The organism is Candidatus Abyssobacteria bacterium SURF_5, from assembly GCA_003598085.1.
GTDB lineage: Bacteria > Abyssobacteria > SURF-5 > SURF-5 > SURF-5 > SURF-5.
In genome coordinates this window covers 57,672-114,193 of the sequence record QZKU01000042.1, presented here as the reverse complement: position 1 = coordinate 114,193, position 56,522 = coordinate 57,672, and the positions used below count along the sequence as shown (strand labels likewise).

Sequence of the window (56,522 nt, the reverse complement as noted above, 5' to 3'; positions counted from 1 at the left end):
CCACATTCCCACAACGCCTACTACTGCTGATTCGCTTCGCACCTTTAAAGACAAAGACCAAAGAAAAGAGCATTTTACAGAAATTTCTTGACATTACTTAGATAGTCGGCCTGGCGCCTCAAGATTCACCGCGAGGCGTCAGGCCTTCTGCTTTTCTTTTTCTCCTATCGCTCTTGTTCATTCTTTTCTTTTGCCGTTGTGCCTTGATAGTCGGAGGGCGGATCCATATTTCTTTTCCGCTCCCGCGAATACATATTAAAATAATCGCAAAGGAACCCCTATGGCGAAGTCAGCGGGTGAAAATCGGTCGCACCGGCAATATCATTTCTCGGAACAGGTGCCCCTCTTGCTCTTATTTCTGGCTGTCCTCTACACCCTCTACTTTGCGAGAACTCTGCTGCTTCCGATCGCTTTCGCCCTGTTCCTTTCGATTTTGTTCCGTCCTCTGGTAAACCTGCTGAACCGCCTGAAGATTCCGGATTTCGTCGGCGCTGCCCTGGTGGCCCTTGTGCTTGTTTCCGCTGTCTTAATCGCTTTTTATCAACTTTCGGAGCCTGCAACCAAATGGCTGGAGCGCGGGCCGACTCTGCGCACCGCGATCGACCGCAAGTTGGGTTCGGTCAGGGAAACCATCAGGGGCGCCCGAGAAACAACCGAGCAAATCGAGGAAATAGCTGAACTGGAAGGCGACCGGCAAGAAGTGGTCGTGAAGGGGCCAAGCCTGGCGAAGCAGGTTCTCACGGTAACGCAATCCACCCTCGCAACTTCGGTCATTATCGTCGTCTTACTCTACTTCCTTCTGGCCTGCGGGCGACAAACGCTGGAGCGAGTAATTAAAGGACTCGGCGCCGAGAAACGAGGACGATGGGAAAAGATTTCAGGCCAAATCCAGCGCGAGATCGGTATTTACCTGCGGACGTACGCTCTTGTCAACCTCGGCCTTGGAATAATGACCGGCATCGCAATGGCGCTTCTGGGCATGCCCAACCCGGTCCTCTGGGGAATTTTAGCGGCTATCGTCAACTTCGTGCCTTATGTCGGACCGGCAGTCACTCTTGTCGTCCTCGGAGCCGTTGCTCTGCTGACATTCGATCACTGGCTCCGAATACTCCTTCCGCCGCTCGCCTTTTTCGTTTTGACCTCACTGGAAGGGCAGGTAATCACGCCATCCATCATGGGACGCCAGTTAACCATGAACCCGATCGCCGTATTCGTCGGAATCCTCTTTTGGGGATGGATTTGGGGCATCCCGGGAATTCTGCTTGCAGTTCCAATCCTGACGGTGCTGAGGATTATCTTCAAGAATGTCGATCAATTGAAACCGCTCAGCAGAGTATTCGACTGAGTCCGCCCGACTCCAGAGGCATGTATGGCTTCGCGTAAAGACTGAATCAACCACCAGGACACTACGGCACAAAGCAGCTTTTCTTGCTGTCTTACTGCCTTTGTGGTTTTCCCTTTCTTTTTCGTTCTTTAACCCGAATTGCATCGCCCGCCTGAGAAAATCTTGACAACAATATTTTCTTGTGATATAAGCAATCCACTCAGGAACCAATTTGGACGCGCTTAGACGCCCCGTCTTCAGTAAATGAGATCACGCTCTATGAGGTTCCGCGTTAAGGATATAGTCCCGCCGGATTTATATCAGCTTTGCAATCGAACGCAATGTATTTAAATCGTTAAAGGGGGGATGAGCATTTCTTAAGACCTCGCCGGCGACTTCCAGCAGAAAACAGTAACATCAGTGCGGCAACTCAAGGAGGACATCATGAAATCACTTCGCAGGATTTTCAAGTCTGGCGTGTTGATTGAAGCAGCAATGGTCGCTTTCTTGGCCTTTGTGCTGAGCTTCGCCGGAAACGCTTTGGCGGACCAGAACATCTTGATCTATTTCGACGGGCACATGCACACGACGCGCTCCGACGGATCGGGCACAGTTGACGATATTAAAGCAACGGCCGTAGCCCGCGGACTCAGTGCCGTCATCATCACCGATCATTGCAAGAGTTTAACGAAAGCTGAATGGGATTCCTTAGTTGCGGAAACTGCGGCGGTCTCCGACGGCGCTTTTCTTGCCCTGCCCGGTTTCGAGGTGACCGGAAGTGATGGCATGTTCAACCGCGACCACATGCTCGCTCTCGGTGTCAGTGATCCTTTTGTCGGCGACGACGCCGAGGAGCTTTGCCCGGAGGAGGTATGGACATCTCCCGAAAACCCGTATGGCACAGGTCCCATGTACCCGGAGAACCTCACGAAATGGGTGGATTACATCCATTCAAAAGGCGGAGTAGCTGTCTATAATCATCCCTCGGGCATGGTGCGGACCGAGTACGGCGTCAACTGCATGGAGGTCTATAACCAGAGCCATGTTGACGACGTCGCAGGATACGCCAAACTCATGGGGTATTCCGATGAAGACGCATGGGGATTCGGAATCACCCTGAACAACCTGACAATCTACGGCGAACGCGACATCAATATGCCCGTCATGTTCCCCGGCTATGAGGACCCCATCCCCATGAGAAACGCCCTCTACATGGCGACCTACATGTTCAGCGGCGTAGGCCAGTGGCTCGGGACTCCGCTGGTCCCGGATGGATCTCCCGCGGTTCCGCTTAATTCCTGGGATCAACTGCTCCTCGCCTACGTCAACGGCTCCATCGATACCCCGATTTTCGGTCTGGCAAATACTGATTCTCACAATACCGGCGATCCCGATTCCAAAGTGGGCGTGGTAAAGAACGGCGTGTACTTGCGCGAGCTCAGCGCCGCCGAACTGTACAAGGCCATCAAGGCGGGAAGAAGCTTTGCCACAACAGGGCCATCACTGGCGTTCGATGTCAATGGCGAGTTGATGGGAGATACCGCTTACATCTTCGATGGCTGCGCCACAATCAATCTCAGCGTGAATTCCGAAAACCCGGCGGCAATCCTGGCAAAAATCGACATCATCAAGAACGGCCAAATCTGGAAGACTATCGCCCCTATGGCGCCCGCCTATTCCGCAACTCTGTCGGATGGAGTTACCGAAAACGGCTATTATCGGGTCGAGGTCACCGCGCTTGATCTCGGCGCCGGCGGCTACTCTTTCGCATGGTCGAATCCCGTCTTCGTTGCGATTCCATGACTCCAAAAAGCAATTGGACCAAGGGCTCGCCAATTTTTGACGAGCCCTTGCTTCTTCTTCCTCTCTTGTCGTTTCTCAGCCTTAATGCGCTGCCAATTTTCTCGACGCCTGCCGATTTTATGGGCAACTCCGAACATCTCCTCGTTCAAGGTAAAAAAAACGCCTTCTCGAAAAGCACGCTATAATCCATCGCATCTCCGCCCCTGACGCCGGCTTGTGAATGAGCTTGTTAAGCTTGAACGGGAGCGGCATGCAAGTTGCATGCACTGATCCCTGCAGTTTGGGTCTCAATCAGGAACAGGAGGTGGAAACAGAATGGCAGGAACATTTCAATTGTTGCCAGGCGGGCGCGAACACGAGCGTCCGCACGAGAGCCTTTCTGCTGAGCGAATGCTTGTTCATATGAGAAACGTGAACAAGTCGGTCCTGCAGGATGCGCTCGATACGTGGGGCGATATGTGGGATGAACTGCAGGGAAATGTAACGCACGGTGTGCTCATCAGGGACGAGTCGGAAGAGCCAATCAAACCAAAATGTGGCTGGCCCCAATTCCTCGAAAAGATGTGGCTGCTCCGGCACTACGTGGATTATGCCAAACGACTCTCCGAAGGCAAAACGTAAATTCCCTGATAAACATCTCCGGCAGCAAACAGGTATGAATCGTGCTGTCCGTTTTTGCAGCCGAAGCTTGACTATCAAACCCGGGTTGCGTATTATTATTGCATGCACGGACTCAGGACACCCACAAAGTTGAGTTTGAAAAATCGAGCGATGGCGGCGTCAATGATCGCCTCTGTCCTTCTCATCTCCATCTCGTTGGCTTCGTGCGCGTCCGCGCCTGAATATCCGATTTATCCGCCGCCTATAACCGAAACCCTGCCCGTCAGTAACCGGGTCGCCTTCCAAATCGCACGCGAGATACTGCTTGAGGACCCGCGCGTAGAGATACATACGATAGACCCCGACGGCAGAATTGTTGTACGCGAGATAAGCAGCGGTTTCATTTTCTGGCAGGAGCGGACTATCTTGGACTTCTTCCTTCAGCCCGCCGATTCTGCCCGTTCCAGGATCACAATGTATTCAAGGGCCGAGGGATACGAATGGGGCGGCCTCACGAGACCAGCCGGCTGGTACCCTTCCGCAGAAGTCGATACCTTCCTTGCTGAAGACCTGCTCGGTCTAATCAAAACAAAAGCAGCAGAAGCGGCAGGAAGATAGACATCAGTCTTACCGATAGCACTTCAGGAGCCGGCCCTCGTTAAGATTCCCCTTTTCTTCCCGCGTCCACTTTGCCCACTGCGTCCACAGCGTCCGACTGTGCGTCCACACCGCTTTACATTAGTCCCGCGCCAGTTCCACCAGATGTTTCACCTGCACCAACCGTCGTGCCGCCGCACCTGATTGGCGCAGCCCGCTCTGCAACTGCATCATGCAGGCCGGGCAGGTCGTCGCCACAATTCGGGCGCCTGATTCCTCGATATTCCGCACTTTACGCTCGAGAATCTGAAGCGAGAGGTCGGGGTATTCGACCGAGAAGGCGCCCGCGCCGCCGCAACACCAATCCGCTTCCTTCATTTCGATGAACTCGATGCCGGGAAGAAGCCTGAGCGCTTCGCGCGCAGCCTGGCTCAGCTTCTGATGTCGGCTCAGATGACATGGATCATGAAACGTCACGCGCAATGCTTCGCCTGCTGGTTCCATGGTAGGAGCCAGCGACGATGCAGATAGGATTTCCGTCACGTCGCGCACCCGACCCGACATGGCCTGCGCCCTCTCGATAAGCGATCCCCCCGCTCCGCCCGCGGAAAGTATCTCGGGATATCTCTTCATGAATGACGCGCAACTCGAGCAATCGGTCACGATAGGGCCCTCGCTCTCCGACAGCAACCGTATATTCGCCTCCGCAAGTCGCTCGACAGTATCGGCTGCTCCATGAGCGTGGGCGGGTAACCCGCAACAGCTATTGGCGAGGATCGTGACTTCGTAGCCGATCTTCTGAAGGAAATTGATAGTGCTCTCCCCCACCTCGGGAAACATGAAATTGGTTCCGCACCCAATGAAGAAGAAGGCTTCTCGCAAAGTCGCCTTCGCCGTTGTCCCAATGGCGCTTCGTCTCCGCTTTTTCAGGCGCTCGCGAAGAAACCTGCGCGGCATCTGCCCCAGGAATTCGTCCGCTCGCCGAAATTTCCCTCCGTACCACCCGAAAATATCAAGCGCCTGCGCAAGCCTGACGGCGCCCGCCGTCCGCCCGAAAGAAGCCAGCCTGATTGCGCGACCGAGCCGCCCGTGGTCCGTCAGCAGATAATTCAGGACATACCGATGAAGAGAAGAAACTCCGCGGATGCGGTTGCTCGCCCGCCGCCCCGCCAACACAATCTCGTCCGTCTTTACCGCGGAAAAACATATCTCCACGCAGGCCCGGCAGAGAAGGCACTCCTTAAAAAAACCCTCGTTCTTTACCGAGATGGCGACATGGCCCTCTATTAACTCCTTTGCGAACATGTTCCGCCCGCGCGCGACTCCCTCTTCATGCGCTGTTACCTGATAAACCGGACAGACGCTCTGGCAGAAACCGCACCGGCCGCAGCGGGCGATCTCGCCGGATAGCTTGTCAAGTTCCGAATATTTCGGCTCGCCTACCATAATTCGAGACCCGGATTCAACAAGCTGTGGGGGTCGAAGCCTTCTTTCATCTGCCTTTGCCACATCGAATGAGAGCCACCCGTGATAAATGATCCGGCGGCTTTGCCCAAAAGCGTCACCATGCGAATGCCAGCAATAGCCTCCCGCAGAACCGTTCCCAGATCCTGCGCGGCTGGGCCTTCTATGCCGGCTGAAAAGTAAGTGAAAATCGTACCGGTGGAGACATCGGTGACCACTGAAGATACCACACCGGCATCTCTCTCCATCTTTTCAATTGCTTCGATCGTGCCGCACAAGTCCTCAGGTCGAACGGAGATGCATCCGCCAAAAAAAGAGTCTTCGTGCCGGTGCGGATAACACGCCTGCACAACTGAACCGAGAATTTCGGCATAATTGTTTCCCTCAAATGCGACTGATTCCGCAGATACACCCGCGCAGATATCCTGCATCTCCGCCATCTGCCGCTTAACGGCCGGGCCAAAACCTTCCGCCCCTCCTATCAGTGCATATTGTCCGGCCGGAAGCGCATGGCCGGCGGTTGTTGCGGCAACACTCAAGCCCCTCAGATTCAGCAGAGTCAGCAGCGAGTGGCTAAGCCCAGCCTCCAATATCCGCGCGCCCGCCCTGCCAGCATCCGCGAGACGCTCGAAGCCGGCGACAAAACAGGCTGAGCATTCCGGCAAGGGAAGCAATCGGAATGTGATTTCCGTAAGTATTCCCAGGGTCCCCCACGACCCGATGAGCAGTTTCCCGTAGTCATAGCCGGCGACATTTTTTACCGTCTTCCCACCCGCTTTCAATATTCGGCCAGTATAATCGGCAAATTTAATTCCGAGCACCGCGTCCCGAGCGGAACCGTACGCATACCGGCGCGGTCCCGGCAAACCCGCCGCGACTATGCCTCCCAGCGTCGATTGCGGCGGCGCATCCAGCGGAAGAAACTGGTTCTCCTTCCGCAGGACCTTTTGCAGCTCTCCGAGAGAAAGACCTGCCGCAGCGGTGGCGGTCAGGTTCGCGGCGTCATGCTCAACGATTGTCCGAAGTTTCTTCGTGCGAATGATCGCATCGGGCATGCAAAGATGAGGCAATCCCGGAAACAAAGCGACGCCCCCGACAGCCGCAAAAGTCCTTCCTTTCGAGCCGAGGCTTTTCATGAGAGCGCAAAGCTCTGAGACGTCTTTCGGCTCATACAATGGGACGCCGCCCATCGCGCTCGTTGATTTGATTCCCGGACCGGGTTCTTCTTCGACTTGTTCGCCTCGGCCCGAATCGGGCGGAGGCAGTATTTTTCCCGGATTGCACAGATCGGCCGGATCAATCTTCCGCTTGATGCTGCGCATCAGCTCGATCTCGCGCTCGCCGAAAACCAGCGGCATCGCCTCGATCTTCTCGGTGCCGATGCCGTGCTCGCCGCTGATCGTGCCGCCGGCCTCGGCGCACGCTATCAATATCTCCCTTCCCGCCTGATGCACGTGATCAAGCTGGCCCCGGTCGCGCGCGTCAAAAAAAATCAGGGGATGCAGGTTGCCATCGCCCGCATGAAACACATTCCCAATTGGAAGTTTATATGTTTTCCCTATCTGCGCCACCCGCCGCAGGACTTCCGGCAGTTTCGCGCGCGGGACCGTGCCGTCCGAAACAGAATAATTCGGAAACAGCCGGGCGACCGCTCCGAATGCGCCCCGTCGTCCCGCCCACAGGAAATCGCGTTCCCTCTCGCTCTGCGCGATCCGAATGTCCCGAACCCTGTTGCGGCGGCAGATGCTCTCGATCCGGTCGACCACCCATCCAAGCGCCTCCTCCACGCCGTCCACTTCAATGATGAGAACGGCGCCGGCATCGGTAGGATATCCTGCATGCAGAGACTCTTCCACCGCCCGGATCACCAAGTTATCCATCATTTCCAGCGTGGCGGGAAGAATTCCGGCGGCGATGATATCGGATACCGTTTGACCGGCGTCTTCGGTGGCATCATAGACAGCCAGCATCGTCCGGGTCGCACGCGGCAGCGGGAGAATCCGACAGATGATTTCCGTTGCGATCCCGAGAGTCCCCTCCGACCCGATGAACAGACCCGGCAGGTCGAGTCCCGGCGTATACAACCGATCCGAGCCAAACTCCAGGATTTCGCCGGCGGGAGTAACCACCCGCATCCCCAGAACATGGTTAGTGGTCACGCCGTACTTGAGACAATGCGGTCCCCCGGAATTCTCGGCAATATTGCCGCCGATAGTGGAAACGCGCTGACTGGCGGGATCGGGCGCAAAAAAGAACCCCTGTTTCTGAAGGGCTTGCTGAAGGGTCAGGTTGGTTACTCCGGGCTGAACGCGGGCGGTTTGATTGACCGGGTCAATCTGAAGGATCCTCCGCATCTTGGAAAGGCAGATGACTACTCCCCCGCGCGCAGGCACTGAGCCGCCGCTTAGATTGGTGCCGGCTCCCCGCGCCGAATATGGCACGCCTTCTCGATAGAGGAGTGCAACGATTTCTGCTATCTGCTCGGTCGTATCCGGAAGCAGCACGAGCTGCGGGATACCGGTCTGGAGGGACGAGTCATAAGAATACAACATGAGGCCGGCGGGATGATCAATAAGAGATTCGCTTCCGATTATGCACGAGAGCGTGCGTTTAAGCCCGACCGGAATGCTCTTTGACATATATCTCTGTGGCTGCGGCGACGGCGGCGCCAGGTGCAGTCTTTATTCCTTCCGCCATGAGCGCGTCTTCCAAAGCCGCAAGGAAAAGGAGGACGTTCTGTTTCGTCGAGGAGTGCCCCATCAACCCAATACGCCAGGTCTTGCCCTTCAAAACCCCCAATCCTCCGCCCAGCTCAATCCCGTACTTGTTCAATAGATATTTCCGGACGTTCACGTCATTGATGCCGTCCGGTATCTTCACCGCATTCAGCATGGGCAGCCGGTATTGCTCCTCAACGAGAAATTCAACCTCGAGCCCCTCCAGGCCGGCCGCGAGAGCCAAATGATTGAGCCGGTGCCGCCGGAATCGATTCTCGAGCCCCTCCTCCCTGATGATGCGGAGCGCTTCGCGCAGCGCGTAAATCATCGAGATGGGAGCCGTATGATGATAAAAGCGCTCCTCGCCCCAGTATTTCTCGATCATGCTCAAATCCATATACCAACTGCTCACCTTCCGCTTCCGGGAATGCAGCGCATCCATGGCCGCCTGATTGAAGCTGACTGGCGAAAGACCAGGCGGGCAACTGAGGCACTTCTGCGTGCCGCTATAGCAGGCGTCAATCTTCCAATCGTCGACCCGCACATCGCACCCTCCCAAAGAGGTGACCGTATCAACCAGAAAGAGTGCTCCATGTTCGTGTACTATGCGGCTGATCTCCTCGATCGGCTGGCGCACGCCCGTTGAGGTTTCGGCATGCACGATCGCGACAACCTTTGCCCGATTTTTCTTCAGAGTCCGCTCGATGGCCTCCGGCTCGATTATCTTCCCCCATTCCGCCTCAACGCGCACTAGTTTGGCGTCGAGACGGCCGACGATATCGCTGATGCGCTCGCCGAATAATCCGTTGACACAAACAACCGCGGTGTCACCCGGCTCGAGCACATTGCAGAAACATGTCTCCATGCCGGAACTGCCGGTGCCGGACATGGCAAGCGTCATCTCGTTGGCGGTCTTGAAAAGCTCGCGCAGGAGAGCCTGCACGTCGTTCATAATCGAGATGAAATCGGGATCGAGGTGACCGACCAGGGGAGTGCTCATCGCGCGCAACACGCGCGGGTGTACATTGCTCGGTCCGGGCCCCATAAGAATTCTCAGTGACGGATTCAACTCGCTGTAGCCGCTCTTCTCTATCACGTTCACGGTGCTGCTCTCCTCCTCGGAATCCGCGGTTACCGACAACAATTCAAGAATGACGTGGAAAACAAGTTCAAGGAAAAAGCTACTCTTTTGCGGCGGAAGCAGACTCTTCAGCGTTCTGCTCCGGAACTTCTTCCTTGTGCACTTCAACAACGCTGAGCACCTGAACGCCAGCCTGCTTCAGAATCTTCTGAATTTCGCCCGCACGGGCATCGATAACTTTTACCATCAGATTGTGTTTCGTTGGCATGTTCCTTTTCCTTTATTCAGTGTCCGGCCCCACGAGAGTAATAGCCTGAACGGGACATTGGTTGACACACAACGCGCATTCGATGCAAGAATCCGGATTTATCACGAAAGATTTGTCTTCTCTCCATCCTTCGTCAATGCGGATTTCGAACACGTTCGGTTCGGCAGGACAGCAGAGCTGGCAGTTGCCGCATCCGATGCAAAGTTCCTTGTCAACGAGGGGATATTGATGCGAGACGGGCATGCCCAACGCGCTTCCTTATTTCCACCTGTGACGCACGTCCACGCCGAATATCTGCTTCAGGCCGGGCGCATACGTGACTTCAAACTCTTTCATTTCGCCGACCATATTCGCGCCCGCAACGCGTCCTTGCTCAACGGCGTTCTTCCATCCGAAGAGCAATTTTCTTTTTTGAGTCTTCGGATCGTAAATTTCGGCAGTGTCGCCTGCCGCATAAATGCCTGGAAAGTTCGTTCGCAGACGCTCATCGGCTATGATGCCGGAGTCCATCATGATTCCGCTCGATCGCAGCCAATCGAGACGCGGCATTTTCCCAATGGCAACGGAGAAAAAGTCACCCGATACCGCTCTCGCATCCGTCCGAAGCAAAATTGCGTCACCATCGGATTCAACCTCGCGCACCGTCTCCCCCAGCACCAGATTCACACCCGCTTGTTTCATCCGCTCCGCCAACTCCTCCGCAGTGGCGGGATCGAGGATATGCGGAAGGAGTTCGTCACCCCACTCGACATACGTCACCTTTAAACCCATCTGACAGAAGGCCCGCGTGATCTCGATCCCGACAAGATCGCGCGCTAGCACCAGCATGCGTGAGCGCTTCTGCAATACTGACAGAATATGGCGCGCATCATTCAGGGTCTTCAACGTGAGAATGGGCACCCGCTCAATGCCGGCGATTTCCGGCAATTTCGGCTCGCCTCCACATGCAATCAGAAGCCTGTCGAAATAAATATCCTCGCCTTTTTCGGTGCAGACCTTTTGCTGCTCGGGGACAACCGAAACGACCCGCGTCTCAAGTTGTGTCTCAATGCGTACCTCTTTGTAATGGGAGTCGCTCCTGAGCCATAACTTGTCGAGCGCAACCCTCCCGGCAATAAAATCGGGAAGCAGCGTCCTCGAATAAGGAAGGTGCGGTTCCTCGCTGATCAGGACAATCCGATCATCATGCTTCAGACTCCGAATCGTCTCGGCCGCCGTCATGCCGGCAGGACCGTTCCCAATTATAACATGCTTTAAAGCGGACATTGGCTGGACCCTTGCGCATCTGTAAGGAAGCAAGTACGCATCCTTCTCCCGGTATGTCGCCCAAAACCCTTTTTGTTTGAGGCAAGACCCGCTTTCTTCGCTCTTCGACATTTCAGACGAAATGAGCGCAATAGGCGCATGCCCTGATTCGCCTTCTCATGTCGGCAAAGAACGGTGTTACAATAGAATCCCTTTTATACAATAGCACCCGATAACCAACTGTGCAATCAGAAAAGCTTCGGCAGCGGTAAGAGAGATTAAAATTCGGGGTTGTACAGGTACTCGATGACCGACCTGACGCGAGGCGTCTTCCGGGAAAGGCCGGCGGACTTCAACGTGCTCAAACACCATGGACATTCGGTAACGAGAACGTCGGCCCCGACTGCGCGGGCGTCTTCCAGTCGTTTGGCCGCGATCGCCTCGGCAGTGACGGGCGCCGTAACCGTCAGACCGCCCCACCCCCCGCAACAGAACGACGACTCCCGGTTGGTGCTCATCTCGACAAGGGTCGCTCCCGCCCATTCCAGCGCCTGCCTCGGTTCATTCACTATGCCGGCCACCCTTCCAAGCATGCAGGGATCGTGATACGCGATGATCTCGCTCCCCCTCTTGATCGGGTGCATGTGAGGGAGCAATTCGGCTATGTGTATCGCCTCGATCTTGCCCGCATATTCCTCTCCTTCACAAAACTGGATCAGGCAGTGCGGGCAAAGCGTGATCACTTTCGCCGTCTTTTTTTCACGAATACGCTCGATGTTCAGCTTCGCGAGCTGATCGCCCGGATCACAGCCTGCGGCAATCAGCGGCGCCCCACAGCACACCTCGTCGATCATGGTGAAATCAACAGACATCTGATTGAGCATCGCGACCGCGGCATCCACCCGCTCCTGTTGATCGAATCGGCTATGACACCCAAGGAACAGCACGTATTCGGCCGATTCCTTCTCGCGATGCCGGTCCATGGCGGCCACCTGCGGGAAAAATGTTCCGCTCCTTCGCGTCATTTCACATGCGTCCTTGAGGGTGGTCGGCACAAGGTCAGGAAAATGACGGTAGAGGTATTTGCGCACAAAACCGACGACGGCGGCAATCGGCGCGCTCTCGGGACACGTGATTTCGCACAGGCGGCACATTGTGCAGTTGTAGATGACGCTGTTCATGCCGCCGAACCTGTCGGGAGCGCGGGAAAGCGTGCTAGCCACCGCCATCGGCCCCGGAAACTCCAGATAATTCAGCACCCTGAACATGACGCAGTACGGCTGGCAGATACTGCATTGAATGCATTGAGCAAAGGAGGAATAATTGGCCCTGTCGCGGCTGTCTATCTGAAAGGTATTATCTTCGGCGTACTTCGAGAGAAATTCGGTCACGCCGGCGCCGTCGACTTGCTCGGAAGCAAACAAGCGGCGACCCGTATGTTGGAGGAAGTGCCGGGCCAGGTTCAGCCTTGCTGCTAATCGTTTCTTATCCACAACCTGTCTCTGCTGTCAATCAGGCCCCCGCTTGCTGAGAAGGCTGACCTGCAGCCTGCTGTTCCTGTGCATCTGTCAGGGCAACGCCCAGACCTTCATCGATCGTTTCAACGAATACAAAATTAAGTCCAGCCTTCGATTCGTCCTCGATTTCAATCAGGTCTTTTTCGTTTCGCTTCGGCAAAATTATCGTGTTGATTCCGGCTCGTTTGGCCGCCAATATTTTCTCCTTGACCCCGCCAATCGGCAGAACCAGGCCGCTCAAGGTGATTTCGCCGGTCATCGCCACATCTTGTCTGACAGGGCGACCTGTTAGAAGAGATGCGATCGCGACCGCCATAGTGATCCCGGCGGAAGGACCGTCTTTCGGTATAGCGCCTGCAGGAACATGAAGATGAATATCTTCCTTGGAAAAAAAGTCATTCGGAACTCCAAGATCCTTCGTCTTCGAGCGAATATAGCTCAAGGCGGCCTTGGCCGACTCCTGCATGACGTCCCCCAGTTGGCCTGTCAGCGTCAAGCTCTTGCCCCCGGGCATTGCCAATGCTTCGACGAACAGGACTTGCCCGCCCGCCTCCGTCCACGCTAGCCCCGTGGCCACGCCCGGATGAGACGTGCGCAAACCGACTTCCGGGAAAAACTTTTCCGGTCCGAGATATTCAATCAGGTTGTCCGCCGTCACTCTTTCCTTCTCTTTCCGCTGCGTCGAGATATCCAGGGCCACTTTCCGGCAAACCTTCCCGATCGTGCGCTCCAGATTCCTCACGCCGGCTTCGCGGGTATAGGCATTGGCCATTTTCCTGATCGCCTCGTCTTCAAACTCGAGGTTTTCCGGCTTGAGCCCATTCGCTTCAAGCTGGCGCGGCACGAGATATTTCTTGGCGATCCACACCTTCTCGTCTTCCGTATAGCCGGCAAGCCGCAGAATCTCCATGCGGTCCTGGAGTGCGGGGTGGATCGTCTGCAGGACGTTTGCGGTGGTAATGAACATCACCTGAGAGAGGTCAAACGGCAGATCCAGGTAATGATCGCGGAACGACGTGTTCTGCTCCGGATCAAGCACCTCAAGCAGCGCCGAAGAGGGATCCCCCCGAAAGTCCGCACCCACCTTGTCGACCTCGTCCATCATGAATACCGGATTGGCGGTGCCGGCGCGCCGTATGCTCTGGATGATGCGTCCGGGCAACGCGCCGATATACGTGCGGCGATGACCCCGGATTTCAGCTTCATCGCGAATCCCGCCGAGGCTCATCCGGACAAACTTTCGGCCGAGCGCGCGCGCAATCGATTGCCCTAAAGAGGTCTTCCCCGTTCCCGGCGGGCCGACAAAGCAAAGAATCGGCCCCTTCATGTCGGGCTTGCGCTGGCGAACCGCCAGATATTCAACGATACGCTCTTTTACCTCTTTCAGATCGTAATGGTCCTCATCCAGAACCTGCTGGGCTCGATTCAGATCGAGATGATCTTCAGTATATTCTCCCCACGGCAAATCAATGATCCAATCAAGATAAGTCCGAATAACATGATACTCAGCCGCGGCGGGGGGTAACTTGGCAAGACGGCCCAATTCGCGCTCAGCCTCTCTCCGTGCTTCTTCCGGAAGTTTTTTCGCATCCAGCTTCTCCCTGATCTCCTTCATCTCGACCTGGCGCTCGTCGCCCTCGCCCAACTCCTCCTGGATCGCCTTCAGTTGTTCGCGCAGAAAGTACTCGCGCTGCGTTTTGGTCATTTCCGTTTCGACCTGCGACTTGATCTTCCCGCCTAACTCGAGAATCTCGATCTCTCTGCTCAACAGCTGCGTAATTTTTTCGAGCTTCTCTTCGACTGACTCCAGTTCAAGAATGCCTTGCTTTTCCTTCACGTCGAGCTTGAGCACCGAGCAGACCAGGTACACGAGGCGCAAGGGCGAGTCTATGTTCATGAGAGTCGCCTGCAGTTCATCGGGCAGGTACGGCGTCAGCGAGATGATTTTCTGGCACTGCGCCAGGACGTTGCGGAACAGCGCCTCGCCGCGGGTGCTGATCTCGTCGTGTTCCTCGATCACCTCGATCCGCGCCCGCAGAAACGGGTCGAGCGAGACATACCGTTGAATTCGAATCTTGCTCATGCCCTGAACCAGCAGTGCCTCGGTCCCGTCCGGCAATTTCATCATCCTCAGAATCGTTACCGCAGTGCCGTACTCGTAGAGGTTCTCCGGTTTCCGTTCCGCCCCGGGATCTTTCATGGCGACGCAGCCGACAATTTTGGCGCCTGATACGGCTTCATCAACCAGCGCGATCGAGCTTTTTTCGCCGACTGAAAGCGGAACGACGGTAAAAGGAAACATGACGGTATTTTTCAGCGGCAGAATCCCTAAGACGTCGGGGATTTGGTTTATTTCCCGGGGGGCTTCCGTCGTTGCACTGCCTCCCGGAACGTTATCGTCATTGAAAGATGTCATTTAGATCACCTGTTTTATCCTAATTAAATGTTATCCTATTTTTATTTCCTGGCTTTTAAAATCATCCAGGGCCTTTTTAGGTGCTTCAATGACCAGAAGGCCGTTATTGAGTTTGGCCGATATTTTCTCCGAGTCCACATCCTCGGGAAGATGGACGATCCGCTCAAAATCGTTATAGCTGATTTCCATCTGACAATATTTTCTTGTTTTGTACGGCATTACGTCTCTGCGGACGCCGGTGATGCGGATTTTGCCTTCATCAAAAGTGACCGATACGTCCTCTTTACTCACGCCCGCCAACTCCGCCACCACAACAACGCTGTTTTCGCATTCGAAGACGTCCACGTTCGGACGCCATTTGCCGTGGAGAGGCCGCAGCAGCGGAAGGGTTTGCCCGAAAACATGTTGCATAAGGTGCTCCATGTCTTCCCGCATATGTTTAAGGTCTCCTAGCATGTTTGAGCGGTCCATTATCAGCTTATCCTTTTCTGCTCGAGCCGCCACGATCGCGTAACCCCAGCCTTTTATTAAGCTTCCAGAAATAAAGCCCTTACGTTAACTTAATTATAACCACAGATTCCGGAAAGATCAAGCGGCTCCGGGTTCCGTTGCCCGAATGAGATCCATCGAAATGTTGCAACAAATAGGATCTAAATTATCGCTCTTCCGCCTGATTAAAGCAATCTCGGAGCCACACACCGAGCACCGGTACATCGGAACAGGCTGCCGGAGAAAAACCATTGGCTGATTGCAGCATACGGGCGAAAAATGACCACTGCCGCCTCGTATCACAGTTACCTCCGCGCCGCAGACCAGACACCTGAACCTTTGCCCCGGACGCGGTCTGTACTGTTGGCGTGAACGCTGGTTTTTCATTGCTTCCTCTTTCCCACGGGTTGCATCAGCTCATCACAACAATACGGTTCGAGCGTTCCGACGCCGCCTTTCGTGATCATGATCATGTTCCCGCATTTCTTGCAGGCGTACGCGCTCCCAACAGAAATATGCCATTCGCGCTCCCATTCTTCATGGGTCCATTCGCTGGTCGTATAATTCTCGGTTTCAAATTCCTCCGGCACTTCTTTCTCCTTTCAGCCGCGGCGGGCCAGGGCAACCAGTTTCGGAAGCAGTTCAATCCCTTTAATCGCGCCGAGACGCCCCTTCGCACACTCGGCTTCCGTGTATGCTTTGATGCCGTCGGACGTGAGCGATGCATCAACGATCAGCAGCGGAACGGGATCGGCCGAATGCGCCTTCAAAATCGTCGGCGTCGAATGATCGGCGGTCAGCGTAATGACGACCGCGGAGAGATCGAGAGAAGGTATCAGATTCGCCAAAAAGTATTTGTCAATGGCCTCTATAATCTCCTTTTTCGCCTGCGCATCGCCGTCATGGCCGGGAAGATCCGGTCCCTTTATGTGAATGTACAGCCCCCCATATTTCGGCAATTCCTCTATCGCTTTTCGCGCGATGAAAGGATAATCCTTCCGCGGGTCTCCAGAGGGCTGGGGAAGAGCGACAATATCCATTCCCGTCAGCATCGCTATCCCCTTCTCGACCGGCATTTCCTGAAAACACCCGAATTGCACCCCGAATCGCTCGCTGATCGGCGGCATTTCGGGGAGGCGGTCGCCGGCGTCGCGGGTCAGAATGAGGTTGGCGGGCAGCTTTCCTTTCGCCCGCCTCTCTTTGTTGACTGCGGCCTCCTCGAGCACCTGGCGGCTCTTTTCCACGAATTCATTGGTCAGCCTTGCGGATCGTTCGGCGGCTTCTCGATCCTTTGCCTCGTCCATCGGCCTGCAGACCTGCACCACGTCTTCAAACTTCTCCAGAGCCACTCCGAGCAGGCCTTCGCGGCCATACGCGGGGTCCGTATTCGTAACCATCGCCGACAGCTTCTGCTCGTATCGGATCACCAAAACGCCCCGGTGCTCAATCGTGTTCTTAAACTCGAATTCGGCGCCCGGGACGGATGTCAGCTTGACTTTTGCATTTACTTCCCGGCACAACTCGTCGGCCTCGACAGTGGAAAGATTTCTGCCCACCCGCCGATCACGGATCTTGCGGGCCTCGCCCATCGTGGCGAAGTTTACGCGGTAGGCTAGATCTCCCGTATTCACCTTTAACCCGACGGCGTGCGATTCCAAAGGACCCCTGCCCGTATAATACTTGTGTGCATCGTAGCCAAGGATGGAAATCACCGCAATGTCCGATTCAGGCGCTATTCCGGGCGCAACCGTGTACATCACACCGTTCTCTCCGCGCCTGGCCAATCGATCCATCTCCGGCGTCTCTGCAGCCTCGAGCGGAGTGCGATCGCCTAGCGAAGGCGTCGGCCTATCGCCCAAACCATCAAGAACGATGTACAGTATCTTCTTCATGGATCTCTCCTTCGGTCGGCATGATCGTCTCGAGTTCTTTTAAGCGAAACAAAGAGAAGATGAAGTAACGCCCCAGAACCTGCGAAAAGATTCATCATACAAGAAAAAAGCGCACCCGCGTTTGGGCGCGCCCATTCCCACTCAATAAGATTTTCAGGCGAAGTTTATACCGCCTCGACAGCCTTGACTTCCGGGACGCGCGCCTTCAGGACACGCTCCACGCCCATCTGCAGCGTCATCTGAGCGCCCGGGCAGCCCGAACATGCGCCCACCAGCCGCACTTTCACCACGCCCTCGTCAGTCACGTCTATCAACTCGATGTCTCCACCGTCGGCTTGCATTTGCGGACGAATCTCATTAAGAGCTTTTTGAACTTTTTCCTTCACTGATCTTCCTCCTTTCACCTTCTATTATGGCAGAAACCAAACCGCGGGACAAGTCTTCCTTGCTTATGACGGGCTCTCTTCTTCTCTCGGCATCCTGATGCTCAGAACCGGACACGGCGCCTTGCGCACCACACGCTCCGCCACGCTACCGAACACCACATGCTCCAGACCGCCGCGCCCATGTGTGGCGGTCACAATCAGATCGATGTTCTCCTCTTTCGCCATCTGGATGATCTCGATGAACGGACGTCCCCGCCGAATCGCTTTCTCAATAACCAGATCCTTGTCCCTTACTCCGCTGTCAATGAATTCCTGCATCTCGTTCAGCCGGTTCTGCTCGACGTCGGCGAACGAAGGCATGATCGGAACGTCGAACATGTACGCATTCGCCAGATACTGAATATCCTCGATGACGTGCAGGATATATAGCTTTGCGTTGTATTCCTTCGCAAATGAAAGCGCGTACGGGAAAGCATATTTGCTGTATTCCGAAAAATCCGTCGGAAAAAGGATCCTCTCGATTTTGATCATGATCTTGTCACCTCGTTCTTCGACCAGGCCACCCGTGATTTCACTGAAGCTGCCTCAACCGCTCGCTTGACCGCTGTTCCACCTGCTTGTGTATGCTTTCGCTCCGCGTGTCCATCGTGACAATCGCGGGAAATTGCTCCACTTCAAGTTGCCAAAAACATTCCGGCATCCCGAATTCCCGCAGCATATACGCATTCAATACCCGCTTCACGTACCGCGCCAAAACCACCGCCGCTCCGCTGACAGCAGACAAATAGACACAGCCGCACCGCTTCAGCGCCTCGAGCGTCAGATCGTCCATGCCGCCCTTCCCGATTATCGCGCGCACGCCATAGCGGGCGATCACCCCCGCCTGGTACGGGTTCATCCGGTTACTGGTCGTCGGACCTGCAACCACCATCTCATACCCGCTCCCATCCTGGCGGATCAATGGACCGCAATGATATATAACGCCGCCGCGCAAATCGAATTCCAAGGAGTCTGGTGTGGCTTCCTCTATGAGATACTTGTGCGCCCGGTCGCGCGCCGTATAGATGAGGCCGCTCAGTCTTACCGTATCGCCGATCCGCAGGCCGCGAACCTCATCTTCTTTGAGCGGCGTCTCCAGGCGATATTCAGTCATGATATGGTTCCATGATACTCGAGCCTCCCCTTCCGATCGGCCCAGCAGCAGAAAACGACATCCACAAAGTATGAGGCCGCATGTCTATGAGCGGCAGCTACCTTCACTCCCATTACACAGGTTTCGCCACCGACTCCGATGGGGCCGATCCCGAGACTGTTGCTTTCTTTCATGAGCCGGCTCTCGAGCGCCGCAAGTTCCGGAACCGGACTCGAGTCGTCCAATTTCCTGAGCAACTGTCTCTTCGAAAGCAAAGAGGTGGCATCTTTGCTCCCGCCGATGCCCACCCCTATCACGTAAGGAGGACATGCCCTTCCCTGTGCGGAATGAACGGCATCCAGCACCACCTTGCGCACGCCGTCCAGGTCGCGGCCCGCCCTCAAACGGGAGTCGGGAAGCTTGTACAACGTCCCGCAATTCTCGCTGCCGCCGCCTTTGAGCATGCCTTCGATCAAAATGCTATCGCGTTCCCAACTGTCGAAATGGACCATCGGCCAAAGAATTCCGGTGTTATCACCCGAGTTCCGGCCGCTGACCGAATCTACAGCGTTCGGACGAAGCGGGATTTCGGCCGTCGCCAGCTTCGTGGCCTCTGTAATCGCATCTCGAATCTTCGAAATGGATGCATTTTCGGGCATGGTGACAAAAAACACGGGATAACCGGTATCCTGACAGATCGGCTTCGATTCGGATTTTGCAAGATCGATATTTTCAAGTATCGTCGAAAGAGCGGCGTATCCGGGCGAATCTTTCTGCTCCAATGACTGCGCTCTCTTTAGTGCTTGATAAACATCATCCGACATCTCCGTCGCCATGCGGCGATACAAATCCCTTATCTGGTCGATCAATTGCATTGCATCAGCCCCTGCCGAGAGAGTGAATCAGAATCAGAAAAAGAGCGGCTCTATGACTTGAACGAGGGTGCATTGGAAGAGCTTTCTCCCAGTTGAGCCGCCTCCCCCAATCTTAAATCCCTATGCGGTCGCCTTGTGCTTCTCCCGGTAATCCTTGATGGCTGCATGCAAAGCGTCGGCGGCAAGATTCGAACAATGCATTTTCTGCGGCGGCAATCCTTCAAGTTCCTCGGCCACATTCTTGTTCGTTATCTGAAGCGCCGCATCAAGAGACTTCCCTTTTGCCATCTCGGTCACCATGCTGCTGGTAGCAATCGCGGCGCCGCAGCCGAATGTCTTGAATTTGATCTCCTTCAGATGGTCGCCTTCAACTTTAATGAAAATCTTCATCACATCGCCGCATACAGGATTACCCACCGTCCCGATGCCGTCGGCATCGGGTATCTCGCCGACGTTGCGAGGGTTGGAGAAGTGATCCATGACTTTCTCGCTGTACATGCACGTACCCCTTACTATTGCTTGTGACACTTCTATACAAATAACGACTCTCTTTCAGTATGCAACCGGCGAATGAAATGAGCAATCGCAAAAATTCGCCTGCGGGACAATTGAAGTGACAGAATAACTTCAGTCAAAAAAGCTCAATCCCGCTTCATTATATTCCCGCCCCCTAAAGATTGTCAATTAAGAAACGAACACCGTCAAGACCCCAATTCGCAGATAAGAGCCATACAAAATCTGAGGAGACGAAAAGATAATTTCTTCTTGACAACACTGCTGTCCAAGATAATTTCAATATGGCATTTTGATTCTCAAAATCCCATACAAGGCTTATTGGGGTAACTTATCTGAGGCTGTCTTTACATGAGACTCTTAAAAACGCGGAGACGCGAAGAGCGCAGAGAAAAACACAATTCCTCCTTTCATTCTGTCTGTGCATTGCTAACAGTCAAAATCTTGAATTTCTGTCATGATTTGTTGTCTAAGTCCATTATGACCTTTCAGATAGATGCCTTCTTCCCTTTCAATCCAACCAAAATCCAAAATCGAAAATCCAAATTTGGTTGCGGCTCTGCCGCGCTGCGGCCTCAGCGCCTTTGCGGTTCAAAGAATTTCCCCGTATCCGCCGACAGTTCTTTTGAAATGGAAAAACTGACTTGACAAAACAAAAAGACGAAGTTATAATTACGTTAAATGAGTTCCTAAATAACTTATTTGGCGAGTCCTATGCACCTCTCAAAAGCATCTGTCACGGCAATACATGGAATGGTTTTCCTCGCTAACGCCGCCGAAAATTCGCCAACGGATGTAAAAATAATCGCACAAAAACTCGGGATCCCACACGGATATCTCGCGAGAATCTTCCAGCGCCTGGCGAGAACTCACCTCGTTTATTCCCGGCGCGGCCCCCAGGGAGGATACGTCCTCTCCCGGGAACCATCTAAAATCAGCCTGTTGAGCATAATTGAAGCAATTGACGGTCCGATTCTTACCGGACACTGCGAACTCGGACCGAACGACCATTGCCAGTTATTCCAGCAATGCTCGATCCGCACTCGCCTCGACTCACTGAAAGAAAGTACGCGCGAATTGTACCAGAATATTACCCTCGACATGTTCGATCATCAGTTCGCTAACATCTAAGGGGTTTTTTAAAAGGCATTATTTAGGCGTTTTAATGACGTAAATAGCTTATTACTGGCCTTGCGATATCGGCAAATAGAGGCAAAATTTAACACGAATAGTCCGCACACACGTGACAGCCTCTTCACAAAAGAGCTAATTATGCTTCAGTACAAGGTGGAAGTCCCCGATTATAGGTACTGGCGCAGACAAATCAACTGCCAGGACGCCTGCCCCGTCCATACCGATGCGCGCGGGTACGTGCGCGCAATCAGCGAAGGCAAGGACGAACTCGCTTATCTTATTGCCCGCGGACCGAATCCCCTTGCTTCCATTTGCGGGCGCATCTGCGGAGCGCCGTGTGAAGTTAACTGCCGGCGCGGGAAAATCGATCAACCGATTGCAATCCGTGCGCTCAAACGGTTTGTAGCTGACAGCTTCGGCCCCGAGGCCGGCACTAAAGGGATAGAATCATTCAAGGAATGGCTACAAAGAAACTTACTCCCGCAATTGTGTCAGGGACGTGATGAGCTCCTCTGGTTGCTGAGGCGCCAATCTCCGCTCTCGCTTAAACAAAAAAAAGTGGCAATCATCGGTTCGGGACCGGCAGGGCTGGCATGCGCGCATGACCTGGCTTTACTCGGCCTGCAACCGATCATCTATGAGATGGAGCCGGTCGCCGCCGGCATGCTCTACCTGGGCGTGCCGGAATACCGCCTGCCGCGCGACGTAATAAGAGCCGAGGTTGCCCTGATTGAGTCTTTGGGTGCCGAAATTCGTTGCGGAATCCAGATCGGCAAAGACATCGCGTTTGAGTCGCTTACAAGGGAACACGATGCCGTCGTTGTGGCCGTGGGCGCAAAGAGATCGCGCGGGCTGCGCCTGCCGGGAATCGACGGCCCAGGCGTCCTTGGCGGCGTCGATTTCCTCAGGGATGTAGCGCTGAGAAACCCGGTCGATATCGGGAAGCGGGTGGTCGTAATCGGCGGCGGAAACGTGGCGTACGACGTCAGCCGAACCGTCCTGCGGCAGGAATTTTTTGATTCGGCCCGCACCGCCGTTCGCGTGCCCGGAGTACGCGAGGTGACTCTGTGTTGTCTCGAATCGCTGATCGAGATGCCTGCCGACGATGTCGAAATCGTGGAAGGCGCCGAGGAAGGAATAACCCTCAGAACCAGCCTCGGCCCGAAAGAAATCATCCGGGACGATCAGGGCCGCGTCACCGGCGCAGTCTTCCAGAAGGTGCTGCGCGTGTATGACGAAAATAAACGGTTCGCGCCTGAATTCGATCCCGCCGAATTAACAACGATCGAGTGCGATACCGTCCTCCTTGCCGTCGGCCAGGCATCGGACCTCTCGTTTATCGATCCCGCTCAAACCGGCATCGAGATCAGCGACCGCGGAATCCCTTCGATCAACCCGCAAACCATGCAAAGCACGGCCGCATCCGTCTTTTTTGCCGGTGACGTCGCTCACGGCCCCCGGCTGATGATCGACGCGATTGCGAGCGGAAAAAAAGCCGCGCGCTCCGTCTTCGAATTCCTGACAGGAAATTCTCTCGACCCACGCGCGCTCGAGCTCCATTTCGAACCGCCGGCCTATCGGCGCGAGAAGGGCTACGAGCGATTGGCGCGAGTGAAGATTCCGGTCACGGATCCCTCGCTGCGCCTCAAGGACAAATCCCTGAGCGTCGAGAAAGGATACAATGAAGCGCGAGCGCGGGTGGAAGCCTCACGCTGTCTCGACTGCGGAATCAATACGATTTTCGACTCGGAAAAATGCGTTCTCTGCGGCGGCTGCGCCGATGTCTGCCCGACCCTATGCCTGCGGCTCGTGTCTCTCGACAACCTCGAGTCGAATGACGAGATCGGCGCGCTCGCCCGCAGCATCTCGCTCCTTGACCCCGGCAAGCCGCTCTCCGCAATCATTAAAGACGAAGAAAAATGCATACGGTGCGCCTGTTGCGCCATGAGGTGTCCAACCGGCGCTATCACCATGGAACGCTTTTGTTTCCAGGAGAAACTCGAATGAGCGAACTGCGAAAACCACAACCAGTCCCGCGGCGTGATTTTTTGGGGAAAGCCGCCACGTGGACCTGCGGAGCCGCACTCGTCGTTACCGCCGGCGGGATCGCCCGGCTCCCGTTTCCTGCCGTTATCACCGGTGAGGCGGGCAAAATCAAAATAGGCCGGCCGGATGATTTTGCGCCGGAGACTGTCCGCTGGATGCCTGCAGCCCGCGCATTCCTCTTCCGTGATGGGGAAGGTTTCTTCGCCATCTCCGGCGTCTGCACTCACCTCGGCTGCATAGTCTCGCAGAGCCCCACAGGTTTCGACTGCCCCTGCCACGGCTCAAAATTTGGGCTTCAGGGCGAGGTGAAAAAAGGACCTGCGCCCTCTCCACTGCCCTGGCTCGAAGTCGCGATGGCGCCCGACGGACAACTGGTTGTCGACGTGCAGAAGCAAGTATCCGCCGGAACCAAATTTCACGTCTAGGAGGCGATATGGCTCAGGACAAGAAACAATTTGGAACCGCGCTCGAAACGTTCACTGAGAATCTTCAGCAGACGCCCGCAAACCTTCGCGACGCCGCAATCCGGCATGGCCGACCCGATACCGACCGCACCCGCTCGGAAGCCGTATTCTCCAACTTTTTCCTGCATATCCATTCGACGCGTGTGCAGGAGCGAACACTCAAGTTCTGGAGCACCTGCGGCCTGGGAGTCGGCGCCCTCGCCGCCTTCATCATTTTAACCATCACCGGCGTCCTGCTGATGGTCTATTACAAACCGTCCACTTTGCAGGCATACGAATCGATCAAAGATATCCACTTCATTGTTCCGACCGGCCAGTTCATCCGCAATATCCATCGCTGGAGCGCCCACCTCATGGTACTGCTCGTGTTTCTCCACATGGCCCGCGTCTTCTATACATCTTCGTACAAGAGCCCGCGTGAATTTAATTGGCTTGTTGGACTCGCCCTGCTCGTCCTGACGCTCGGCCTCAGCTTCACCGGATATCTGCTGCCCTGGGACCAGTTGGCCTACTGGGCGATAACGATCGGCTCCAACATCGCTCAATCTCCGCGTGAGCTGACCGACGCCCTCGGTATTACCAGATTCTTCGACCCGGGCGGAATCCAAAAACGCGTCCTGCTTGGGGCGGATACCGTCGGACAGGAGGCGCTCACCCGCTTCTATCTTTTGCACGTAATCCTCCTGCCGCTGGTTCTGGCGATATTCCTCGGCGTCCACTTCTGGCGCGTGCGCAAGGACGGCGGCCTCGCCCGGCCCCTCGATGAGCCTGAGGCGCCGGTGCGCCTGCTGACGGGCCAGCATGTCGCCTTCCACCCGAGCCCGCAGAAGACATACGGCTTGATGGCGCTCGTCCGGGGGAAAACGCCGCATGTCGATCTGGGCCAGGGAAACACGATCACCTCCTGGCCAAACGCGTTCTATGCCGAAGTGGCCGTTTTCATGGCCACCTGCGCGATCTGCCTTGTGCTCGCGCTCATTGCCGACGCTCCCTTAAAAGAACTGGCGAATCCGGCCGTCCCCGAAAACCCGGCCAAGGCGCCGTGGTATTTCCTCGGACTGCAGGAACTGGTCTCCTATTCCGCCTTCATGGGCGGCATCGGCATTCCAACGCTCGTTCTCATCGGATTAGGGCTTATCCCGTTTCTCGATCGTGAGAGAGAGCCGGGTGGACTCTGGTGCGCCGGCGACGGCAGAAGAAAGCTCGCCTTGCAGAGCGCGCTGTTCGGGACAATTGTCGTTGTGGCGCTGCTCGCCTTCACCATACGGTTTGGGTGGCTGCGCAATTGGTTCCCCGGCATCCCCCAACTGGTCATCATCCTGCTCAACCCGGGGACGCTCCTGGTTGCGGTTTTCGCGGGCTGGTCGCTGTATGTCATCAGGCGGCACAATTCCACCCGCGCCGGCGCAATCGCGTTGTTCACCTGTTTCTTTGTCGCTTTCATAATCCTGACATACGTTGCGACTGTCCATCGCGGCCCAAACTGGAACTTTTATTGGAGCCACAGCCAATGGCCGATTCATTGAACGGAAACTCAGGACAGAATCATCGCCCGGAGGTCTTCTCAGGGTTGACCGTCCCGACGTTCGATCCAGTTACTCCCGCAGGCAGGCGAGCACGCTGGGCCTTGCTGATCACTTCAGGAGTCGTTTTGCTCTGCCTGCTGGCCGCCATAATAACCGAGCATTATCTGAAACCCTGGCTGAAGCATCAGAGAAATTTCAAGAGCGTGCTCGCCGCGGTCGCCGTCGCCGAGGGGAAAAGCCCGCCGCCGTTCCCCCAGGAAATCAAGCAGATAACGTCGGCGGCATATGGTGTCTCCGATCGCTGCACAACATGTCACGCGGGTTTTGACAATCCCAATCTGGCGGACCAGAAGCAGCCCTACGGCGCTCATCCGCAGTGGGTATTCGATATACATCCGCCCGAGCAGTTCGGCTGCACGTTGTGTCATGGCGGACAGGGTCTTGCAACAACAACCGAGGACGCGCATGGAACCGTCCCCCATTGGGAAGACCCGCTCATTCCCGCCGGCTACTTTCAGGCCGGCTGCGGCAGTTGCCACACTCACGTGAAAGTGCCGCCGCAAGAGTTGGCCGACCGTGGAAAGCGCCTGTTCGAACAATACGATTGTCTTGCGTGCCATAAAGTTGATGCGCGCGGGCGCGGCACAGGGCCCGATCTCTCCACGGTCGGCATCAGAGGATTTCTTGCCGATTGGCATCAGAACCACCTCGAGTTGCAGCAACAGTCGATCGAGCCGGCGTGGCTGGAGAGCTACGGCCCGATCGATCCGGAAGAAGTCACAGCGATAAATGCGTTTCTCAATACTCTCATGCAAGCGCCCGCCTTCGTCGACGCCAAAGCACTTGTTTATCGGAAAGGATGCCTCGGCTGTCACCGGATCAATGGGACAGGCGGCGACGAAGGCCCTGATTTGTCGGCAACCGGAAAGAAGAATCCAAACCGTCTCGATTTCTCGTATGTCGAAGGCGAACATAACCTGGCGAACTGGCATAAGGCGCATCTGCTCGATCCCGCGCTCATTGTCGCCGGCAGCCTAATGCCGCACGCCGAGCTGAGGCCGGAGGAACTCGAGGCAGTTACGCTCTACATGCTCTCCCTGCGTGGAGCCGATGTCCCCATGAACAGATGGCCTGCCGGCCGGTTCGAGTCCGAGCGGCTCGGCAAGCGCGAATTCTCTGCCGACGGAAAATCACTCTACAGCGCATTCTGCAATTCCTGTCACGGTGTCAGCGGACAGGGAGCCGGCTTCGGTATTTTCACCCAAAAATTCCCGGCAGTGACGAGCCAGGAGTTCTTGGCCGTTGCTTCAGATCGGTTCATTCGAGAAAATCTGGTCAATGGGCGTCCCGGCCGCAAGATGCCGCCGTGGGGAACAAAAGAGGGCGGCCTTCGTGCCGCCGAAATTCAATCGCTGGTCGAATATCTGCGCTCGCAGCAACCCGCGGCGCCCTCGTGGCAGGATGTCTCCTCCGCACAGCATGAACTCGAACTCGGCAAAGCCATCTATCGCGAGAGTTGCGCAGTCTGCCACGACTCCAACACCGCCATCGGACCCGATCTTTCCAATGAGGTCTTCCTTCAAACGGCAGACACAAAGTTCCTCTACCACATGTTGACACAGGGGCGCGAAGACACCGCGATGGGAAGCCGGCCGGAGCTGAATGCTCAGGAATTGGCCTCCCTCATCGATTACATCGAAAGCCTCCGGTCGGGAAAGAAAGCGAAACTGCCCGTTCTTCCGCCGGCAGATTCAATTATGGATGGCCAGGCGGTTTTCGCAGAATCGTGCGCTCCATGTCACGCCGAAAGAGGAGAGGGGAAATACGCGGTAAACATCGTCAATCCTTCCCTTCTTGAAGCTGCATCCGACGACTATCTGGGGGCCGCCGTTCGGTTGGGCCGCTGTATTCAGCCCAAAGATGCGCCCGGGCAACTTTCTGCGCCGGAGGTGACCGATCAACAACTGTCCAATGCAATCACATATATCCGCCGGCGACTGGCGAAGTTGCCGGCGCAAGCGCCGGGCCGGCTCGTTCAGGGGGACGCTCAAAACGGCCAAACCCTCTTCAATCAGAACTGTACCGGGTGCCATGGACAGGGAGGCATCAACGGATGGGCGCCGGAGCTTGCAAATTCCGCGTTCCTGGCTGCCGCCACCGACGGATACCTGCAGGCATCCATCATTCGCGGCCGCCCGATGTTCGGCATGCCCGCCTTTGCAACCGACAATCTGAATTACCCGAGATTGACGGCAGAGGACGTTAACGATACTGTCGCCTTTGTTCGTGCGCTACAGTCAAAGCAATAATCATTTGCCTTCTCAGGAGGTGTCATGACAACCAAAGGATCGGAAGCCGGCAACGGATTTGGGCGCCGCGAGTTCATTAAGAAAGCGTCGGCGCTCGGTTTTGCCGGATACCTGGCACAGTTCCCCTGGCTCTTCGTCGAGGCGGCGCAAAGCCCTCTCGAGGCTTACCCGAATCGCGATTGGGAAAAAGTCTATCGGGATCTCTTCAAACCCGACAGCACCTTCACGTTTCTGTGCGCGCCCAACGACACGCATAATTGCCTGCTCACCGCGCACGTCAAAAACGATGTCATCGTGCGCATCGGCGCCACCTACGGCTATGGAAAGGCCGAAGACCTTTACGGAAACAAGGCCTCCGCCCGATGGGACCCCCGCTGCTGCCAGAAAGGGCTCGCCCTCACACGACGCTTCTACGGAGACCGCCGCGTGAAGGCGCCCATGGTGCGCACCGGCTTCCGCGAATGGGTCGAAAAAGGATTCCCGCGTGACCCGGTCACCGGAAAGCCGCCCGTCGAGTATTTCAACCGCGCGCGCGATACCTGGGAGAAAATACCGTGGGAGAAAGCGGCCGATCTGGCCGCAAGAACGTTGATCAATGTCGCACAGACCTATTCCGGCGAAGCTGGCGCCAAGCGCCTGCGCGCACAGGGATATGACGAGGAGATGATCGAGGTCACGCGGGGCGCCGGCACGCAATGCCTCAAGTTCCGTGGCGGGATGCCGCTCCTTGGCATGACGCGCGTGTTTGGCATGTACCGCTTCGCAAACTCGCTCGCGCTGCTCGATCGCCATATCCGCGGCGTCTCGGAAGACGATGCGCTCGGCGGGCGGGGATGGGACAACTACTCCTGGCATACCGATCTCCCGCCCGGACATCCAATGGTCACCGGACAGCAGACCGTCGAGTTCGATCTGGACTCAACCGAACAGGCGGACCTCGTAATCGTGTGGGGGATGAATTGGATTACCACCAAAATGCCCGACGCCCACTGGCTCACCGAGGCGCGCGTGAAAGGCACGCGCGTCGTCGTCATCGCCTGCGAATATAGCGCAACCGTGAACAAGGCCGACGTCGGAATCATGGTTCGCCCGGGAACAACGCCCGCTCTCGCGCTCGCCTTATCCAATGTTATCGTCCAGGAAAAGCTGTTCGATGAAAAGTACGTCAAACGGTTCACCGACCTGCCTCTGCTCGTTCGCTACGACAACATGAAGCTCCTGCATGCCTCCGACATCTTCAAAGATTATCAGAACGCCGATCTCAAGAACATGGCGCGTGTCGTCCGACCAGATGACAAGAAAATCCCTCCCCATAAGCAGGTGGAGCAGCTTATTCCGGCCGAGATGCGCGACGAGTGGGGCGATTTCGTCGTCTGGGACACTAAGAAAAAAGCGCCCGCCGCCATCACCCGCGATCAGGTCGGCAATCATTTCGATGACTCAGGACTTTCTCCCGCCCTCGAAGGGGAATTCGAGGTAACCCTGACGAACGACGAGACAGTGCGAGCGGCCACCATCTTCACCGTAATCAAAAACTACCTCGCCGATAACTATTCGCCCGAAAACGGTGAGCAGATTACCTGGGCGCCGAAAGATGCGATCGTCTCGCTCGCACGTGAGATAGCGGCCCATCCCGGCAAGACCCTTATGGCGATCGGAATGGGACCCAACCAGTTCTTCAACAACGACCTCAAGGATCGCGCCGTCTTCTTGCTGGCCGCTTTGACCGGCAACGTCGGCCGCATCGCCGGCAACGTGGGATCATATGCCGGCAATTACCGGGTCGCTCTGTTCAATGGACTCGCGCAGTACGTCAATGAAAACCCGTTCGATATCGAACTCGATCCCGCAAAGCCGGCCAGACCAAAGGTGTATTGGCGGGCGGAATCGGCTCATTATTACAACCACGAGGACCATCCGCTGAAGGTCGGCGGCAAACTGTTCACCGGCAAAACGCACATGCCCGCGCCCACCAAAACGCTGTGGTTCGCAAACGCCAACTCGATCCTCGGAAATGTGAAATGGCACTACAATGTCGTGCATAACGTGCTGCCGAAATTCGAAATGATAGCCGTGAACGAGTGGTGGTGGTCCACCTCCTGCGAACATGCCGATATCGTTTTCGCCGCCGACTCGTGGGCCGAAACGAAAAACCCCGATATGTGCGCGTCCGTCACCAACCCATTCCTTACCCTTTACCCCGAGACGCCGATAGCCCGCATTCATGACAGTCGCGGCGACATCGAGATCATCGCAATGGTCGGTAAACGGATCGGCGAGCTGATCGATGACCCGCGCTTCTCGCTGTATTGGAAATTCGCGGACGAACAGAAAAGCGGAGTCTATCTCCAGCGCATCCTCGACCACAGCAGCAATACCGCCGGCTACTCTTTTGCCGATTTGCATGAAAAAGCGAAAAAAGGGGTGCCTGCGCTCATGATGTCGCGCACAATGCCGAAATGCGTCGGCTTCGAGCAGACCGAGGAGAGCGTGCCATGGTACACGAAAACGGGAAGGCTTGAATTTTATCGAGACGAACCCGAGTTCATCGAGCACGGTGAAAACCTGCCGGTGCATCGCGAGCCCATAGATTCCACCTTTTATGAGCCGAATGCGATTCTGGCCGCAGCTCATCCGCTTATCCGGCCGCTCACGCCGCAAGACTACGGCCTCGATCCGGGCGATCAATCCGGAGAAGTCCGCCAGGTGCGCAACGTCGTCAAACCCTGGAGCGAACTGTCACAAACTCAGCATCCGCTCATGAGCCAGGGCTACCGCTTCATTTTTCATACGCCCAAGTACCGCCACGGCGCTCACACCACGCCCATCGATACCGATATGGTCGCCATTCTGTTCGGACCCTTCGGCGACATCTATCGCCGCGACAAACGAATGCCGTTCGTCTCCGAAGGCTACGTCGATATCAACCCGCAGGACGCCCGAAAACTTGGAATCGAGGACGGCGATTACGTCTGGATCGATGCCGATCCGGCCGACCGCCCCTATCGCGGATGGAAACCGGATGACCCCGATTACAAAGTGTCGCGCCTGCTCTGCCGCGCGCGCTATTATCCCGGCACTCCGCTCGGCGTTACGCGGATGTGGTTCAACATGTATGCCGCGACGCCCGGCTCCGTCAAGGGACAGGAGACACGCGAGGACGGATTGGCGAAGAATCCCGAAACAAACTATCAGGCAATGTTCCGCACCGGCAGCCACCAAAGCGCCACGCGCGGTTGGCTCAAGCCGACGCACATGACCGACTCGCTCGTGCGGAAGGACGTCGCCGGCCAAAACATCGGAAAGGGTTTCTTGCCCGATGTCCATTGCCCCACGGGCGCCCCGCGCGAATCGTTTGTGAAAATCGAGAAGGCCGAACCCGGCGGCATCAACGGCTCCGCTTTGTGGCAGCCCGCGGCCCTCGGCATCCGGCCGACGTATGAAAGCGAATCCTTCAAAAGATACCTCTCCGGCGCGTATATCGTGAAAAGGAGTCAATGATGGCACGCGTATTCAACTGGCAAATCGGACGAATCATGAGCTACTGGTATGGCGAGACCAGGCCCGCTAAACAATTCGCCGCCGTTTTCGATCTGAACAAGTGCATCGCCTGCCAGACATGCACGCTCGCCTGCAAAACCACGTGGACCTCCGGCCGCGGGCAGGAGTATATGCTCTGGAACAACGTCGAAAGCAAGCCCTACGGCTCGTATCCGCTGGCGTACGACTCGAAAATCCTCGAGATGCTCGGCCCGCAGGAATGGGTCGGCGAACGCTATGAGGGTCGCACCGTCTTTGAGGCCGCCCCCGCAGGCGAGCGCCTCCTCGGCTACCGGCCGGAAAGCGGCGATTACTCCTATCCGAATATCGGCGAGGATGAGATTTTCGGAACGGTCGACGGCGGGATGTCCGTCGAAATGCCGCATCCCGTCTGGATGTTTTATCTCCCGCGCATCTGCAACCACTGCACGTATCCGGCTTGTTTGGCGGCCTGCCCGCGCGGCTCCATCTACAAGAGACCCGAGGATGGGATCGTCCTGATCGACCAGAAACGCTGTCGCGGTTACCGCGAATGCGTGCGCGCATGCCCTTATAAGAAGACTTTCTTTAACTCGCGCACCGGCGTTTCTGAAAAATGTATCGCTTGTTTCCCGCTCGGCGAACAGGACGAACAGCCAAGGTGCTTCACTCAATGCATCGGAAAGATCAGGCTGCGGGGATGGATTTCCGTGCCCGAAAAGGCGAATGAGAATAACCCGATCGACTATCTGGTTCATGTGAAAAAAGTGGCGCTCCCCTTGTTCCCGCAACTGGGGCTCGAGCCGAATGTCTATTACATTCCCCCGATCCACGTGCCGAACCCGTTCCTGAACCAATTGTTCGGGCCGCTCTCGGAGCAGGCGGTTCAAACCTATCGCAATGCCCATAAGAACGAACCGAAACTGGCGGCGCTCATCAATCTGTTCGGGTGTACGCCGAAAACCGTCGCGGCCTTTAAAACAAAGGGCAATATCGTAAGCGCGCTGAACGATAATGGAGATACTTTGGTCGCTGTCCCCGTTCGCGAGCCGGTCGCGGTGCGCCCGGCTTTCGATACGCAGCGCGGCGTTCCTCGAATGAACGTCACTTGAGTATCTTCGCGAAGACACTGGAGGAATATATAAATGAATCAAAAGCTGATCATCGCCCTGCTCTTGTTCTTCGTGCCTCTTTCTTTTTTCGGGTGCCCGCAAGGCGCAAAAGGAAAACAGCCGCCGGTCGCGGGGGTTAATGCCTTCTTCGTAGACGGGCAGTTGCAGGACCTCTCTCCCAACAGCCCGCTGTGGCAACAGGCGCCAGAGGCAATCGTCGATTTGCTGCCGCAGGACCTGACGGAACCGAAACTCATGAATGGCCTTCCCCGCATCTCGGTTAAAGCTCTGTGTAATAACGACCAAGTGGCGTTCCGAATCGATTGGGAAGATGCAACCAATGACGAAGTTGATGAAGCCCAAAGATTCTCCGATGCGGTCGCCGTCCAACTACCCGTCGCGGCGGGGGCGGAAGCGCCGGACTCGACAATGGGCGCAATGGGCAGGCCTGTCCATATCCACCTATGGAAGGCGTCCTATCAGCGGGCGCTGCAAGACGGAGAATGGAGCCTGAAATCGATTTTCCCGAATGCGACGGTGGACCATTATCCTTCCGATGCAGCGCCCGATGAGCAGAAAGAGGAATTGAACAGACTGTTCACTGCCGGGCTTGCCGCTCAAAATCCGCTCGCCGGGAAACGCACGTCGAGCGTCGACGACTTGACCGCCGAAAGCTTTGGGACTCTCGCCTATCTGCCGGCTCAAGCCTCGCAAGGAGCAGGCCTGTGGGAGAAGGGGCGATGGCATGTCGTTCTCTCTCGTCCGCTCGCCGTCCCTGAATGGAGCGGCCAGGGAGGATTCAAAAAGGGGGACAAGGCCTTCATCGCCTTCGCTGTATGGGACGGAAGTCAGGGACATGCAGGCTCTCGCAAGATGCGCAGCGCATGGGTGCCGCTGAGATTGGGGGTAGGCGCATGAAAATGATGGCAAGACTGCTTCGCGATGGAACCTCGTGGAATTTCTGCTCGCACTTGTTTCGCTGGCCCACAAAAGAGACAATGCTTGCGGCGGCTTCTCTCGTTCCGGAACTGCCGCCTCAGCTGCGCGTCGAGGCCGCGGAGGTCGTCGCGTATACGTCCGATCCTTCCCTCCAATCCGCGTATCATCACCTCATCGGCAGCGGCGGCTGTGTTTCTCCATATGAATCACAGTGCCGCATCAACGGCGAAACCGGTGTGGCCGACAAGGGTATCATTCTCGCCGATGTCGCCGCTTTCTACAAAGCCTTCGGTTTCAATTACTCGAAGGAACTGCCGGAGGCGCCCGATCACGTGGCTGTCGAACTCGCTTTCATGGGATATCTCAAGTTAAAGCAGGCATTTGCGTTCCTCCACCAAGACGACGAAGCCATCGAGGTTTGCCGGGACGCGGAAGACGCCTTCCTCCAGGATCACCTGCTCGGCTGGCTGCCGAATTTCCTCACCGATATCGCTCGGGCCGCGACGCATCCCTATTACCGCGAGGCTGCGCAACTCGCCCATAAACTCTTCGCCTTTATCGAATTCCGCTGCGAGAAGGACCGCGTGTACTGAGGTGTAACTGCATCAAATGAGCAAAATGTCGATCTTGGACCTGACAGATACGCAATGCCCGATGACCTTCATCAAGGCCAAACTGGCAATCGAGGAACTCGAGGCCGGACAGTTGATTGAACTCCTTGTCAACCCCGGAACCTCTATGCGCGACGTTCCCCGCAGCCTGAAAGAGGAGGGCCACCGGATCGAGCGCGTCGTCCGCGAACAGACCCATTTCCGCGTCACCGTCCGGAAACAGGAATGATGGAAACAGAGACCATGTTTTTATCAATACGCACACAAATATATAAACGCTAGAAATATGGGGACAGAGACCATATTTTTATCGTTAAGAATAGAAGTATATAAAGAATAAAAATATAGTCTCTGTCCCCATATTTTGCCCTTTATGCAAAATGTTTATCAAAGCTAACCAAGCAATTGAGGAACTTCATGTCTTATTTTGAAAAAGGAAACAAGATGAGTACAGACAAACACATCGAAGATCAAACCGCGCGCGTGCCGGTCGAAATCGAGGTCGAAGGCAAGAAAGGCAGTCTGGATTTCAATACGCTCAAGAGCGGCGGAATCATCAAGCAGCGCCAGAAAGACCTGTTCACCGTACGCCTGCAGTGCCCGGGCGGACGAGTACCGCTTGACCGATTGGAAAAAGCGTTCGAGGTGGCCCGCCGCTACGGCGGCGACTACGTGCACCTCTCATTCCGGCAATCACTCGAAATCCCCTACGTCAACTACCGCGATCTCGGCAACGTGCGCGATGAGCTGGCGAAGGCCGGCCAGCACATCGCTTCATGCGGCGCGCGCGTGCGCGTGCCGACCGCCTGCTCCGGCTGTGAATACAATCCGAATGGACTCACCGATACCCAGGCGATGGCCCGTGAGATTTCCGATCGCTTCTTCGGTAAAGGAAGCCTCGCCCACAAATTCAAGATATCCTTCTCCGGCTGTCCGATCGACTGCGCGCGCACGAATGAGATGGAACTCGGCTTCCAGGGAGCCGTCGAGCCGAGGTGGGAAGAGAGCGCCTGCCAGGCGTGCGGTGTCTGCATTGAGGCATGTCGCGAACAAGCCCTCGTGTGCGATGAACAATCCGGCCATCCCCGCTACATACCCGAAGGATGCCTCTACTGCGGTGATTGCATCCGCACATGCCCGTTCGACGCATGGCATGCCAAACGAGTCGGCTGGATCGTTCGCTGCGGCGGCAAACACGGGCGACACCCGGTCAACGGCCAGATTATCGCACGGTTTCTGCCGGATGAACGCGTCGCCCCTCTGATCGGCGCCGCCCTGAAATGGTACGAACAATTCGGAGAGAACCGCGGCCGCGTCCGGCTCGGCGATTTTCTGAAAGACAAGGAAACGTGGCGGGATTTCCTCCGCCATATTCGGCATGAATTAGGCGATTGGGCCGCAAAGAATCCTCCGCCGCCGCAGCCAAATGAAATCCATTTCCCGCAGCGCCAGGATTGAGGCGATCACCCAGACACCAGCTTCCGTATCGCTTTGAAATACTGGCGCAGCCCTCGCACAATCAGATCGTTATGACCCGCACCGGGAACCGAGAGGAATTCCTTCCTCTTCGCTTTGCACCCTTTGAAAAGCGCCTCGCCTTCCTCGAGGGGAATAATGAAATCCTCCTCGCCGTGAATAATGAGAGTGGGCGCCTCTACTCGCTCGATTTTCTTCAGATTGTCAAATCCGCACGTCTCTTCCAGTTCCTTAAGCGATGGCCCGCCAAGACGGTTTATCAGGGCAAGCGGGTTTGAAAAACCGCTCTCGATAATCAGGCCGCTTATGCTCTTGCCAGCTTCTGCGGCAATCTCGAGCGCCGCCGCACTGCCCAACGAGCGCCCCATAACGAACAGCCGCGAATATTGATAACCGTGATCCGCCAGCCCCTTCCCCGTCTGCCGATACACGGCGAGCGCGTCATCCAGCAGCGTCGAGACTGTTGGCCTTCCGCCGCTCTTGCCGTAGCCGCGATAATCCACCACCAGCAGCGAAATCCCGTTCTCCAGATAGAACGGCGCAATCATGTCGTAATCGGATGCAATCTCTCCGTTGCCGTGAAACAGCAGGATTACCGGCGCATCTTTGTCCGCGGGATGAAACCGCCCGCCTATCTCAATATCATCAGCAACGGAAAACCGAACCGTTTGCTCGTCATCCGGCGTATTGTCGCGCCGCGGATGAAATAGAATTCTCAACACATCGGCTTGATCAAGCCTCTTGCATTCTTCTCGAGACATCGCTGAATATACCTTCCTTTCACTCTAAAAGGAAATTTGCGGCTCCCGCCGCAACCGGGCCTGACGGCATCTTGCTGCAGTCACCGGCCCGCCCGCCCACGCTCGTTCACCTAGTGACCACCCCTATCAAACATATCCGTGCCGGTCCGTGTTCGTCCATGTTAGTCCGTGTGCCGCTCTGCCCGTGCCCGTCCCTTCAGTCCGTGTCAGTCCGTGTCAGTCCGTGTTCGTCCGCGTTCGTCCGTGTTCTTCCACTCCCGGAGCATCTGCAGTATCTCAGTGTTTCCGCCAGAGGCCGCAGCGTTAAGCGCCGTCTCGCCGTCTTTATTTTTCAGAGTTGGATCGGCTCCTCGCTCGAGCAGCATGGAAACCGTTTCCGGATATCGCCTGAACGCGGCAAACATCAGCGCAGTCCAGCCTTCCTTATCCTGTGCGTTCACGTCGGCGCCGCCTTCGAGCAAGGCGTCGACGATCTCCGCCCGGCCCCACGAGGCCGCGTGCATCAAGGCCGTCGCGCCGTTTTTGTCCTGCATATTCACATCCGCGCCATGCTCGATAAGCGCCTTCGCTATCTCCGTATGGCCCTCGCTTGCAGCCCACGTCAATGGACACCATGTATCGCCTTTTCTTTCATTAGCATTGCAGCCTCTGTTCAGCAGAAGCTTCACCACATCAAGATGACCTTTCTGTACGGCGATCACTAGAGCCGGTTGTCCCCCCGCCTCCCGTGTATCAGGGCTGATGCCCGCATCGAGCAGCAACGTGACTATTGGCTGATCCCCTTGCTTTACGCGGTTCACCAACTCCTCTTCCGAACACGCAACATTCATTTGCTCCAATTCACTGCGAGCCTTTTTGGCCTCATCGGCAACAGCAATCGCCGGCATGAACAAGACCACCACGAAAACAACTGCGAGGCTGCGAATCATATGAATCCCTCCTCAAAACACAAAAAAGACAATCCGCAACAAAGCCCGCTACAGCCCGAGCAGCTTTTGCGCGTTCCCTCCAAAAATCGCCTCTTTGAAACTATCACTGATCGAAAGCCCTTTGACCGCATTCACACAGTCGCCGAAATTATTCAGCGGATTATCAGTAGCAAAGAGCAGCTTGTGCTCGATGCCGCTCGCGCTGTACGCGTCCCACGGAAACAGGCTATACAAATCCTTGAAAGAGGAAATATCAACGTACACGTTCTCATGGCGCGCCGCCAGCGACCACGATTCCCAAACCCAGGGGAAACCGCAGTGCCCGAGCACAATCTTCAATTTCGGGAATTTCAGCGCCACGCCCTCGATCAGCATCGGCTGGCCCAACCGCGCATCGGTCCCCGGCGTGCTCCGCTGATGGGAGGCATGGGTCCACACAATGATCCCGAGTTCGGCCGCCATTTTCCAGAGCGTGTCGTGGCGAGGATCATCAAACCTGAAACCCTGCATTGGCGGCACAAGTTTCAGCCCGCGCGCTCCCTGTTCCCTCACTGCATGCTCGAGCCTGTCGACTGCGAGACGCCCCATGCCGGGATCAACGCTGCAAAAAGGGACGAATCTGTCCGGGTGCTGCCGGCTCATCCGCTCAACGTCCTCATTCGTTACGACCACCGTCCCATACGCGGTCGAATAATCCGCGGCAACAATGACGGCCTTATCAATGCCCGCTCCATCCATCTCATGGATAATGGCATCAAGCGACTTCTCTGTAAAAATCCAGCGGAAGCCCGCCATCAGCGGCCCAAATCTTTCTTCCTCCTCCCCGTACATCCGCTTCAGCGCCTCTTCCGGACTCGGCACAACGGTCGCCTCCTTGCAGAACGGATGAATATGGAAATCTACAATCATCGCCGCTCCTCCTCAATCCCACAGTGCTTTACCTTTTTGCATTCTATCAAATCTCCTCTTCAATTGAAAATCAGCCGGACATGCCCGCATCGAATGGAAATGTTATGATATATCAATGAATCCGCAATCAAAAAGAGGTGCGCGCATCACGTTCCTCGGGCACTCGTCGGCCCTCATTTCGATTGCTGATAAGAATATTATCACCGATCCGAACCTCAGCCGGCGGATTTCCCTTTTCATTCGAAGACGAAGCGCGCTTCCCTTTACCGCCGCCGCGCTTCCCCGAATCGATCTGGCGCTTGTCTCGCATGGACATTACGACCATCTCGATGTGCCGACACTGAAGAAATTGGGGAAGGATGTGCCGGTTGTGGCGCCTCCCGGCCTCGAGCGAGTCCTCAAGCGTGCTTCACGACAAGTCATAACGCTCGCTCCATGGGAACAGATCAAGCTCCAACAGGTGAACATAACCGCGGTCCCCGCAAAACATTTTGGGGGGAGGCCGCCGCTTTACTTCTGCACCGGCTACCAGGGATACATCATAGAAGGAAGCGCCGTCATCTACTTCGCCGGCGATACCGGTCTCTTTGACGGAATAAGCGATATCGCCAATCGGTGGAAAATTGACGCCGCCCTGCTGCCGGTCGGCGCATATGAGCCGCCGCCTTTCAGAGAAAACCACATGGCGCCCGAGGATGCCGTCGAGGCCGCGCATATCCTTCGAGCACGGGCGCTCATACCCATCCATTGGGGAGCCTTTAAGCTCTCGCTCGAGCCGTTCACCGAGCCCATACCTCGACTGTTGCAGGCGGCCGAGCGGGCCGGCATGAAAGAGACCATCCGCGTGCTGGAGCCGGGGGAATCATTAACCATCGGTCCCCTACCCGAGAGGGAACTGTAGCCTGACATGCATTTTTGCCCACGCAGCCGGTTTGTGATAGAATTCTAATTCAAAAAATCGTGCCCCCGGCGCAAACGCCGGCGGCTTCGAACAGGAAAGGGCGCGTCAGATTGAAGAACCGCGAGTTGATTCAGCAGAAGATCGAGGACAGCGTACGCGTGAAACAACGGTTTTCCGATGAACTGCTTTCCAACATTGAACTAACCGCCGAAAAAATCGTAGACTGCTACCGCAACGGCGGAAAATTGATTCTGTTCGGCAACGGCGGCAGTGCGGCAGATGCCCAACATATCGCCTGCGAACTGGTCGGCCGTTTTCTCAAAGAACGCCGGCCGCTGTTCGCCGTCGCGCTCAATACCAACTCCTCCGTTCTCACATCAATCGGAAATGATTACGGCTACGACCGCATCTTTGAGCGGCAGGTGGAGGCCTCTGCAAAACCGGAGGATGTTGTCATCGGCATCAGCACGAGCGGGAATTCCCCAAACATCATTCGAGCCATCGAGGCGGCCCATCGGATCGGCAGCACAACGATCGGCATGACCGGTCTCTCGGGCGGTTTATTGAAGGGAGCGGCCGATATCCTCCTGAATGTGCCCTCCGGCGAAACACCGAGAATCCAGGAATCCCACATTCTCATCGGTCACATCATCTGCGAATTAGTGGAGCGTGCCATCGAGGAGGAGAAACAATGACGGAGCCGGAAAACGACAGCCAGTTCCGCTGGTATCCGGCCGCCATGGTCAACATCACCAATCGGTGCACCCTGCGCTGCAAGCACTGCTTCATTTATCGCGATGGAAACCCCAACCAGCCCGAGCATGAGATGGAGACAGACCTGATGCTCCGCTCGCTGACGGAGTTGCAGCAGCGCCACAATATCCACACGATGCTGTGGATGGGCGGCGAACCTCTGCTGAGGCCGGACGTGCTTCGTGAGGGCTCGAAGATTTTCCAGCAGAATAACGTAACGACCAATGGCACGCTCGACCTGATCGATCTGCCCAACTGCATCTATGTCGTCTCCGTCGATGGCCCGCCGCAGATCAACGACTCGATACGGGGCAACGGCGCTTTCGAGCGCGTCATGCGGACACTGGCCCGCGTGCCCGACGTTTTCGGCCCTACCGTTATGGTGCAGTGCGTGGTTACGAAACTGAACGAAGACCACCTCGAGGAACTGGTCGAACGCTTGCTCCCCACGCGCGTCGAAGGAATGACCTTCTCATTTTACGTGCCGCGCCGGATAGACGACTCCGACTTCACCTGGGGATCGCTCGATCGCCGCGATAAAGCCGTGCTCGAAGTCATTCGCCTGAAGAAGAAACACCCGGATTTCATCTGGAACAACAGCCGCAGCCTCGAGCTGACTCTTTCCCAAAACGCTCGGGCAGTTGTGAAGCAATGCCTCTCGAAACGCTTCGTTCTGCCCCTCTGGCTCGAAGGTGACAAATTCATAAACCCGTTTTGCTGTTACGGCAACGACGTCGACTGCGAGCTCTGCGGCGCGTGGGTCGTTTTCCATCTTGCCGCCAGAAGGGAACGCAGTCCGATTGCACCCGATCCATCTCCGAAATAGCCAAATGGCGACGAAAACGGTTTCATTTGACAACTGCGGGAAGATTTTATACAGTTCATATGCCGAACGATGTCCCCGCATGCATTTGTGGGACGGATGGAAACACCGACTGGGGAAAAGGGGCGAAACCGTCTCCATTTTTCACCTGTCGGTTTTTTAATTGCGCCTCTCCAACAATAAGACGGACCCGATGAATATTTCGGACATTGAAAAGATATTTGAAAAGATGCGCAAGGCCGGGCACGGCTCGCTCATCAGGTTCGATGCTGCCGGCAAAGGGCAGGCGGTTGAAGGCATCATTTTTGAACCGAGTGACGGGCGCCCTCCCGGCTTCGAATCGGGCATTTTTGTCAACGTCCCTTCCGATACTGGAGCCACCTACTACTTCGATTTTGAGGCCTCGAAACAACAGGGGCGGATCGTCGTGCAAAAGCTGGACATGAAGAAAACCGAGCCGGAACCCGTGGTCCCGGAAGAATTCCTGAAGGAGTTTGAGCACGTCAGACAGGCGCCTGATGTTAAAATCGGCGGCGGAGCCGTTGGGGAATTGTACTCAAAGTACAAAGGGCTTATTGAACTGAATAAATGAGAGTCTGATCCGCCAGTCTTCTTCCACCGATTGAGAGGAGGGCCGCATGGTTGAATTGGCCGACGACAAGTATGCAAAATACGAGAAGTATCGCCCGTTGGTCGAATCGATAGAGCTGTTCGACGGCATCGAATTCAAGAACTGTATCAAAATCATGGCGATGGCCCTGCAATCGAAGATCATGACCGGCGATGTGATCTTCCGCAAAGGCGACGCCGGCCGCGAAATGTACGTCGTTCTGAAGGGCCGGGTTCAGATCGTCGATGAGGACGTACGAGGAGATCGCACTCTGGCTGTGCTCGGCGAGGGTGAGACATTCGGAGAAATGGCGTTCTTCGAAAGAAAAGAGCGGTCCGCTAAAGCCGTGGCCATGGATAACTGCATCTTGCTGGCGCTCGATGAAGACCGCATTCAGCGGCTGCTCACCAAATCGGTGGCCGTCCGCCTTTTGTTCAACCTCTCGCGCATGCTGTCGCGGCGCCTGCGCGACACCAATCTTTTGCTTGCCCGCGCGAAGGAACACTAGTATGGAAGCGGCTGCTGCACGGGCGGCTGTTCAACGCGACAAGAGAAAAGCTCATGTGGAGGAATAGCAAATGCTCGGTTTCGTGGGACGCTTTCTGATCAATCTCCTGCTTCTCGCATTCGTCGCCTGGCTGTTTCCCGGCATCGAAATCGCCGGTATCCTGGCCCTCCTGTTCGCAGGAATCGTCTTCGGATTGCTCAATTCGTTCGTCAGGCCGCTCCTCATCCTCATTACCCTTCCCATTTCCATTGTGACGATCGGATTGTTCGTCTTCGTCATTAACGGCTTCCTGTTCTGGCTGACGGCACGAGTGGTGATCGGATTCTCCGTCTCCAGCATCTGGACGGCGATTGGAGGAGCCTTCATCTACAGCATCTCCAGTCTGGTCGTGAGCCTGTTCCTGAGCGATACCGGGCGGATCGAAATCATCCAGTTCAGAAAATAAGCTCGCGGCCCGTTTCCACTTGCCTGCCGCCGAAGCGTGCAACCGCTCACCCTTGAGCGAGACCAAACATGCTTCATGTCTCGCTTCTGTGTCAGATCTGTCTCACTGTCGTTCCCATGGTTTCTGAGTCTCACGGACTTGGAAGCCTGTGCCACTGAAGACCTTAAGAAACTATATGGCCCTGTGTTCAATTAGTGGATATCTGCAACTTATCTCTCTGCAGGCAGGATGCCTGCGCTACGCCGGATATCGCCGCTGCCCTTTATTATCGGGCCGAATTCATTCGGTTGGTCTCCGCGCCTGCAAGGATTTTCGCCAGAAAATACTTTCAATTCCTTTCACCATTTGAATACTTCCCACGTTGGTTGATTTTTTTACAATGGATGATTTATAATTATCCATTCAACCCCAGTTGCTCCAATCCGATCAGAATGCATAGAGGAGAATGTTCATGGTGAAACTTGGCGGGGTTATCAGGAAGGCTCGAATGAAGAAAGGCTTCACGCTTGACGACGTGGCCTCGCGATGCGGATACTCCAAAGCCTTGATATCACGGATCGAGAACGATAACGTGTTTCCCTCAATCGAGTCGCTGTCGAAGATAGCCGGCGTCCTTGACTTTCCGCTCTACGACATTTTTGCGTCAATACCCTACGAGGAACCGGTCGTTCTGCGCAAGAACGAGCGCCAGAAGTTTCACGTGAGTGAAGGAGAGTTCGACCTCGAGTTTCTCGTTCCCAACCCGCGCAACGTGACGATGCTGCCTGTCTTTTACAGCGGCGACCCTATGGCGCACTCGACGGCGCGAATGGGCGAACACATCGGCCAGGAATGGGCTTTCGTGCTGAGCGGGAAAGTCGAAGTGACAGTCGGCGATAGAAAATACGTCCTCAAGGAAGGCGACTCCCTCTTTTTTAATTCAGCCGTTCCCCACAAATACGTGAACTTCGGAACCGAATTTGCATGCGGCGTCTGTATTACTATCCCCCCGAGCTATTGAGGGATTTCCCTTCGCTCGCGCAGTGTTATCATTCCTTCAGAGCAAGAGAGGAAGTGTCATATCACCTCCGGGAGATCGATGAGACTCCCGCCTACAAAATGGGCTCATCCTTTATCCCAGCCGGTACACGCTGACGTCCTGGAAATTCTGAACGAGGACATACTCCTCCACCGAGCACTTGAACAAAGTACATCCTTCCTTATCAAGGAATTCACGCAGATCGGGATGTTTCCGGAGAAAAGCCGACCGCAGAACCTCATCTTCCGTCCCGGTGACGGGTACGGCCTTCCCAACAGCGGTCACCGCAAAATGGGTGCGGGATCTCTCCGGATTTCGATTATCGATAAGCAAGGCGACAGAAGGATTATGCGACATGTTGCGATATTTGCGCGTGTCGCGGTCGGTGGCAAATAGAAGGCGCCTGAGGTCTTCCGTTGCTGCGAAAGCCATCAGGCTCGTATACGGCCCGTTTTCGCCCTGCGTCGCCAGAACGGCCAGGCGCTGGGTCTGAAAGAGATTTTTTAGAAGCCGCCTCATCTGCTTCTCATCCATGTCTTCTCCACTCCTTCCCTCAACGTCTTTCGCAAGAAAGCTCGTAGGATCGTTGTCAACTGGATTAGAGCATGATCAAATTTCCCCCTTTGGGTAAGGGGGACTAAGGGGGATTTCGGCTTTGGAGATATCCATCACACGTGAATCCCCCCTCCCCTCTTTCAAGAAGTGGGAGGAAGAGAGTGATGGCTCTGAGAACAAGCCCTGTAGAGCACCGGAGTCCCCGCAAAATCATAGCCTTCCAGGTACGCCCGTTTCTCCATTTCCCGCAGTTCCCGGACGAATGCATGCTTTGCGATATCGCTGCGTGGCGACTTGATATCTCCTGCCGCCGGATTAAAGTGCTTGCGGTAATGCGCATAATGCTTGAGCATGATCGAGCCGATTCGGGCGTGGGTAGACGGTTTGCGCAGCAGCATCAGGACCTCGCTCTTCCACTGATCCGCAAACGGCTGAGAGAACTTTGAAGGCATCGCGGCAAGGCGCCGCCCGATTTCCGCCGACTCCTTCGGGGCGACCTCCTGGCACATGAATTTTAAAAGATGCCAGATGTCGTAAATGTGTTTCTTCGAGTCGATCTCCTGATGTTTCAACCACACGAATGAATGAAGGCGCCGCCGCCAATCCCACCATTTCACCGGACTCTCAAGGTCGATCGCCGGTATCAGAAAATATCCATCTTTCAGGAGCAGCGAACCGAAGGCGCCGGGCGGTTGGCCAAGCCGGCGATCCCTGAGCGTCGTCCGATACACGCCGCACGAGGGGCTGCCTTCCATGAAGACAAAGGCCGCGACCTGAGCCTGCCTGAGAGTATCGAGCGACTTCAGATAGCCCTCCTTTACGAGCGTGGTCACATCTTCACCCGCTCGATTCTTCATTTTGGCGGCGCCCGACCAGAACTCGTGCCCATTGCCGCCCGAAAGGCGCACGGGCGGCCGCGGAACGCCGAGACCGGCGTTGACCTCGGGGCACACCGGCGTCCAGATGAAATCGCTCTTCTCCCTGCCCAGCAGGAGCGGGCGATCCCAGCCCCGGTGATTCCAGCGAACAGTCGCCCCGAAATTGCACGCACTGATGCCAATCTTGATTCTGTCGGTGATGATTTGGGCCATGAGGGTCTTCTTGATTTTGATTATGCGGCGCTCTCGCCTGATCTGAGGGAGGCGGCAGACGCACTCGTTCCGGAACGTCAGTAAATCAATTTTGCTTCTTCAGCGCCAATCCCGCAAGCTGGTCGGCCCGCTTGTTCTGCTCGCGGGGAATGTGGCGGATGCCGAATCTGTGGAATGTGCGCCGGAGCGCTTGTGCCTCGCTGACGAGGGGAAGGAGCGACTTGCTCTTGATGCCATATTCGCCCTTCATTTGCCGGACCACGAGTTCGCTATCGGACAGGCACTTGACCTCGGTCGCCCCGAGCCGCCTCGCCTCTTCGAGCGCGCGGATAAGGGCGGTATATTCAGCGTAATTGTTGGTGGCCTTCCCAATGGCCTCGCTGACCTCGCTGAGCGTTTCGCCGTTTTGATTTTTAACGACAATTCCGATCGCGGCCGGGCCGGGGTTGCCGCGCGAGGCGCCATCGAAAAAGACCGTCACTTTCTCGTGACGTTCACGCGAATCCGGCTTCTTCGGTCCGGCGGCTGGCTTTGTTTTTGGCCGCTCCGACCTCAGAAACCTTCTCTCTTCCAGCTTTGCCTGCCGGATCGAAGCGAGGAATTTGCCGTACTCGACTGAAGCCGCAAGCGCATCGATCGCGCGCGTAAAACTGGAATAAACAGGAATCTGCTTTGCTTCAAGTTGTTGGAAAAGGGCTTCATGATTGTTCTTATAACCGATCGAGCAGAAAGCCACCGGCTTGCCCGGGTACTCTTCCTGCATCTCTTTGATGAACTCGAACGAGTAGCCCATTCCGGCAAACGGAGTCCATGTGACGATGAGGCATACCTGCGTGTCCGGGTTCGAGAGCGCACAGCGAACGGTCTTTTTGAACGCGGGCATGAAGCCGACCGTTTCCGTCAGCGGCTCGATATCAAATGGATGCCGAACGGTCGCCCACAAAGGATATTCTTTCTGGATTTCGGCCAGTATCTCATTGGAGAAATGCGCGAGCTGGAATCCCGCCTTCATGGCGGCGTCCGTCGACATGACCGCCGCTCCACCCGACAACGAAACGATTGCCAGCCGGTTTCCCTTCGCCACCGGCTGATACGCAAGCATCTTGGCGTAGTCGATGAGTTTCTGAAAGCAATCGACGCGGATAATGCCGGCCTGCTTGAAAGCAGCCGATGTGATCGCGTCGTTTCCGGCCATCGAACCTGTATGCGACATCGCAGCGCGAGCGCCCTCGCCGGTCTCGCCTGATTTCAGCGCGAATACTGGCTTCTTCAATGCCGCCGCGCGTGCGGCATCCATGAAGCGCCTGCCGTCCTTGATCGCCTCGATGTACATCATTATCGCCTTGGTGTGCTCATCGTCCGCGAGATATTCGAGAGCGTCGGCGTCGTCGACGTCGCATTTGTTGCCCAGTCCGATCACGCGGCTGATTCCGAAACATTCGGATGACAGAATCCATTCCAGTAGCATTCCAGCAAACATGCCCGTCTGCGCGATGAAGGCAACCGGTCCCGCCTTTACCTCCTGCAGCGGAACGAACGTGGTGGTGAAGCGATCGATCGGGTTCAGAATCCCGGTGGTGTTGGGACCGATGACGCGAATGCCCGCCACCTGCGCAACATCGAGCAACTCCTGCTGGCGGCGCTCGCCCTCCTCGCCGGCTTCGGTAAATCCGGAGGAAATTATTACAACTCCTTTGACGCCTTTGGCTGCGCAGTCGCGCATTGCTTCCAGCGCGCCCGACGCCGGTATCGCAAAAATGGCGAGATCGACCGGTTCGGGTATCTCTATCACCGAGCGATACGTGGTAAGCCCTGCGATCGGCTCGGCTTTCTGATTGACCGGAAAAATCTTGCCTTCATATCCGATATTGAACAGGTTCGCCATGATGATGCTGCCGAACTTCATCGGATTCGTCGAAGCGCCGATGATAGCAACGCTTTTTGGGGTGAGGAAAATATCCATTATTGCCTTTCAGTTTCGAATATCACTTTAACGCTATCCTGTATGGGGTGTGTTCGAGATGCTATAATCCACATCATTCGGCGGGACCGCTTGGAACTGCGCTTGCCGATGCAATCTTTCTTCGGAGTTCGGCAAATAAATCTTGGGGCTATTTCTTTGTCACTTCGATCGTGCCTGCGTCCGCATCAAGCTTGATCCAGTCGCCGTTCTTGATGACCTTGAACGGGTCTTTATCGAGATCGGTCATCATCGGGATGTCGGCAATCGCGCATCCGAGCACACAGAGCGAATCGAGTTCCGTATTGATGATGGCCGCGGGTGCGACTCCGAGCCGGGCTGCGATATTGATGTAGGCCGACGTGCCTGAAGAGCCTTTCGTGAATCGGAAAATGAAGACTTTTCCGGCAAAGCTTTTGCCCTCGAACTTGCTGCCGACTTCATGAACGACGCCGCGCGTGGGGTCCGTTCCGCCCCAGAACGAGACACGCTCATCCGCGATCAGAGCCTCGCCCTCCGCCTGCCCGCCGACCACCTTCCTGCCTTTTATTGTCAATGTTTTCGCCATTGCGCTTTATCCCCTTCTTTCCGGCTTGCTGAAGATCAGCTCCTTCTTCCTTTTATCGCCGCCTCGACACAATCGCGCGTATTCGCGAAATGCACCTGCGCCCCGATCTGCCCCGGCGCATAATATGCCTGCTTTACCGAATTCGTCATGTACCTCTTGTTGCGCGCCATCTCGATCTGACTGATGCACGGGCAGGTATCGGCCATGATCTTGCCGCCGGCATCGGAAATCATTTTGTCATACCCAAGCTTCTCGGCGTATGCGCGGATCGATTCGGTCGTACAGACCCAGAACTGCGTGTTCGGAGAAACTTTCCGCCCATCAAGCAGGTGAGCCGCCTCGACGATCTCCGTCAACGTAGCATGCGGGCACCCGAGCATCACGATGTCCACCTCGGGCGAGGGACAATTATTCAGCCGCTTGTAAATTCGCTTCTTCTCTTTGTTGGTGAATTTGTGCCGGCTCTTCGGCTTGCGGCCCTGAAAAGCGGCCTCGACCGTCGGCGCTTCGGGAGTGATTCCGGCTATATGAAACATGCCGACGCCGCCTTCGGTCGCAAGCGCGGCGCACAGTTCCTTCGCTTCCTCGAGCGCGGGCACACGGCAGTTTTTGAAGACGGGAACTCCGAGCCCCGCCTGTTCTCCTCCAAAGTAGCCGAGCGTGCCCCAGTCGGACAGATTTTCCAGGTCGGCTTCGACCTCAATCAGAATCGTGCCGCGACGGTTCTTGGTGATGTGGTTGCCGAAATACGGGATGAAGCCGGTGACAGCCGCCGGCATCGTCGATTCCGCGCCCTCGCGATTAGTTCTCGCGCCGAGGATGCCGTTCGCATAGCTGATCGCGGCCGATTCCATCCACGCGCAGGTCTGCCCCTTCAGCGGAGCGTTGCCCATGATCTCCGGCGCGCACGTCCAGGTAAGCTGGATGCCCGCCTGCGCGGCGATCGGAACGAGCGAAGCCTGCAGCTCATAGCGTGATTCCTCGATGCCGAACTCGCGCCATTTCCTGAAATCGAGGAAGCCGACGTGGGTCGTCGTCGGCACCTTTACGCGGTGCTGGCCGAACATCTTCAGCAGGCCTACCACCTGCTCGGCGTCTCCGCCCATCGGTATTGTGAATACGGTGTGCACGTTCTGAACGGGAATCAGCTTCTCCGCGCTCATTGCCTCACCGTATTTCACCAAGTAATTCATCGCCATCGCGATGATCGGCCCCTGCTCGCCCTCGAGCATCGCCCGCTGTTGTTTGGTCAATTTCATCGGCGTCTCCTGTGATCTGTGAATGGGCTGGCCCCACGGCTTTAAGATTTGGGCTTCGAAAACTCTCCTATTTTCGGCCTCATCAACTCGATCGTCTCGCCGTCGAAGCCCTTGAAGAAAACGACCTCATAAATCCCCAGGTCCTGCGGCTTCGAATAAAACTCGATCCCCTTCTCCCTCAGCTTTCGGCAGATTTCTTCGAGTTCATCAACTACGAACGCAACATGCATGTACCCGAGGTCGCACTGGCGCCGCTCAATTTTCTTGCCCTTCGGCTCGTAGAACTGGAACAACTCGATCCGACAGTTGTTCAGCCGCATCATGCAGATGCGCTCCTTCACGCCCGGCAGACTGATCACGGTGCCGAACTCCGGAATGTTTTCGATCGTGGCATCCCACTGGATCTCAAATCCTAAAATGTCGCGGTACAACTCGAGCGACCGGTCAATGTCGGTCACGCTCAAGCCGGTATGATGGACTTCTTTTAACATGTTGATTCTCCGGTCCTTTCCACGTACATGAAATTGGCTCTCTGGCACGGGCATCATAAAACGTGCGGAACCAATTGTCAAGCATCACATAAGCGGGCGTCGCGCCTCCAGTCGCGCCCCTCGCCACAAAAGGATTGACAACCGGCATCCCGCCAGATAGAATTCCCCTGTCATTGCAAACATGCAGCCCCCCATTCCTCTCCCCAAAATTACATCTGTCACAGTCGCAGCATCCAGGAATGGGGAATACCACCACATTCGAAGGAGACCGATCATGTTCACCTATATCAAATACGCCGAACGCCTCGAACGAATTCGCGAGGCGCTGAAACAAAAGAAAATCGACTGCCTCGTGGGGACGCGGCTGAAAACCATCACGCATGTCTCCGGCGCGTTCGTTCCCTGGCGCAGCGTCGCCATTATTCCCGCTGACAGCGAGCCGCGCCTGATCACGCTGATGCTCGATGCGGAGCGCGTCAAAGACGATTCATGGCTTAATGTAGTTATCCCATATGGACCGTCACAGGGGGCCGGTTTCGTCGAATCAATCGTCACGCAGATATCCGACCTTGGCCTCGAGCGCGGCACAATCGGCATCGAGAGCGGCTCGAGTTCGTATCTTCCCGAAGGCTACATCACCCTTGCCGAATACGAGGAACTCCGCTACCGGCTGCCCAATGCAAAACTGGTGAATGCGGCCGACGTCTTCGATCAGCTCACGCTCATTAAGGAAGACGAAGAAGTCAAGCTGATGCGCCAGGCAAGCGCCATCTGCGACACCGCCCATGAGGCCGTGCTGCGTGAACTGCGCGCCGGCATGACCGAAAAACAGGTCGCCGGCATCGCCGAGAAAGCGGCGCGCGATGCAGGCAGCGAATTCGCCTGGACGTTCACCGGCGGAATGGAGATCGCCTCCGGCTACCGCACCGCCTACGCGATGGGAGGGTGCACTCCTGCGACCGACAAGATCATTCAATGCGGCGACGCTGTCCTTCTCGATATTCATGCCATGTACGGGCTGATGCTCGGCGACGTCTCACACAATGTCTTCGTCGGCAGGCCCACCACAAAACAGAAGGAAATAGCCGCCGCTTACGTCGAGACGTGCCACACGCTGATCGACGCCATGCAGCCCGGCATCACGCTCGGCGAGGTCGCACAAAAGGTCACTTCGTTCGTGGCGAAGAACAACTGGGACGACATCGTGCTGCCCGGCTACGGCCACGGCATCGGCCACTTCGGACACGAATGGTACCCGTGCGTCGTCGAATACCCGCAGGAGGGCAACACGGAGCCGGAGTTCGAACTGAAACCCAATTACATCCAGATGATTGCAATCGTCGCGAACCGGCCGGGTGTCGCCGGATTCAGATTGGAGAGACCGCTTCTGATCACGCAGAACGGGAATGAGCTGCTTTCGGCGATGCCGATCGAACCAGCCATTCTCGATCAGGACTGCCTCTGCGAGAAGTGATCCTGTATCCAAGCTCTTATATATCTGGCCAAATCTCGCGCTGCTTTTCTCCCGCCGTGTATCCCTGTCTTCGGTCGCTTCCCTCTTTTGCGTCCGTGCCCGTCCGTGTGTCCGTGTTCGTCCCTGTGTCTGTGTCGCCTGTCCCCCCCTCGCCCGCCTCTTTCTCTCCGTCTGCCCTGTCTTCGGTCGCTTCCCGTTTTTGTGTCCGTGCCGTCCGTGTCAGTCCGTGCTCGTCCGTGTGTCCGTGTGTCCGTGTCCACACCAACTACCCCGTCTCAATCCTGCTGCCGCGCCTGCTCGGCTTTGATCAAATAAAGTCTGACGTCGTTTTTCAACCACGTCAGAATCCCTTCAGCAGCATGTTCGGCGGCTTCATCAACTGTAAGCCCCGCCCGCGATGCTGTTCCAATCAATTGGCCGGTCTGGCTGTCCGTCAGGCGCAAGTGCATGCGAAGTCTATTTGATCTTTGGTCAAGGCTGAGCGTCCCGCCGACATGGTATCGTACGTCTCTACCAGAAATGTGCGCCGCCTCCCACACGATCCGAGGGCGTCCCGATTCCTCGTCAAGAATAAACGCCTCGAAAAGTTCGTCATCGGAAATCACAGTCGAGACAATTGTCTGAAGCTCCGTTCCTAGCTCCTCCAGGGAAAATAAATCAGAGCTTCCAGCACCGTCACCTGAAATGGTTTCCATCTCTTGCGTGGGGGCAGACAGTCTCTGCGGGCCCTCCTCGAGATAAGCCAGCGCCGCTCGATTTGCCGCCATCGCTCCGATCGCTACCGGAAGAGGCCCCGCCGGCCACGTGTCTTCGGCAGGAATGGTATAAATATCTTGGCCATCTTTCACCGATTCCTGATAAAGCGGAACCAGTCCGACTAGGGCGCACGACTGCAAAAAAAATAAGCAAATTACCGCCCCCAACCAGGTCGCATATGTCATTCTTCGTGTTCCCATCATTTTCCTTCAAGTTATCTGCAAAATGATGCTGCCGCGACCGGCTGTCGTCAAGAGGAAAGGAGAGTTGTCAAAGATTGACTAAACCCTATTTGGATGGTATAATTTCACCAATGGGTCAACGAAGCCTAAATCCTCTCGCTTTTACCACCGCATTGCCGAATCAACTAGATCCGGCGCTGAATCCGGTGCGCCCGGCAAAAACCGGAGTGAATAACTCGACTGCCGGGCTAGGGGCGGAAGATACTGTTCGCGGCTCGCGCGGCGATCAGGCGCAGGTAAACACCTTGGATTCAGCCGTCGGCGGTCTGCAAACAGAAGACACCAAGATAGACGGCGAGCGAACTCCTCTGCTTAACGCTGATCTTCAGCAGCAAACGGGCCAAAGAGCCTTGGGGCGGCGCCTGGACTTGTTCGGCTGATCCTGTTTTCCGTCGCGTTTTCCCGGCTATCCTTATCCCAACTTTTACTCCCGCAGCATTTTACCTGTAAGCTCCAGAAAAACATCTTCGAGAGAAGGGCTGCGAAACTGCATGTCCCTGATATCCAACCCCTTCTGTTGAGAGAGATTCAGCAGTTCGATGAGGCACTCCTTGACATCAGCCGTATAAAGCACCACATTGCCGTTGGCCATACTTACGGCCCCAACTTTGTGCAACTGGGAAAAAATTTCCCCGCTCACACCTGGTTCCACAGTGAACTGGATGACATGCTCCTTATTCAACCCGGCCACAAGTTCTCGCGGCGCATCGATTGCAATTATTTTCCCGTTATCGATGATTGCAACTTCGTCACTGAGTTTTTCGGCTTCATCCATATAATGCGTAGTAAAGAAAATGGTCTTACCCCGATCCTTGATGGACTCGATCAGGCGCCATACCTCATGCCGCGCCTGCGGATCCAACCCGGCCGTGGGCTCATCAAGAAAAACAATTTCGGGATCATTAACCAGTGCGAGCGCAAGCGCCAAGCGCTGCTGCTGCCCCCCCGAAAGCGCCGTTACGAACTGGTCCTCTTTCGTCCTGAGCGAGACAGCCTCGAGCACTTGTTCAGCCGGAACCGGATGCGCATAAAAAGAACGGAATAGATCAACAATTTCCTTTACCTTCAAACGTTCAAAAAGGCCGGTGGTCTGCAGTTGGACCCCGATCAACTGCTTGACCCGGTCGATCTCCTGCGGAATCTGCATCCCCAACAAGCGGATTTCGCCCGAATCCGGTTCTTTCAGGCCCTCGATCATTTCCATCGTTGTCGTTTTACCGGCGCCGTTCGGGCCAACCAGACAAAAGATGGTTCCGCGTTGGATCGAAAAAGAGATGCCGTCTACGGCACAAATATTGCCATAAAACTTGCGAAGGTTTTCGACGGTAAGTGCGTATTCGGACATAGAACGTCTCGTTTTCATGGGTTCTTTGCTTGCGGCGCCTATTGTAGCATTTCCTCTAAAGCCGAACAATGGGAATTTTTTTCCTTGCAATTAGATATGTCATAAACGCGAAATTTGACGAAAACGCTGAAAATCGTTACAATTTTAAGTGAATATTGATAAATGACTTCACTCATGTGCGGAAGCAGCCGAAGGCGGCATGAAGGAAGAAGCAGGATGATGAAGCATCTGAGAAAATTTAATGTGGTTCTCCTGGCGCTGACCGTTATTTTTCCACTTGGCGCTTCCGTTTTTGCGGAAATGTCGGAGCCGGAAGCCGTATCCGCTGAGGATCGGTTTATGTTCGTCGACGAGGTCAAGCCCGGCATGAAAGGATACGGCCTGACCGTCTTCTCCGGCACCACCATCGAACGGTTCGATGTGGAAATACTCAGCGTCGTCTACAACGTTTCCCCGCGCAGCGACCTCATCCTTGCGCGCATCTCCGGCGGACCGATCGCGGTCTCCGGCGTAATCGCGGGAATGAGCGGCAGCCCCGTCTATATCGACGGCCGCATCATCGGAGCGCTTGCATATTCCTGGCCCTTCTCAAAAGAGGCAATCGCCGGCATCACGCCGATTCGAGAGATGCTCGACATTTTCAAGTTCGAACGTGCCGGCGAACAGAAAACAATAACAAGGACCGGCGCTTCCGGCCAAAAAGGATGGGCCGAGACAGCCAATTATAAAGTCGCACTTCCGGTAATCAATAGCGAATATGCGACCATGAAACCCATCATGACCCCGATGGTTTTTTCCGGCTTCTCGCCGGAAGCTATTGAATTCTTCAAACCCCAACTTGAAGGCTATGGCGTCGTCCCCGTGATCGGAGGTTCGTTCGCCGAGCATCTTTCAGGTCTCGAAGTCCCCTTCGAAGAAGGATCGGCTATCGGCGTTCAACTCGTGCGCGGCGATTTGTCCGCCTCGGCTATCGGAACCGTCACGCTCAACGATAACGGGAAAATACTCGCCTTCGGGCATCCTTTCATGCTGTCGGGACCGATAGATCTGCCAATGACAACCGCATACGTGCACACGGTGCTGTCCAGCATGGTTGTATCCTCCAAGATGAGCACTGCCCTTAAGTCAGTCGGCGCACTGGTCCAGGATCGCAGCACCGGCATTGCCGGCATTCTCGGCGGATCCCCAAGCATGGTGCCCGTCGAGTTGCGGGTTCATGTGCAAGGCGAGCCGCCGCAAGAATATCATTTTGAGGTGGCGCGCAATCGGCAACTGCTCGCGCCGCTGGTGGGAATGGCCTTGAGCGGCTCGTTCACGAGCGCCTACAACAATTTCGGCAAATTCGCCGCCTCCATCCATTACGATATCGAGATGGATAAGTATCCTACCGTCAGCAATGACGACTTCGTCTCCGGCCTCGGCGGCCTGCCTATGCTGGCCTCGCTGGGACTTTTCCGGGACCTGAGCAGTCTGCTCAATAACGAGTTCGAGGAACTGACCCTCAAGAAGGTGTCCATTAACGTCGACGTGAAGGAAGCGGTCGATACCGCTCAGATCACCGGCGTTCGTATTTGGAAGAACACGCTGGAGCCGGGTGAAACAATCGACCTCAAGATCATCATGCAGCCATACATGAAAGCGAACTTGGAGCAGGATGTCAGTCTGAAGATACCGGACAACTTCCCCGAGGGACAGGCGTTCTTGCAGATATCGGCCGCCTCTCAAACGGCTGCTTTTGAAAGCATGCGCAATCCATACTCGCTCAGGCCAACCAGTATCGAGCATCTTCTTGAGCTCATCAATGAGCCCTATCCCGGCAATCGGATCGATATCCGCCTGCTCATTACCGATCCGGGAGTGGTCATCAACGGAGAAGAAATGGCGGCGCTGCCTTCATCCATCTTCTCCGTGCTTTCCCAAACCATCGGGAAGGAACCGATCGGGATAACCCGCTCGAGCATCCTTCTCGAAGAGCATGTGACCACCGATTATGAAATCTCCGGCTTTGTGACTGTGCCAATCACCGTCACTCGAAAAGCCTCATAAATGACTGACCGTTTCAGGTAAGGAGGAAGCAATTGAGAGGGCGAACCGTTCTTGGAGCAGTTGTCTTTTTTCTCATGATCACCTCAGCCGTCAGCGCGTCGGCCGTCACCAGTTCCCTTTGGGAGCAGAATACAAAAAACTCATTCGACGCCGGTGAGCCGGATGGCGTTTCCATCATCGCGCCGGGCAGAATCCTGCTTGCCCCAAAAGCACAAACGGCTCACCTGAACGCGCGCTATGCGTGGACGCTCGCCGAAGATTCCGCAGGGCGCCTCTATGCAGGAAGTGGCAGCGATGGCAGAATCTTTTTTATCAGTCCCAATGGAACGCCAGAGCCCTTCGCACAACTGAAATTGCAGCAAATATTTGCCCTGCTTGCGGGAAAAAACGGGACCCTGTACGCCGGTGGATTCCCCGGTGGGAAAATCTATACGATTAATCCCAAAGGAGAAGTCGCTGAACACTACGACACCGGCCAGGCCGCTGTCTGGGCGCTCTGGGAAACACAAGATGGAACTTTGATGGCCGGAACCGGCGATGACGGGAAATTATTCGCAATCAGTCCCGACAGAAAGGGCCGCATCCTGTACGACTCCCGTGAGCGCCGTCTGCTCTCGCTCATAGGCGACGATCGCGGAAATGTCTTTGCGGGAACCGATCAGAATGGGATCATTTATCGATTCGATAGAAAGGGGAAACCGGCGGTCTTCCATGATACGGAACTTGAAGAAGTCACCGCAATGACACTGGATGCCCAGGGAAACCTCTATGCGGTTTCATCGCCGGGCGACCTTTTCGTAAAGGTCTCACCTCCCCAAAATGCGCCAGCCGATATGTCTTCCGCACAAGCCCTTGGCCAAATCGATTTGTCCGGGAATGGGCACGGTGGCAATAACGGCCAGCCGACCGCCCCGCTTCCCGGAATCCCGGCAGTTCCGACTCCGAAAAAAAGAAGCTGCATAATCTATAAGATAGACGAAAACGGCGCCGCCTCAAAATTTTGGGTTTCGCCCGACCGGCTGATTTTTTCACTGGCGTTCGCGGGAGAACATCTGCTGGCAGGTTCGGGCGACGAAGGTACAATATATATAGTCTCACCCGGCGGAGAGGCCGGAACTTTTTTTAAGGCCGACCAAAAACAGGTATTGGCGCTGCGTCAAAAAAAGGACGGCTCGATAGCGGCCGGTCTGGGAAATGATGCGGCGGTAATTCAATTCAGCGGGGTTTATGCCGCGAAAGGAACTTTTTTCTCAAAAGTCCATGACGCAACAGCGGTATCGACATGGGGACGAGTATTCTGGGAAGCCGATACCCCCCGCGGGACCGGAATCCTTTTCTCAACCCGGAGCGGAAATAGCCAGGTCCCGGATGACACCTGGAGCGCATGGGGGCCCGATGGAGGAACGAGAGAGAGTTTCGTATCTCCGTCGCCGGCCGCACGCTACATCCAGTGGCGCGCAATTCTGCAAACGTCGGACCCAAACGAATCACCGGAGCTGCGCAAGGTGACAGTGGCATATATCCAGAATAACCTCCCGCCCAAAATCCACTCGATTTCTGTGGGCGGCAAAGCCCCAAATAACAATGACGCCGCCCCGAATGATCTGGCCGCCGCCATGAAGG

Annotated in this window: 54 protein-coding genes (1 of these 54 only partly in view); 26 read left to right on the top strand and 28 right to left on the bottom strand. The window is 55.8% G+C overall.

The window, feature by feature from the left end; genetic code table 11:
* The first annotated feature begins 280 nt into the window (after positions 1 to 280).
* The 4 genes from C4520_05645 (at position 281) to C4520_05630 (ending at position 4,345) form a co-directional block, all read left to right on the top strand.
* Positions 281 to 1,345 (top strand): AI-2E family transporter, encoded by a 1,065-nt coding sequence (locus tag C4520_05645; protein RJP23926.1) that lies wholly within the window; start codon positions 281 to 283, stop codon positions 1,343 to 1,345.
* Positions 1,346 to 1,768: 423 nt separating this feature from the next.
* Positions 1,769 to 3,127, top strand: a complete 1,359-nt coding sequence (locus tag C4520_05640) for a hypothetical protein (GenBank protein RJP23925.1) — start codon at positions 1,769 to 1,771, stop codon at positions 3,125 to 3,127.
* A gap of 315 nt (positions 3,128 to 3,442) precedes the next feature.
* A complete protein-coding gene (locus tag C4520_05635) occupies positions 3,443 to 3,748 on the top strand; it encodes a hypothetical protein (protein ID RJP23924.1) in 306 nt (101 codons plus the stop codon).
* 150 nt (positions 3,749 to 3,898) lie between these two features.
* A complete protein-coding gene (locus tag C4520_05630; protein RJP23923.1) occupies positions 3,899 to 4,345 on the top strand; it encodes a hypothetical protein in 447 nt (148 codons plus the stop codon).
* Between the two features lie 120 nt (positions 4,346 to 4,465).
* Here C4520_05630 and C4520_05625 read toward each other — a convergent pair whose 3' ends face one another.
* The 16 genes from C4520_05625 to nifU all read right to left on the bottom strand — a co-directional run bounded on the left by C4520_05625 (position 4,466) and on the right by nifU (position 20,304).
* On the bottom strand, positions 4,466 to 5,770 hold the full coding sequence (locus C4520_05625) for a (Fe-S)-binding protein (protein ID RJP23922.1): 1,305 nt from the start codon (positions 5,768 to 5,770) through the stop codon (positions 4,466 to 4,468).
* The gene (locus C4520_05620; protein ID RJP23921.1) at positions 5,764 to 8,427 is read right to left on the bottom strand and encodes an FAD-binding oxidoreductase; all 2,664 of its coding nucleotides are present in this window, start codon (positions 8,425 to 8,427) and stop codon (positions 5,764 to 5,766) included. The genes C4520_05625 and C4520_05620 overlap by 7 nt, the downstream gene beginning before the upstream one ends.
* Positions 8,399 to 9,607: an alanine--glyoxylate aminotransferase family protein gene (locus C4520_05615; GenBank protein ID RJP23920.1), complete on the bottom strand. Its 1,209-nt coding sequence runs from the start codon at positions 9,605 to 9,607 to the stop codon at positions 8,399 to 8,401. The genes C4520_05620 and C4520_05615 overlap by 29 nt, the downstream gene beginning before the upstream one ends.
* A gap of 259 nt (positions 9,608 to 9,866) precedes the next feature.
* Positions 9,867 to 10,097 carry a 4Fe-4S dicluster domain-containing protein gene (locus C4520_05610; GenBank protein ID RJP23919.1) on the bottom strand — a complete coding sequence of 77 codons (231 nt, stop codon included), beginning with the start codon at positions 10,095 to 10,097 and terminating at the stop codon, positions 9,867 to 9,869.
* A 15-nt stretch (positions 10,098 to 10,112) separates the two neighbouring features.
* On the bottom strand, positions 10,113 to 11,231 hold the full coding sequence (locus tag C4520_05605) for an FAD-dependent oxidoreductase (GenBank protein ID RJP23918.1): 1,119 nt from the start codon (positions 11,229 to 11,231) through the stop codon (positions 10,113 to 10,115).
* A 146-nt stretch (positions 11,232 to 11,377) separates the two neighbouring features.
* A complete protein-coding gene (locus tag C4520_05600; GenBank protein RJP23917.1) occupies positions 11,378 to 12,592 on the bottom strand; it encodes a (Fe-S)-binding protein in 1,215 nt (404 codons plus the stop codon).
* A 19-nt stretch (positions 12,593 to 12,611) separates the two neighbouring features.
* Complete coding sequence (gene lon, locus C4520_05595; GenBank protein RJP23916.1) at positions 12,612 to 15,032, bottom strand: endopeptidase La; 2,421 nt, start codon at positions 15,030 to 15,032, stop codon at positions 12,612 to 12,614.
* Between the two features lie 30 nt (positions 15,033 to 15,062).
* A complete protein-coding gene (locus C4520_05590; GenBank protein RJP23915.1) occupies positions 15,063 to 15,503 on the bottom strand; it encodes an Hsp20/alpha crystallin family protein in 441 nt (146 codons plus the stop codon).
* A 117-nt stretch (positions 15,504 to 15,620) separates the two neighbouring features.
* Entirely contained in the window at positions 15,621 to 15,908 is a 288-nt protein-coding gene (locus C4520_05585) for a hypothetical protein (protein ID RJP23914.1), read from the bottom strand.
* The gene (locus C4520_05580) at positions 15,905 to 16,111 is read right to left on the bottom strand and encodes a hypothetical protein (GenBank protein RJP23913.1); all 207 of its coding nucleotides are present in this window, start codon (positions 16,109 to 16,111) and stop codon (positions 15,905 to 15,907) included. The genes C4520_05585 and C4520_05580 overlap by 4 nt, the downstream gene beginning before the upstream one ends.
* A 12-nt stretch (positions 16,112 to 16,123) precedes the next feature.
* Positions 16,124 to 17,413, bottom strand: a complete 1,290-nt coding sequence (gene apgM / locus C4520_05575) for a 2,3-bisphosphoglycerate-independent phosphoglycerate mutase (protein ID RJP23912.1) — start codon at positions 17,411 to 17,413, stop codon at positions 16,124 to 16,126.
* A gap of 164 nt (positions 17,414 to 17,577) precedes the next feature.
* Positions 17,578 to 17,799, bottom strand: a complete 222-nt coding sequence (locus C4520_05570; protein RJP23911.1) for a NifU family protein — start codon at positions 17,797 to 17,799, stop codon at positions 17,578 to 17,580.
* 63 nt (positions 17,800 to 17,862) lie between these two features.
* Complete coding sequence (locus tag C4520_05565) at positions 17,863 to 18,330, bottom strand: universal stress protein (GenBank protein RJP23910.1); 468 nt, start codon at positions 18,328 to 18,330, stop codon at positions 17,863 to 17,865.
* A gap of 40 nt (positions 18,331 to 18,370) precedes the next feature.
* A complete protein-coding gene (locus C4520_05560; protein RJP23909.1) occupies positions 18,371 to 18,952 on the bottom strand; it encodes a fumarate hydrolyase in 582 nt (193 codons plus the stop codon).
* Entirely contained in the window at positions 18,949 to 19,806 is an 858-nt protein-coding gene (locus C4520_05555) for a fumarate hydratase (protein RJP23908.1), read from the bottom strand. Before C4520_05555 ends, C4520_05560 begins: the two co-directional genes overlap by 4 nt.
* A 120-nt stretch (positions 19,807 to 19,926) precedes the next feature.
* Positions 19,927 to 20,304, bottom strand: coding sequence for a Fe-S cluster assembly scaffold protein NifU (gene nifU / locus C4520_05550; GenBank protein RJP23907.1), 378 nt, complete (start codon positions 20,302 to 20,304; stop codon positions 19,927 to 19,929).
* A gap of 729 nt (positions 20,305 to 21,033) precedes the next feature.
* On the opposite strand from nifU, the gene C4520_05545 reads away from it, so the two are divergent.
* The 11 genes from C4520_05545 (at position 21,034) to C4520_05495 (ending at position 35,437) form a co-directional block, all read left to right on the top strand.
* Positions 21,034 to 21,450, top strand: a complete 417-nt coding sequence (locus tag C4520_05545) for an Rrf2 family transcriptional regulator (protein RJP23906.1) — start codon at positions 21,034 to 21,036, stop codon at positions 21,448 to 21,450.
* A gap of 141 nt (positions 21,451 to 21,591) precedes the next feature.
* Entirely contained in the window at positions 21,592 to 23,460 is a 1,869-nt protein-coding gene (locus tag C4520_05540; protein ID RJP23905.1) for a 4Fe-4S dicluster domain-containing protein, read from the top strand.
* Positions 23,373 to 23,924, top strand: coding sequence for a ubiquinol-cytochrome c reductase iron-sulfur subunit (locus C4520_05535; protein RJP23904.1), 552 nt, complete (start codon positions 23,373 to 23,375; stop codon positions 23,922 to 23,924). Before C4520_05540 ends, C4520_05535 begins: the two co-directional genes overlap by 88 nt.
* A gap of 8 nt (positions 23,925 to 23,932) precedes the next feature.
* Positions 23,933 to 25,489 carry a DUF4405 domain-containing protein gene (locus C4520_05530; GenBank protein RJP23903.1) on the top strand — a complete coding sequence of 519 codons (1,557 nt, stop codon included), beginning with the start codon at positions 23,933 to 23,935 and terminating at the stop codon, positions 25,487 to 25,489.
* Positions 25,474 to 27,798, top strand: coding sequence for a hypothetical protein (locus C4520_05525; GenBank protein ID RJP23902.1), 2,325 nt, complete (start codon positions 25,474 to 25,476; stop codon positions 27,796 to 27,798). Before C4520_05530 ends, C4520_05525 begins: the two co-directional genes overlap by 16 nt.
* Before the next feature lie 24 nt (positions 27,799 to 27,822).
* The gene (locus C4520_05520; GenBank protein RJP23901.1) at positions 27,823 to 31,299 is read left to right on the top strand and encodes a molybdopterin oxidoreductase; all 3,477 of its coding nucleotides are present in this window, start codon (positions 27,823 to 27,825) and stop codon (positions 31,297 to 31,299) included.
* Complete coding sequence (locus tag C4520_05515; protein RJP23900.1) at positions 31,299 to 32,429, top strand: dehydrogenase; 1,131 nt, start codon at positions 31,299 to 31,301, stop codon at positions 32,427 to 32,429. Before C4520_05520 ends, C4520_05515 begins: the two co-directional genes overlap by 1 nt.
* Before the next feature lie 33 nt (positions 32,430 to 32,462).
* Positions 32,463 to 33,347, top strand: coding sequence for a hypothetical protein (locus tag C4520_05510; GenBank protein ID RJP23899.1), 885 nt, complete (start codon positions 32,463 to 32,465; stop codon positions 33,345 to 33,347).
* A complete protein-coding gene (locus C4520_05505; protein ID RJP23898.1) occupies positions 33,209 to 33,961 on the top strand; it encodes a hypothetical protein in 753 nt (250 codons plus the stop codon). The genes C4520_05510 and C4520_05505 overlap by 139 nt, the downstream gene beginning before the upstream one ends.
* 16 nt (positions 33,962 to 33,977) lie before the next feature.
* Complete coding sequence (locus C4520_05500; protein RJP23897.1) at positions 33,978 to 34,208, top strand: sulfurtransferase TusA family protein; 231 nt, start codon at positions 33,978 to 33,980, stop codon at positions 34,206 to 34,208.
* Between the two features lie 188 nt (positions 34,209 to 34,396).
* Positions 34,397 to 35,437, top strand: coding sequence for a sulfite reductase (locus C4520_05495; GenBank protein RJP23896.1), 1,041 nt, complete (start codon positions 34,397 to 34,399; stop codon positions 35,435 to 35,437).
* A 5-nt stretch (positions 35,438 to 35,442) separates the two neighbouring features.
* Here the strand turns inward: C4520_05495 and C4520_05490 are convergent, their stop codons facing one another.
* The 3 genes from C4520_05490 to C4520_05480 all read right to left on the bottom strand — a co-directional run bounded on the left by C4520_05490 (position 35,443) and on the right by C4520_05480 (position 38,054).
* A complete protein-coding gene (locus C4520_05490; GenBank protein ID RJP23895.1) occupies positions 35,443 to 36,216 on the bottom strand; it encodes an alpha/beta fold hydrolase in 774 nt (257 codons plus the stop codon).
* A gap of 206 nt (positions 36,217 to 36,422) precedes the next feature.
* Positions 36,423 to 37,145, bottom strand: a complete 723-nt coding sequence (locus C4520_05485; GenBank protein ID RJP23894.1) for an ankyrin repeat domain-containing protein — start codon at positions 37,143 to 37,145, stop codon at positions 36,423 to 36,425.
* A gap of 48 nt (positions 37,146 to 37,193) precedes the next feature.
* Complete coding sequence (locus C4520_05480) at positions 37,194 to 38,054, bottom strand: amidohydrolase (protein ID RJP23893.1); 861 nt, start codon at positions 38,052 to 38,054, stop codon at positions 37,194 to 37,196.
* A gap of 115 nt (positions 38,055 to 38,169) precedes the next feature.
* Here C4520_05480 and C4520_05475 point away from each other — a divergent pair, with 115 nt between their 5' ends.
* The 7 genes from C4520_05475 to C4520_05445 all read left to right on the top strand — a co-directional run bounded on the left by C4520_05475 (position 38,170) and on the right by C4520_05445 (position 43,094).
* Positions 38,170 to 38,955 (top strand): MBL fold metallo-hydrolase, encoded by a 786-nt coding sequence (locus tag C4520_05475; protein RJP23892.1) that lies wholly within the window; start codon positions 38,170 to 38,172, stop codon positions 38,953 to 38,955.
* A 110-nt stretch (positions 38,956 to 39,065) separates the two neighbouring features.
* Complete coding sequence (locus tag C4520_05470) at positions 39,066 to 39,650, top strand: SIS domain-containing protein (protein RJP23891.1); 585 nt, start codon at positions 39,066 to 39,068, stop codon at positions 39,648 to 39,650.
* Positions 39,647 to 40,534 carry a radical SAM protein gene (locus C4520_05465; GenBank protein RJP23890.1) on the top strand — a complete coding sequence of 296 codons (888 nt, stop codon included), beginning with the start codon at positions 39,647 to 39,649 and terminating at the stop codon, positions 40,532 to 40,534. Before C4520_05470 ends, C4520_05465 begins: the two co-directional genes overlap by 4 nt.
* Before the next feature lie 190 nt (positions 40,535 to 40,724).
* Positions 40,725 to 41,123 (top strand): hypothetical protein, encoded by a 399-nt coding sequence (locus tag C4520_05460; protein RJP23889.1) that lies wholly within the window; start codon positions 40,725 to 40,727, stop codon positions 41,121 to 41,123.
* Positions 41,124 to 41,169: 46 nt separating this feature from the next.
* Positions 41,170 to 41,649 carry a hypothetical protein gene (locus C4520_05455; protein RJP23888.1) on the top strand — a complete coding sequence of 160 codons (480 nt, stop codon included), beginning with the start codon at positions 41,170 to 41,172 and terminating at the stop codon, positions 41,647 to 41,649.
* Between the two features lie 70 nt (positions 41,650 to 41,719).
* Complete coding sequence (locus tag C4520_05450) at positions 41,720 to 42,094, top strand: phage holin family protein (protein RJP23887.1); 375 nt, start codon at positions 41,720 to 41,722, stop codon at positions 42,092 to 42,094.
* Positions 42,095 to 42,539: 445 nt separating this feature from the next.
* Positions 42,540 to 43,094 (top strand): cupin domain-containing protein, encoded by a 555-nt coding sequence (locus C4520_05445; GenBank protein RJP23886.1) that lies wholly within the window; start codon positions 42,540 to 42,542, stop codon positions 43,092 to 43,094.
* A gap of 111 nt (positions 43,095 to 43,205) precedes the next feature.
* Here C4520_05445 and C4520_05440 read toward each other — a convergent pair whose 3' ends face one another.
* From C4520_05440 to C4520_05415, 6 genes are all read right to left on the bottom strand, one after another.
* Complete coding sequence (locus C4520_05440) at positions 43,206 to 43,646, bottom strand: pyridoxamine 5'-phosphate oxidase family protein (protein RJP23885.1); 441 nt, start codon at positions 43,644 to 43,646, stop codon at positions 43,206 to 43,208.
* Positions 43,647 to 43,807: 161 nt separating this feature from the next.
* Positions 43,808 to 44,758: a DUF523 domain-containing protein gene (locus tag C4520_05435; GenBank protein RJP23884.1), complete on the bottom strand. Its 951-nt coding sequence runs from the start codon at positions 44,756 to 44,758 to the stop codon at positions 43,808 to 43,810.
* An 85-nt stretch (positions 44,759 to 44,843) separates the two neighbouring features.
* The gene (locus C4520_05430) at positions 44,844 to 46,721 is read right to left on the bottom strand and encodes a reverse transcriptase-like protein (GenBank protein ID RJP23883.1); all 1,878 of its coding nucleotides are present in this window, start codon (positions 46,719 to 46,721) and stop codon (positions 44,844 to 44,846) included.
* 148 nt (positions 46,722 to 46,869) lie between these two features.
* Positions 46,870 to 47,286: a DUF126 domain-containing protein gene (locus C4520_05425; GenBank protein RJP23882.1), complete on the bottom strand. Its 417-nt coding sequence runs from the start codon at positions 47,284 to 47,286 to the stop codon at positions 46,870 to 46,872.
* A 35-nt stretch (positions 47,287 to 47,321) separates the two neighbouring features.
* Positions 47,322 to 48,545 carry a DUF521 domain-containing protein gene (locus C4520_05420; GenBank protein RJP23881.1) on the bottom strand — a complete coding sequence of 408 codons (1,224 nt, stop codon included), beginning with the start codon at positions 48,543 to 48,545 and terminating at the stop codon, positions 47,322 to 47,324.
* Positions 48,546 to 48,586: 41 nt separating this feature from the next.
* On the bottom strand, positions 48,587 to 49,117 hold the full coding sequence (locus C4520_05415; protein ID RJP23880.1) for a VOC family protein: 531 nt from the start codon (positions 49,115 to 49,117) through the stop codon (positions 48,587 to 48,589).
* A 100-nt stretch (positions 49,118 to 49,217) separates the two neighbouring features.
* Between C4520_05415 and C4520_05410 the strand changes: the two genes are divergently transcribed.
* A complete protein-coding gene (locus C4520_05410; GenBank protein RJP23879.1) occupies positions 49,218 to 50,510 on the top strand; it encodes an aminopeptidase P family protein in 1,293 nt (430 codons plus the stop codon).
* Between the two features lie 16 nt (positions 50,511 to 50,526).
* Here C4520_05410 and C4520_05405 read toward each other — a convergent pair whose 3' ends face one another.
* Complete coding sequence (locus C4520_05405) at positions 50,527 to 50,772, bottom strand: hypothetical protein (protein RJP23878.1); 246 nt, start codon at positions 50,770 to 50,772, stop codon at positions 50,527 to 50,529.
* A 13-nt stretch (positions 50,773 to 50,785) separates the two neighbouring features.
* The gene (locus tag C4520_05400; protein RJP23877.1) at positions 50,786 to 51,451 is read right to left on the bottom strand and encodes a hypothetical protein; all 666 of its coding nucleotides are present in this window, start codon (positions 51,449 to 51,451) and stop codon (positions 50,786 to 50,788) included.
* A 92-nt stretch (positions 51,452 to 51,543) separates the two neighbouring features.
* On the opposite strand from C4520_05400, the gene C4520_05395 reads away from it, so the two are divergent.
* Complete coding sequence (locus tag C4520_05395) at positions 51,544 to 51,888, top strand: hypothetical protein (protein ID RJP23876.1); 345 nt, start codon at positions 51,544 to 51,546, stop codon at positions 51,886 to 51,888.
* A 44-nt stretch (positions 51,889 to 51,932) separates the two neighbouring features.
* On the opposite strand, the gene C4520_05390 is transcribed toward C4520_05395, so the two are convergent.
* Positions 51,933 to 52,853 carry an ABC transporter ATP-binding protein gene (locus C4520_05390; protein RJP23875.1) on the bottom strand — a complete coding sequence of 307 codons (921 nt, stop codon included), beginning with the start codon at positions 52,851 to 52,853 and terminating at the stop codon, positions 51,933 to 51,935.
* A gap of 162 nt (positions 52,854 to 53,015) precedes the next feature.
* Here C4520_05390 and C4520_05385 point away from each other — a divergent pair, with 162 nt between their 5' ends.
* Positions 53,016 to 54,899, top strand: coding sequence for a hypothetical protein (locus C4520_05385; GenBank protein RJP23874.1), 1,884 nt, complete (start codon positions 53,016 to 53,018; stop codon positions 54,897 to 54,899).
* A gap of 32 nt (positions 54,900 to 54,931) precedes the next feature.
* Positions 54,932 to 56,522 carry the 5' portion of a hypothetical protein gene (locus tag C4520_05380; GenBank protein ID RJP23873.1) on the top strand. It continues 644 nt past the right edge of the window, so 1,591 of the gene's 2,235 nt are visible here — the first part of the coding sequence; its start codon is at positions 54,932 to 54,934; the stop codon falls past the right edge of the window.

Coding starts and splice junctions, on each gene's coding strand:
- C4520_05645 (RJP23926.1), top strand. CDS start 281: ATGGCGAAGTCAGCGGGTGAAAATCGGTCGCACCGGCAATATCATTTC.
- C4520_05640 (RJP23925.1), top strand. CDS start 1,769: ATGAAATCACTTCGCAGGATTTTCAAGTCTGGCGTGTTGATTGAAGCA.
- C4520_05635 (RJP23924.1), top strand. CDS start 3,443: ATGGCAGGAACATTTCAATTGTTGCCAGGCGGGCGCGAACACGAGCGT.
- C4520_05630 (RJP23923.1), top strand. CDS start 3,899: ATGGCGGCGTCAATGATCGCCTCTGTCCTTCTCATCTCCATCTCGTTG.
- C4520_05625 (RJP23922.1), bottom strand. CDS start 5,770: ATGGTAGGCGAGCCGAAATATTCGGAACTTGACAAGCTATCCGGCGAG.
- C4520_05620 (RJP23921.1), bottom strand. CDS start 8,427: ATGTCAAAGAGCATTCCGGTCGGGCTTAAACGCACGCTCTCGTGCATA.
- C4520_05610 (RJP23919.1), bottom strand. CDS start 10,097: ATGCCCGTCTCGCATCAATATCCCCTCGTTGACAAGGAACTTTGCATC.
- C4520_05605 (RJP23918.1), bottom strand. CDS start 11,231: ATGTCGAAGAGCGAAGAAAGCGGGTCTTGCCTCAAACAAAAAGGGTTT.
- lon (RJP23916.1), bottom strand. CDS start 15,032: ATGACATCTTTCAATGACGATAACGTTCCGGGAGGCAGTGCAACGACG.
- C4520_05590 (RJP23915.1), bottom strand. CDS start 15,503: ATGGACCGCTCAAACATGCTAGGAGACCTTAAACATATGCGGGAAGAC.
- C4520_05585 (RJP23914.1), bottom strand. CDS start 15,908: ATGAAAAACCAGCGTTCACGCCAACAGTACAGACCGCGTCCGGGGCAA.
- apgM (RJP23912.1), bottom strand. CDS start 17,413: ATGAAGAAGATACTGTACATCGTTCTTGATGGTTTGGGCGATAGGCCG.
- C4520_05565 (RJP23910.1), bottom strand. CDS start 18,330: ATGATCAAAATCGAGAGGATCCTTTTTCCGACGGATTTTTCGGAATAC.
- C4520_05560 (RJP23909.1), bottom strand. CDS start 18,952: ATGACTGAATATCGCCTGGAGACGCCGCTCAAAGAAGATGAGGTTCGC.
- C4520_05555 (RJP23908.1), bottom strand. CDS start 19,806: ATGCAATTGATCGACCAGATAAGGGATTTGTATCGCCGCATGGCGACG.
- nifU (RJP23907.1), bottom strand. CDS start 20,304: ATGTACAGCGAGAAAGTCATGGATCACTTCTCCAACCCTCGCAACGTC.
- C4520_05545 (RJP23906.1), top strand. CDS start 21,034: ATGCACCTCTCAAAAGCATCTGTCACGGCAATACATGGAATGGTTTTC.
- C4520_05540 (RJP23905.1), top strand. CDS start 21,592: ATGCTTCAGTACAAGGTGGAAGTCCCCGATTATAGGTACTGGCGCAGA.
- C4520_05535 (RJP23904.1), top strand. CDS start 23,373: ATGCATACGGTGCGCCTGTTGCGCCATGAGGTGTCCAACCGGCGCTAT.
- C4520_05530 (RJP23903.1), top strand. CDS start 23,933: ATGGCTCAGGACAAGAAACAATTTGGAACCGCGCTCGAAACGTTCACT.
- C4520_05525 (RJP23902.1), top strand. CDS start 25,474: ATGGCCGATTCATTGAACGGAAACTCAGGACAGAATCATCGCCCGGAG.
- C4520_05520 (RJP23901.1), top strand. CDS start 27,823: ATGACAACCAAAGGATCGGAAGCCGGCAACGGATTTGGGCGCCGCGAG.
- C4520_05515 (RJP23900.1), top strand. CDS start 31,299: ATGGCACGCGTATTCAACTGGCAAATCGGACGAATCATGAGCTACTGG.
- C4520_05510 (RJP23899.1), top strand. CDS start 32,463: ATGAATCAAAAGCTGATCATCGCCCTGCTCTTGTTCTTCGTGCCTCTT.
- C4520_05505 (RJP23898.1), top strand. CDS start 33,209: ATGGAGCGGCCAGGGAGGATTCAAAAAGGGGGACAAGGCCTTCATCGC.
- C4520_05500 (RJP23897.1), top strand. CDS start 33,978: ATGAGCAAAATGTCGATCTTGGACCTGACAGATACGCAATGCCCGATG.
- C4520_05495 (RJP23896.1), top strand. CDS start 34,397: ATGTCTTATTTTGAAAAAGGAAACAAGATGAGTACAGACAAACACATC.
- C4520_05490 (RJP23895.1), bottom strand. CDS start 36,216: ATGTCTCGAGAAGAATGCAAGAGGCTTGATCAAGCCGATGTGTTGAGA.
- C4520_05485 (RJP23894.1), bottom strand. CDS start 37,145: ATGATTCGCAGCCTCGCAGTTGTTTTCGTGGTGGTCTTGTTCATGCCG.
- C4520_05480 (RJP23893.1), bottom strand. CDS start 38,054: ATGATTGTAGATTTCCATATTCATCCGTTCTGCAAGGAGGCGACCGTT.
- C4520_05475 (RJP23892.1), top strand. CDS start 38,170: ATGAATCCGCAATCAAAAAGAGGTGCGCGCATCACGTTCCTCGGGCAC.
- C4520_05465 (RJP23890.1), top strand. CDS start 39,647: ATGACGGAGCCGGAAAACGACAGCCAGTTCCGCTGGTATCCGGCCGCC.
- C4520_05460 (RJP23889.1), top strand. CDS start 40,725: ATGAATATTTCGGACATTGAAAAGATATTTGAAAAGATGCGCAAGGCC.
- C4520_05455 (RJP23888.1), top strand. CDS start 41,170: ATGGTTGAATTGGCCGACGACAAGTATGCAAAATACGAGAAGTATCGC.
- C4520_05450 (RJP23887.1), top strand. CDS start 41,720: ATGCTCGGTTTCGTGGGACGCTTTCTGATCAATCTCCTGCTTCTCGCA.
- C4520_05445 (RJP23886.1), top strand. CDS start 42,540: ATGTTCATGGTGAAACTTGGCGGGGTTATCAGGAAGGCTCGAATGAAG.
- C4520_05440 (RJP23885.1), bottom strand. CDS start 43,646: ATGGATGAGAAGCAGATGAGGCGGCTTCTAAAAAATCTCTTTCAGACC.
- C4520_05435 (RJP23884.1), bottom strand. CDS start 44,758: ATGGCCCAAATCATCACCGACAGAATCAAGATTGGCATCAGTGCGTGC.
- C4520_05430 (RJP23883.1), bottom strand. CDS start 46,721: ATGGATATTTTCCTCACCCCAAAAAGCGTTGCTATCATCGGCGCTTCG.
- C4520_05425 (RJP23882.1), bottom strand. CDS start 47,286: ATGGCGAAAACATTGACAATAAAAGGCAGGAAGGTGGTCGGCGGGCAG.
- C4520_05420 (RJP23881.1), bottom strand. CDS start 48,545: ATGAAATTGACCAAACAACAGCGGGCGATGCTCGAGGGCGAGCAGGGG.
- C4520_05410 (RJP23879.1), top strand. CDS start 49,218: ATGCAGCCCCCCATTCCTCTCCCCAAAATTACATCTGTCACAGTCGCA.
- C4520_05400 (RJP23877.1), bottom strand. CDS start 51,451: ATGACATATGCGACCTGGTTGGGGGCGGTAATTTGCTTATTTTTTTTG.
- C4520_05390 (RJP23875.1), bottom strand. CDS start 52,853: ATGTCCGAATACGCACTTACCGTCGAAAACCTTCGCAAGTTTTATGGC.
- C4520_05385 (RJP23874.1), top strand. CDS start 53,016: ATGACTTCACTCATGTGCGGAAGCAGCCGAAGGCGGCATGAAGGAAGA.